This is a genomic window from Minwuia sp., assembly GCF_048263705.1.
Lineage (GTDB): Bacteria > Pseudomonadota > Alphaproteobacteria > Minwuiales > Minwuiaceae > Minwuia.
This window is the reverse complement of record NZ_JBLXDV010000011.1, coordinates 56,535-112,497: the sequence shown is the minus strand read 5'-3', so window position 1 is coordinate 112,497 and position 55,963 is coordinate 56,535. Positions and strand designations below refer to the sequence as shown.

56 protein-coding genes (2 of these 56 only partly in view) are annotated in these 55,963 nt (G+C 63.8%); 26 read left to right on the top strand and 30 right to left on the bottom strand.

Going from position 1 to position 55,963, the window contains the following annotated elements; translation table 11 throughout:
* The 8 genes from ACN0X7_RS15750 to ACN0X7_RS15715 form a co-directional block, all read right to left on the bottom strand.
* On the bottom strand, positions 1-619 hold the 5' portion of the coding sequence (locus ACN0X7_RS15750) for an LLM class F420-dependent oxidoreductase (RefSeq protein WP_417518967.1). It extends 251 nt beyond the left edge of the window; only the first 619 of its 870 coding nucleotides appear in the window; it begins with the start codon at positions 617-619; its stop codon lies off the left edge, out of view.
* A 78-nt stretch (positions 620-697) separates the two neighbouring features.
* Entirely contained in the window at positions 698-1,174 is a 477-nt protein-coding gene (locus tag ACN0X7_RS15745; RefSeq protein WP_417518965.1) for a DoxX family protein, read from the bottom strand.
* On the bottom strand, positions 1,174-1,938 hold the full coding sequence (locus ACN0X7_RS15740) for a putative DNA-binding domain-containing protein (protein ID WP_417518963.1): 765 nt from the start codon (positions 1,936-1,938) through the stop codon (positions 1,174-1,176). The genes ACN0X7_RS15745 and ACN0X7_RS15740 overlap by 1 nt, the downstream gene beginning before the upstream one ends.
* Complete coding sequence (locus ACN0X7_RS15735; protein ID WP_417518961.1) at positions 1,935-2,810, bottom strand: DUF692 domain-containing protein; 876 nt, start codon at positions 2,808-2,810, stop codon at positions 1,935-1,937. The genes ACN0X7_RS15740 and ACN0X7_RS15735 overlap by 4 nt, the downstream gene beginning before the upstream one ends.
* Before the next feature lie 78 nt (positions 2,811-2,888).
* Entirely contained in the window at positions 2,889-3,182 is a 294-nt protein-coding gene (locus ACN0X7_RS15730; RefSeq protein WP_417518959.1) for a DUF2282 domain-containing protein, read from the bottom strand.
* Between the two features lie 166 nt (positions 3,183-3,348).
* A complete protein-coding gene (locus ACN0X7_RS15725; protein ID WP_417519002.1) occupies positions 3,349-3,885 on the bottom strand; it encodes a YHS domain-containing (seleno)protein in 537 nt (178 codons plus the stop codon).
* A gap of 302 nt (positions 3,886-4,187) precedes the next feature.
* Positions 4,188-4,544 carry an anti-sigma factor family protein gene (locus ACN0X7_RS15720; protein ID WP_417518957.1) on the bottom strand — a complete coding sequence of 119 codons (357 nt, stop codon included), beginning with the start codon at positions 4,542-4,544 and terminating at the stop codon, positions 4,188-4,190.
* Positions 4,541-5,134, bottom strand: a complete 594-nt coding sequence (locus ACN0X7_RS15715) for an RNA polymerase sigma factor (RefSeq protein WP_417518955.1) — start codon at positions 5,132-5,134, stop codon at positions 4,541-4,543. Before ACN0X7_RS15715 ends, ACN0X7_RS15720 begins: the two co-directional genes overlap by 4 nt.
* Before the next feature lie 216 nt (positions 5,135-5,350).
* Between ACN0X7_RS15715 and ACN0X7_RS15710 the strand changes: the two genes are divergently transcribed.
* The 3 genes from ACN0X7_RS15710 (at position 5,351) to ACN0X7_RS15700 (ending at position 8,059) form a co-directional block, all read left to right on the top strand.
* A complete protein-coding gene (locus ACN0X7_RS15710) occupies positions 5,351-7,540 on the top strand; it encodes an FAD-dependent oxidoreductase (RefSeq protein ID WP_417518953.1) in 2,190 nt (729 codons plus the stop codon).
* Positions 7,541-7,676: 136 nt separating this feature from the next.
* The gene (locus ACN0X7_RS15705) at positions 7,677-7,853 is read left to right on the top strand and encodes a DUF1328 domain-containing protein (RefSeq protein WP_417518951.1); all 177 of its coding nucleotides are present in this window, start codon (positions 7,677-7,679) and stop codon (positions 7,851-7,853) included.
* 44 nt (positions 7,854-7,897) lie between these two features.
* Positions 7,898-8,059 carry a hypothetical protein gene (locus ACN0X7_RS15700; protein WP_417518949.1) on the top strand — a complete coding sequence of 54 codons (162 nt, stop codon included), beginning with the start codon at positions 7,898-7,900 and terminating at the stop codon, positions 8,057-8,059.
* A gap of 70 nt (positions 8,060-8,129) precedes the next feature.
* On the opposite strand, the gene ACN0X7_RS15695 is transcribed toward ACN0X7_RS15700, so the two are convergent.
* The 4 genes from ACN0X7_RS15695 to ACN0X7_RS15680 all read right to left on the bottom strand — a co-directional run bounded on the left by ACN0X7_RS15695 (position 8,130) and on the right by ACN0X7_RS15680 (position 12,101).
* Positions 8,130-8,897, bottom strand: a complete 768-nt coding sequence (locus ACN0X7_RS15695; RefSeq protein ID WP_417518947.1) for a DUF427 domain-containing protein — start codon at positions 8,895-8,897, stop codon at positions 8,130-8,132.
* Positions 8,898-8,958: 61 nt separating this feature from the next.
* The gene (locus ACN0X7_RS15690; RefSeq protein WP_417518945.1) at positions 8,959-10,350 is read right to left on the bottom strand and encodes a pyridoxal-phosphate dependent enzyme; all 1,392 of its coding nucleotides are present in this window, start codon (positions 10,348-10,350) and stop codon (positions 8,959-8,961) included.
* Positions 10,351-10,438: 88 nt separating this feature from the next.
* Positions 10,439-11,410, bottom strand: coding sequence for a threonine ammonia-lyase (locus ACN0X7_RS15685; RefSeq protein ID WP_417518943.1), 972 nt, complete (start codon positions 11,408-11,410; stop codon positions 10,439-10,441).
* Between the two features lies 1 nt (position 11,411).
* Entirely contained in the window at positions 11,412-12,101 is a 690-nt protein-coding gene (locus ACN0X7_RS15680; RefSeq protein WP_417518941.1) for a haloacid dehalogenase type II, read from the bottom strand.
* Between the two features lie 146 nt (positions 12,102-12,247).
* Here ACN0X7_RS15680 and ACN0X7_RS15675 point away from each other — a divergent pair, with 146 nt between their 5' ends.
* Both ACN0X7_RS15675 and ACN0X7_RS15670 read left to right on the top strand, forming a co-directional pair.
* On the top strand, positions 12,248-13,312 hold the full coding sequence (locus ACN0X7_RS15675; protein ID WP_417518939.1) for an amino acid ABC transporter substrate-binding protein: 1,065 nt from the start codon (positions 12,248-12,250) through the stop codon (positions 13,310-13,312).
* 63 nt (positions 13,313-13,375) lie between these two features.
* Positions 13,376-15,271, top strand: coding sequence for an ATP-binding protein (locus ACN0X7_RS15670; RefSeq protein WP_417518937.1), 1,896 nt, complete (start codon positions 13,376-13,378; stop codon positions 15,269-15,271).
* Positions 15,272-15,295: 24 nt separating this feature from the next.
* On the opposite strand, the gene ACN0X7_RS15665 is transcribed toward ACN0X7_RS15670, so the two are convergent.
* Entirely contained in the window at positions 15,296-17,365 is a 2,070-nt protein-coding gene (locus ACN0X7_RS15665; RefSeq protein WP_417518935.1) for a lytic transglycosylase domain-containing protein, read from the bottom strand.
* Positions 17,366-17,516: 151 nt separating this feature from the next.
* Here ACN0X7_RS15665 and dapA point away from each other — a divergent pair, with 151 nt between their 5' ends.
* The gene (gene dapA, locus ACN0X7_RS15660; RefSeq protein WP_417518933.1) at positions 17,517-18,392 is read left to right on the top strand and encodes a 4-hydroxy-tetrahydrodipicolinate synthase; all 876 of its coding nucleotides are present in this window, start codon (positions 17,517-17,519) and stop codon (positions 18,390-18,392) included.
* A gap of 29 nt (positions 18,393-18,421) precedes the next feature.
* Positions 18,422-18,877, top strand: coding sequence for an SsrA-binding protein SmpB (smpB, locus tag ACN0X7_RS15655; protein ID WP_417519000.1), 456 nt, complete (start codon positions 18,422-18,424; stop codon positions 18,875-18,877).
* Positions 18,878-18,883: 6 nt separating this feature from the next.
* On the opposite strand, the gene ACN0X7_RS15650 is transcribed toward smpB, so the two are convergent.
* A complete protein-coding gene (locus ACN0X7_RS15650; protein WP_417518931.1) occupies positions 18,884-20,014 on the bottom strand; it encodes a murein transglycosylase A in 1,131 nt (376 codons plus the stop codon).
* Positions 20,015-20,056: 42 nt separating this feature from the next.
* Positions 20,057-20,758, bottom strand: a complete 702-nt coding sequence (locus ACN0X7_RS15645) for a Tim44/TimA family putative adaptor protein (protein WP_417518929.1) — start codon at positions 20,756-20,758, stop codon at positions 20,057-20,059.
* Between the two features lie 99 nt (positions 20,759-20,857).
* Between ACN0X7_RS15645 and ACN0X7_RS15640 the strand changes: the two genes are divergently transcribed.
* Positions 20,858-21,358, top strand: coding sequence for an FxsA family protein (locus tag ACN0X7_RS15640; protein ID WP_417518927.1), 501 nt, complete (start codon positions 20,858-20,860; stop codon positions 21,356-21,358).
* A 97-nt stretch (positions 21,359-21,455) separates the two neighbouring features.
* Positions 21,456-21,923: a protein-export chaperone SecB gene (secB, locus tag ACN0X7_RS15635; RefSeq protein ID WP_417518925.1), complete on the top strand. Its 468-nt coding sequence runs from the start codon at positions 21,456-21,458 to the stop codon at positions 21,921-21,923.
* 12 nt (positions 21,924-21,935) lie between these two features.
* On the opposite strand, the gene ACN0X7_RS15630 is transcribed toward secB, so the two are convergent.
* The 3 genes from ACN0X7_RS15630 to ACN0X7_RS15620 are packed head-to-tail and all read right to left on the bottom strand — an operon-like array spanning position 21,936 to position 24,952.
* Positions 21,936-22,409 (bottom strand): GNAT family N-acetyltransferase, encoded by a 474-nt coding sequence (locus tag ACN0X7_RS15630; RefSeq protein ID WP_417518923.1) that lies wholly within the window; start codon positions 22,407-22,409, stop codon positions 21,936-21,938.
* Positions 22,402-23,598 (bottom strand): nicotinate phosphoribosyltransferase, encoded by a 1,197-nt coding sequence (locus ACN0X7_RS15625; protein WP_417518921.1) that lies wholly within the window; start codon positions 23,596-23,598, stop codon positions 22,402-22,404. The genes ACN0X7_RS15630 and ACN0X7_RS15625 overlap by 8 nt, the downstream gene beginning before the upstream one ends.
* Entirely contained in the window at positions 23,573-24,952 is a 1,380-nt protein-coding gene (locus ACN0X7_RS15620) for a class II 3-deoxy-7-phosphoheptulonate synthase (protein WP_417518919.1), read from the bottom strand. The genes ACN0X7_RS15625 and ACN0X7_RS15620 overlap by 26 nt, the downstream gene beginning before the upstream one ends.
* Positions 24,953-25,161: 209 nt before the next feature.
* Here ACN0X7_RS15620 and ACN0X7_RS15615 point away from each other — a divergent pair, with 209 nt between their 5' ends.
* A complete protein-coding gene (locus ACN0X7_RS15615; RefSeq protein WP_417518917.1) occupies positions 25,162-26,439 on the top strand; it encodes a response regulator in 1,278 nt (425 codons plus the stop codon).
* Positions 26,440-26,451: 12 nt separating this feature from the next.
* Here the strand turns inward: ACN0X7_RS15615 and ACN0X7_RS15610 are convergent, their stop codons facing one another.
* Positions 26,452-27,318 carry a DMT family transporter gene (locus ACN0X7_RS15610; RefSeq protein ID WP_417518915.1) on the bottom strand — a complete coding sequence of 289 codons (867 nt, stop codon included), beginning with the start codon at positions 27,316-27,318 and terminating at the stop codon, positions 26,452-26,454.
* A gap of 152 nt (positions 27,319-27,470) precedes the next feature.
* Here ACN0X7_RS15610 and ACN0X7_RS15605 point away from each other — a divergent pair, with 152 nt between their 5' ends.
* A complete protein-coding gene (locus ACN0X7_RS15605) occupies positions 27,471-28,148 on the top strand; it encodes a hypothetical protein (RefSeq protein ID WP_417518913.1) in 678 nt (225 codons plus the stop codon).
* Here the strand turns inward: ACN0X7_RS15605 and hpnH are convergent.
* Both hpnH and ACN0X7_RS15595 read right to left on the bottom strand, forming a co-directional pair.
* Entirely contained in the window at positions 28,110-29,264 is a 1,155-nt protein-coding gene (gene hpnH / locus ACN0X7_RS15600; RefSeq protein ID WP_417518911.1) for an adenosyl-hopene transferase HpnH, read from the bottom strand. The genes ACN0X7_RS15605 and hpnH overlap by 39 nt on opposite strands.
* 77 nt (positions 29,265-29,341) lie before the next feature.
* Positions 29,342-31,900, bottom strand: coding sequence for an MMPL family transporter (locus tag ACN0X7_RS15595; protein ID WP_417518909.1), 2,559 nt, complete (start codon positions 31,898-31,900; stop codon positions 29,342-29,344).
* A gap of 119 nt (positions 31,901-32,019) precedes the next feature.
* Here ACN0X7_RS15595 and ACN0X7_RS15590 point away from each other — a divergent pair, with 119 nt between their 5' ends.
* Genes ACN0X7_RS15590 through ACN0X7_RS15580 form a run of 3 tightly spaced genes read left to right on the top strand, consistent with a single transcriptional unit; the run spans position 32,020 to position 34,278 of the window.
* A complete protein-coding gene (locus ACN0X7_RS15590) occupies positions 32,020-32,634 on the top strand; it encodes an ABC transporter substrate-binding protein (RefSeq protein ID WP_417518907.1) in 615 nt (204 codons plus the stop codon).
* A gap of 16 nt (positions 32,635-32,650) precedes the next feature.
* Positions 32,651-33,598 (top strand): hypothetical protein, encoded by a 948-nt coding sequence (locus tag ACN0X7_RS15585; protein ID WP_417518905.1) that lies wholly within the window; start codon positions 32,651-32,653, stop codon positions 33,596-33,598.
* Entirely contained in the window at positions 33,595-34,278 is a 684-nt protein-coding gene (locus ACN0X7_RS15580) for an SDR family NAD(P)-dependent oxidoreductase (RefSeq protein WP_417518903.1), read from the top strand. Before ACN0X7_RS15585 ends, ACN0X7_RS15580 begins: the two co-directional genes overlap by 4 nt.
* A 15-nt stretch (positions 34,279-34,293) precedes the next feature.
* Here ACN0X7_RS15580 and ACN0X7_RS15575 read toward each other — a convergent pair whose 3' ends face one another.
* The 3 genes from ACN0X7_RS15575 to ACN0X7_RS15565 form a co-directional block, all read right to left on the bottom strand.
* Positions 34,294-35,571, bottom strand: coding sequence for a S1 family peptidase (locus tag ACN0X7_RS15575; RefSeq protein ID WP_417518901.1), 1,278 nt, complete (start codon positions 35,569-35,571; stop codon positions 34,294-34,296).
* A gap of 141 nt (positions 35,572-35,712) precedes the next feature.
* Positions 35,713-37,983 (bottom strand): molybdopterin cofactor-binding domain-containing protein, encoded by a 2,271-nt coding sequence (locus ACN0X7_RS15570; protein ID WP_417518899.1) that lies wholly within the window; start codon positions 37,981-37,983, stop codon positions 35,713-35,715.
* A 13-nt stretch (positions 37,984-37,996) separates the two neighbouring features.
* Entirely contained in the window at positions 37,997-38,449 is a 453-nt protein-coding gene (locus ACN0X7_RS15565; protein ID WP_417518897.1) for a (2Fe-2S)-binding protein, read from the bottom strand.
* A 204-nt stretch (positions 38,450-38,653) separates the two neighbouring features.
* Between ACN0X7_RS15565 and soxX the strand changes: the two genes are divergently transcribed.
* The 5 genes from soxX to parC all read left to right on the top strand — a co-directional run bounded on the left by soxX (position 38,654) and on the right by parC (position 43,105).
* Positions 38,654-39,088, top strand: a complete 435-nt coding sequence (gene soxX / locus ACN0X7_RS15560) for a sulfur oxidation c-type cytochrome SoxX (RefSeq protein WP_417518895.1) — start codon at positions 38,654-38,656, stop codon at positions 39,086-39,088.
* The gene (locus ACN0X7_RS15555; RefSeq protein WP_417518893.1) at positions 39,085-39,576 is read left to right on the top strand and encodes a thiosulfate oxidation carrier protein SoxY; all 492 of its coding nucleotides are present in this window, start codon (positions 39,085-39,087) and stop codon (positions 39,574-39,576) included. The genes soxX and ACN0X7_RS15555 overlap by 4 nt, the downstream gene beginning before the upstream one ends.
* A complete protein-coding gene (locus ACN0X7_RS15550) occupies positions 39,576-39,911 on the top strand; it encodes a thiosulfate oxidation carrier complex protein SoxZ (RefSeq protein ID WP_417518891.1) in 336 nt (111 codons plus the stop codon). The genes ACN0X7_RS15555 and ACN0X7_RS15550 overlap by 1 nt, the downstream gene beginning before the upstream one ends.
* 34 nt (positions 39,912-39,945) lie before the next feature.
* Entirely contained in the window at positions 39,946-40,707 is a 762-nt protein-coding gene (recO, locus tag ACN0X7_RS15545; protein ID WP_417518889.1) for a DNA repair protein RecO, read from the top strand.
* A 163-nt stretch (positions 40,708-40,870) separates the two neighbouring features.
* Positions 40,871-43,105: a DNA topoisomerase IV subunit A gene (parC, locus tag ACN0X7_RS15540; protein WP_417518887.1), complete on the top strand. Its 2,235-nt coding sequence runs from the start codon at positions 40,871-40,873 to the stop codon at positions 43,103-43,105.
* Positions 43,106-43,107: 2 nt separating this feature from the next.
* On the opposite strand, the gene ACN0X7_RS15535 is transcribed toward parC, so the two are convergent.
* The 4 genes from ACN0X7_RS15535 to ACN0X7_RS15520 all read right to left on the bottom strand — a co-directional run bounded on the left by ACN0X7_RS15535 (position 43,108) and on the right by ACN0X7_RS15520 (position 47,891).
* The gene (locus tag ACN0X7_RS15535; protein ID WP_417518885.1) at positions 43,108-43,881 is read right to left on the bottom strand and encodes an SDR family oxidoreductase; all 774 of its coding nucleotides are present in this window, start codon (positions 43,879-43,881) and stop codon (positions 43,108-43,110) included.
* Positions 43,882-43,907: 26 nt separating this feature from the next.
* Complete coding sequence (locus tag ACN0X7_RS15530; RefSeq protein WP_417518883.1) at positions 43,908-45,938, bottom strand: TRAP transporter permease; 2,031 nt, start codon at positions 45,936-45,938, stop codon at positions 43,908-43,910.
* A gap of 179 nt (positions 45,939-46,117) precedes the next feature.
* The gene (locus ACN0X7_RS15525) at positions 46,118-47,281 is read right to left on the bottom strand and encodes a TAXI family TRAP transporter solute-binding subunit (RefSeq protein ID WP_417518881.1); all 1,164 of its coding nucleotides are present in this window, start codon (positions 47,279-47,281) and stop codon (positions 46,118-46,120) included.
* Between the two features lie 112 nt (positions 47,282-47,393).
* Positions 47,394-47,891: a GNAT family N-acetyltransferase gene (locus ACN0X7_RS15520; protein WP_417518879.1), complete on the bottom strand. Its 498-nt coding sequence runs from the start codon at positions 47,889-47,891 to the stop codon at positions 47,394-47,396.
* A gap of 123 nt (positions 47,892-48,014) precedes the next feature.
* Here ACN0X7_RS15520 and ACN0X7_RS15515 point away from each other — a divergent pair, with 123 nt between their 5' ends.
* The 5 genes from ACN0X7_RS15515 (at position 48,015) to ACN0X7_RS15495 (ending at position 53,279) form a co-directional block, all read left to right on the top strand.
* The gene (locus ACN0X7_RS15515; RefSeq protein WP_417518877.1) at positions 48,015-49,229 is read left to right on the top strand and encodes an MFS transporter; all 1,215 of its coding nucleotides are present in this window, start codon (positions 48,015-48,017) and stop codon (positions 49,227-49,229) included.
* Positions 49,230-49,295: 66 nt separating this feature from the next.
* Positions 49,296-50,066: an ABC transporter ATP-binding protein gene (locus ACN0X7_RS15510; protein ID WP_417518875.1), complete on the top strand. Its 771-nt coding sequence runs from the start codon at positions 49,296-49,298 to the stop codon at positions 50,064-50,066.
* Entirely contained in the window at positions 50,066-50,770 is a 705-nt protein-coding gene (locus tag ACN0X7_RS15505) for an ABC transporter ATP-binding protein (RefSeq protein ID WP_417518873.1), read from the top strand. Before ACN0X7_RS15510 ends, ACN0X7_RS15505 begins: the two co-directional genes overlap by 1 nt.
* Before the next feature lie 245 nt (positions 50,771-51,015).
* Positions 51,016-52,020 (top strand): branched-chain amino acid ABC transporter permease, encoded by a 1,005-nt coding sequence (locus ACN0X7_RS15500; RefSeq protein WP_417518871.1) that lies wholly within the window; start codon positions 51,016-51,018, stop codon positions 52,018-52,020.
* Positions 52,017-53,279, top strand: coding sequence for a branched-chain amino acid ABC transporter permease (locus tag ACN0X7_RS15495; RefSeq protein WP_417518869.1), 1,263 nt, complete (start codon positions 52,017-52,019; stop codon positions 53,277-53,279). The genes ACN0X7_RS15500 and ACN0X7_RS15495 overlap by 4 nt, the downstream gene beginning before the upstream one ends.
* Positions 53,280-53,431: 152 nt before the next feature.
* Here the strand turns inward: ACN0X7_RS15495 and ACN0X7_RS15490 are convergent, their stop codons facing one another.
* On the bottom strand, positions 53,432-54,640 hold the full coding sequence (locus tag ACN0X7_RS15490) for an ABC transporter substrate-binding protein (protein WP_417518867.1): 1,209 nt from the start codon (positions 54,638-54,640) through the stop codon (positions 53,432-53,434).
* A 107-nt stretch (positions 54,641-54,747) separates the two neighbouring features.
* The gene (locus tag ACN0X7_RS15485) at positions 54,748-55,185 is read right to left on the bottom strand and encodes a MucR family transcriptional regulator (RefSeq protein WP_417518865.1); all 438 of its coding nucleotides are present in this window, start codon (positions 55,183-55,185) and stop codon (positions 54,748-54,750) included.
* A gap of 299 nt (positions 55,186-55,484) precedes the next feature.
* Between ACN0X7_RS15485 and rpiB the strand changes: the two genes are divergently transcribed.
* Positions 55,485-55,931: a ribose 5-phosphate isomerase B gene (rpiB, locus tag ACN0X7_RS15480; protein WP_417518863.1), complete on the top strand. Its 447-nt coding sequence runs from the start codon at positions 55,485-55,487 to the stop codon at positions 55,929-55,931.
* Between the two features lie 18 nt (positions 55,932-55,949).
* Positions 55,950-55,963: the 5' portion of a serine hydroxymethyltransferase gene (gene glyA / locus ACN0X7_RS15475; RefSeq protein WP_417518861.1), read on the top strand. The gene runs 1,285 nt beyond the window's last position; only the first 14 of its 1,299 coding nucleotides appear in the window; the start codon lies at positions 55,950-55,952; the stop codon falls past the right edge of the window.

The following is a 55,963-nucleotide window of genomic DNA, read 5'->3' as shown; positions in this document are numbered from 1 at the left end:
CCGGGAAGAAGCCGTCGCCCAGGCGTCCGGCCCGCCGCGCCGCCGCCTTCGAATGACCGCCGACGATGATCGGCACATGCCGGTTCACCGGTCGGGGTTCGCAATAGAGCGGATCGAAATCGATATGGGTGCCGTGGTACTCGGCGGGACTGTCCGACCAGAGCACACGCAGCGCGCGGATCGCATCGTCGGTGCGTGGCCCGCGTTCGGCGAAGTTGGCGTTCAGCACTCTGAACTCCTCCTCCATCCAGCCGACGCCGATGCCCAGGATGATCCGCCCGTTCGACAGGGCGTCCAGCGTCGCCACCTGCTTGGCGACATGCACGGCGTTGTGCTGCGGCAGGATCAGGATGCCGGTCGCCAGCTTGATGGTCGATGTGCGGGCGGCGACATAGGCCATCCAGATCAGCGGATCCGGCAGGGGGATATCCTCGGCACCGCCCGCCATCTTGCCGCCCTGCGCGTAGGGATAGTTCGGCTGGTAGTCCTTCGGGACGATGGTGTGCTCGACCGTCCAGAGACTGTCGAACCCGGCTTCCTCGGCCGCCTCGGCCAGCTCGACCGCCTTCGCCGCGTCGGTGTAGGCCGACGTGTTGCAGTATCTCATGCCGAATTTCATCGTGGTGCACTCCCCTGACATCATGACGCCGCCGGTCATGGTGACCGACGGCGTCGTTTCAGGATAGCGGTTTCGCGGTCAGCGGATGCCGAGGCGCTTCGCGATCAGGTGGTCGACCGAGATCTTGCCGGCGCCGTGAATGAACAGATAGGCCAGCAGGATCATCCAGTAGAAATGCTCCAGGTTGCTGTAGGCCGGGTTGGCCGCGCCCAGCACGAACTGGATGACCAGCGCCATGACGAACAGCGGGAGCACCGCGAACCGGGTCAGGAACCCGAACAGGATCAGGATGGGCATGCCCAGTTCGAAGAAGGTCGCGAAATAGGCCGCGATCTCGGGCGGCAGGACGGGCACCATGTATTCATACTCGAACAGCAGCTTGGTGTTCTCCCAGTCGGCGATCTTCGTCTGACCGGCCAGCCAGAACACGCGGGCGATCATGATCCGGATGGCCAGATCGATCAGCGGCGTGCCGAATTTCTCGATTGTTGCGAACAGTCCGGCGAAGGTGCCGATCAGGCCGCCCGGCCCGCTCTGGCTTTCTGTTGCGCTCATCATGGTTCTCCTTCTTCGGGGTTCGGAGTTCTGGCGAAATGCCCGCCTGCCAGGTGGCGGGCGAGCGCCCCCTGAAGATCGAAGGCGGGATCGGCGGACTGGGACGCAACTGCAGCCTCGCCAAGTGAAGCCCCGGACATCAGGGCTGTCAGAAATACATGCTCCGGGCGATCAAGTGGGATCGCAATCACGTCAACATCGGGCCGGATGACCAGAACGTGCTGTGGGCGGGGCGCGATATCGACCGTGTTTTCCGGTGCCATCCAGACGGCGTGAACCGGCCATTCGGATTCGATCAGAGATGCCGAAGGCAGCAGTGGCAGGCTTTGCGCCACCAGTTCCTCCGGCGGCAGGCCCGCAAGGTCGTCGGGCCCGAGCGATGCCGCGTCGGGCGCGCCGTAGGCCGCGTTGACGGCCCACTCCAGCGCTGCGAGGTCGCCGAGGAACGGCCAGGCCGACAGGGGTTCCGAACGGCGGATGAAGTCCGGCAGTTCCGACCCGTAGTCGAGCAGATGGTTCATGCGCGGGGGCAGGTTGCGCACGAAGGCCGCCGAAAGACGCTGGAACATCTGTTCGCCCAGCACGGTCTGGACGGCCGGAAAGGCATCCGCCAGCACGGATTTCAGCGACGCAAAGGTGTTGTTGCGATGGATTTCGAACCGGTCGGCCTGACGCCCATCATCGTGGATCAGATCCAGGACCGGTGCGGCATCGCCCGATACGCCCTCGGCAAACCGGCGCTGCATGTCGGCGAGGCGGCTCATGCCGAAAGCCGGGCGTCCGGACCAAGTGCGTCGAGGCGCGACTGGGCCTGCGCTACCTCGTCGAGCAGAACGTCGAGTTCGGGAATATCGGTATCCCATTCCACCAGTGTCGCCACAGGCCCGGTTCTGGCGATGGCCGCTTCATACAGCGTCCAGACGGACGGGCGGACGCGGCTGCCATGATCGTCCAGCAGCAGCGTACCTGTCGGCGTTTCGCGTTCGGTGTGTCCGGCCAGGTGAATTTCACCGACGGCGTCGAACGGCATGGCATCCAGGTAGGTTTCGGCCTCGAAGCCCAGGTTGGTGGCGCTGACATGGATGTTGTTCACGTCCAGCAGCAGGCCGCATCCGGCACGGGAAACGGTCTCGGCGACAAAGGCCGCGTGGTCCATCTCTGCACCGGCGAATTCGAGATACATCGACGGGTTCTCGATCAGGATTTCACGACCGATGGCGTCCTGAAAGATGCCGATATTGCGAGCCAGCGTGGCGACGGCCTCTTCGGTGCAGGGCAGGGGCAGCAGGTCGGTCAGGCTCTGACCGCCGACCGCGCGCGGTGCGCGGACCCACGCGATGTGATCGGAGATGGCAGCCGGATGGAAGCGGTCAGCCAGCGCACGAATGCGTTTCAGATGATGACGATCGGGCTCATCGACGGACCCGAGTGACAGTCCCACGCCGTGAAAGCTGACCGCAAAACGCTCACGGATCGCTTCAAGCTGGCGCAGCCGGGGGCCGCCCGGAGACATGTAGTTTTCGGTATGGACCTCGATCCAGTCGACGGCGGGCGGTCGGTCTATGACCTGCAGCACATGGGGGTGGCGCAAGCCGAACCCGGCGGTCGGCGGAAGACTGGTGAATGAGGTTTGCATGGCGCGATCATGTGGCTACCGGTTGATCGGAATCCGGGGGCGGCAGACTGGCCGCCGCCCCTGAACCCCTGACCAGACTCAGCCGGCCAGCTTTTCGTTCACGCCATCAAAGGCAGCTTCCTTGCCACCCTTCTCGGCGCACTCGTCCTTGGTCGCCAGCTTCCACTCGCCACCGTCATAATCGACGGTCGACTGACCGGCGCAGGAATGCGTGCCGGCCTTGTTGGCGCAGTCGTTCTGGCCAGCCTTGGAGATGCCGTAGCATTTCACCTTGTCGGCGGCGCTTGCGTCGACCGGAACCAGGGTTGCGGCCATGCCAACGGCACCAGCCAGGGCTGCGGCGACGGTCAGGCTCTTGATGGATGCGTTCATGTTTCTTCTCCTTGGTTACGTTACGTATGCTTTACGTTGGTGAGCGGGGTGGTCGTTGCCTTGTTCTCAGCTTCGAGAACACACCAGAGTGTCATCCCACTCAATAACAACTCGGTGAACAAGGTCTGATCCCTGAACGGGCAGCGAATTCCTTCCTCGATGATGATCAGCTTTTCGGCGCGTTGGAAGCGTCGAATTGCGGCACCGGACCATCCGGCGAAGCCTTGGATTCCAGGTTCTGCCAGTTGACTTCGGATTTCTTCAGGTTGCCGGGGATGTCCTCTTCCCAGAAACCCACGACGGACTTGGTGATGTTCAGATAAAGCTGCCCGTCCTTGATCCGCCAGAGGTTGGGGTTGGCCGGCACCTTGCCGCCCTGCGCGATGCCATAGGCGCAATGCCCATCATAGGCCGGTGCGTACTTGCCCGGATTGGCGACGAACATGTCGCGGTTCTCGGCGCTGGAGAACGCCCAAGTCGCGCCGTTGTATTCTGCAGTGTATTTCGCGTTGCCGGGTACAGCGGCGGGTGCGGGCGTCCCGACCGGTACGGCGGGCAGCGCGTGGTAGGCAACCACGTCATAGCCGCTGGCGGCGTATCCGGTGCTATCGACATATTGTTCACCGGCGAACGCGCCGGAAGCGGAAACCAGACCGGTCATCAATGCGGCTGCGGCGACCGTGCCTCTAAAAGTGCTCTTCATCATCGTCAGAAACTCCTTCTGAAACCTTCCTGTCGTGACACCCGGTGCTGGTCCTGAAAGGTCCTTGCCGCGGTCATTCGGGCATATGATGCGTGTCAGCCTCCAATTGTTACCGCCGGTCTGGCCTCACTTGCGTGATCAGCCTGTGACTAGTCCGTGAACGTGAATGGCGCGTGAACGGATCGGTTCAGTCAAGCTGTTGTAATACAGGTCTTTTCATCCCTGCCGATGAAGATGGCATGGAATCGGATTTTTGCCGTTCACGTTGAGTTGAGGAGCCGCTGAACCGGCGAACGGCGTGTTCAGCGGGCGTCGAGCGCCGAGACAACGGCAGCCACGATGTGATCCGGGACCTCCTCGGGCAGCGGACCCTGTGCCTGCGCAAACAGTTTCTGGCCCAGTTCTATGGACCGGACGTAGCCCAGATAGCTGGCCCGGCACTGCGGACAGAGCGACAGGTGCCGCTCGAAAAGGGCGGTCTGGGCTGCCGGCAGGTCGCCCTCGCGGTAATCCATCAGGAAGTCTTCGAACTGCTGGCAGGTGATCTGGCCCGGCAGGGTCCGGAATACCCATCCGGCATATCGGTGCCGCAGCGGCGCACGGTCCGCATGGTGGCCCCGCGCGAAGGCCAGCGCGATCAGCCCCAGCAGCGTCTTCATATGCGACCCTCCGCCAGCAGGGGTTCCAGATGGCGGCGCAGCGCGGAACGCGCGCGGTGGATGCGCACCTTGGCCGCGTTCTCGGTGACGGAGAGCGTTTCGGCGATGTCGGGCAGGCTGCGCTCCTCGATATCGCGCATGATCAGCACGATCCGGTGCGTGTCGGGCAATGCCTGGATCGAAGCGTGGACCTGACGCCGCGCGTCGTCCCGGACCAGCATTTCCTCGGCGCTGAGGTCGGCGACGGTTATCGGATGGGACTGGAAGCCGTCCGCATCGAAGGTCGGCAACAGCGCGTCGATGGGCACCTCGGCCTTGCTGGTCTTCTTTCTGAGGTGTGCCAGGGCACAGTTCACGACGATGCGATGCAGCCAGCTGCCGATCTGCGCGCGGCCCTCGAACTGATCAAATTTGCGGATCGCCAGGATCAGGGCTTCCTGGGCGCAATCCAGCGCATCGTCGCGATCGCCGACGTAACGCTCGGCCACGCGCGCCATGCGGGACAGGGCCTCGCGCACGACGCGTTCATGATCCTGTGGCGACCGGGCCCCCAGCGCACCGGCCAGACCGGCCATCCCTGCGGCGGACATGTCGTCCTGCTGCTGGAAAACAGGCCTGAACTGCCGAACGAACCAAAGCACGATCACCGCCATATCGTTGAGGTGCGCGCAGCATATGGGTGTTCATTGCGCCTGTCACACCTATGCTGCGCGGGGCCTCTGACGCGTTCGTGATGCGCGTTTCTGTAATCGAACGGCGGCGTGGACCATCGTACCGCCAGACACCGCACCAGGGGGACGACTGCCATGAGCACTGACCAGCGGACATCAGCCAGCAGGCAGGCACCGCGATGGCTGCCCCCCTTGTTTCGAAAGACGCGCGAAACGTCCGATTTCCTCAGCAAGACGCTGTGGCCGATGCTGGATCTGTTCATCCGGCTCTGGCTGGGTCAGACCTTTCTGGTCGCCGGGATCATCAAGCTTGGCAACTGGGACAGTGCGCTGTTCCTGGCGACCTATGAATATCCCGTCTCATGGCTGGACCCGGCGCTCGCTGCGGCGCTGGGGGCCGCCATCCAGGTGATCGGCGGCCTGATGATCGCGCTGGGTCTGGGCACGCGGTTCGCCGCCGTTCCGATGCTGATCCTGTCTCTGGTCATCCAGTTCGCCTACGTCGAGATCAATGTGCACCTGTTCTGGGCGATCCTGTTCGGCTGGTATACGGTCGCCGGTGCCGGACCGGTCTCGCTCGACCGCGTGCTGGGTCGCGGCTTCGTGCGCCTGCCGTTGCCGCTGGTCGCGTCGTTCGGGCGGGTCAGCGATTTCGGCCGCTTGTGGCTATCGCCGTTCTATCTCGTCTTCATCAGGCTGTGGATCGCGCAGATATTCTTCAGCGCCGGGCTGGCCAAGCTGACAAGCTTCGAGAACACGGTGCTGCTGTTCGAATATGAATACATGGTACCGCTGCTGCCGCCGGACTGGGCGGCGCTGCTGGCGACCTTCTTTGAACTGGTCTGCCCGGTCCTGCTGGCGGTCGGGCTGTTCACGCGGCTGGCGACGCTGCCGCTGATCGCCATGACGCTGGTGATCCAGTTCACCTATCTGGACCATGCCGATCATTTCTACTGGATCCTGCTGCTGGGCATGCTGGCGCTGGGCGGACCGGGGCCGATCTCGCTGGACCGGCTTGGCGTGACTATGTTGCGCCGCGCCTTTCCCGGCGAACTTCAGCCCGCGCGCTGGGATGACGAAAGCCTGCCGCATGTCGTGATCGTCGGCGCCGGGTTCGGCGGCGTGGCGGTTGCGAAGGGATTGCGGCATCCGCCGTGCCGTGTGACCCTGATCGACCGCCGCAACTATCACCTGTTTCAGCCGCTGCTGTATCAGGTCGCGACCGCGGGGCTGTCTCCGGCCGACATCGCCACGCCGATCCGCGAATTGTTCCGCACCCAGCAGAACGTCCGGACGGTGATGGGCCGCGTGACGGGTATCGATACGGAGAACAGCCAGGTTCTGATCGGCGCGGACGCCATCGGCTACGATCACCTGGTGATCGCCACGGGCGCGCGGCATGCCTATTTCGGCAAGGACGCGTGGGAGGAACACGCGCCCGGACTGAAGAAGATTCCGGACGCCACCGAGATCCGGGGCCGTATCCTGCGCGCCTTCGAACACGCCGAGGCTGCGGATGACGCCGCCGAACGGCAGGCCTGGATGACCTTCGTCATTGTCGGCGGCGGGCCGACCGGTGTCGAGACGGCGGGTGCCATCGCCGAGCTGGCGCATTCCGGCATGGAAGGCGAGTTCCGTCATGCCGACCCGACCGACGCCCGCATCATTCTGGTCCAGAGCGGGGCACGGCTGCTGCCGCCCTTCCCCGAGAAGCTCTCCGAGTCGACGAAGCGGTCACTGGAGAGGCTGGGCGTCGAAGTGCGGCTGGGCGGTCGCGTGACCGGTATCGAGGCGACCGGAGTCCACATCGGTGACGAATTCATTTCCGCCAGGACGGCCATCTGGGCCGCCGGTGTCATGGCCTCCCCGGCTTCGAAATGGTTGCAGGCCGACCACGACAGGGCAGGCCGTGTTATCGTCGGCGGCGATCTGTCGGTTCCGGGGCATCCGGAGATCTTCGTGATCGGCGATACGGCCTCGTCCGCAGGCTGGGACGGCGAGCCCGTACCCGGCCTCGCACCCGCCGCCAAACAGGGCGGCGAGCACGTCGCGACCGTCCTGCATCGGCGGATCGTCGGACGCGCCGCGCCCGCCCCTTTCCGGTACAGGCACGCAGGCAATCTGGCGACCATCGGCCGGGCGTCGGCGGTTGCCGATCTCGGCTGGATCACCTTCTCCGGTGCGCCCGCCTGGTGGTTCTGGGGTGTCATCCACGTGATGTTCCTGGGATCCATGCGGAACCGCATGTCGGTGGCGTTCGAATGGATGTGGGCCTATCTGACGTTCCGCCGGTCGACGCGCCTTATCGCGGAAAAGGCCGAATAGGCGCTTTCACCGCCGCTCGCCCCTGACGCATCCGGGCTGCGACGTTTTTGACCACTGCAAATACGGCGCGGCTACCCACCTGATAAAGCGACGGCTCATATCCGTCAAAAATAACAACAATCAATGGGGAATACTCATGCTGGGCTGGGCCTTACTTTTCTTTGTCGTTGCCATCATTGCAGCCGTGTTCGGCTTCGGTGGTATCGCATCGGCGTCTGCCGGCATCGCGCAGATCATCTTCTTTGTTTTCGTCGTACTGCTGGTGATCTCGCTGATCTTCGGCGCTTTCCGCGGTCGCGGACCAAGGGTCTGACCGCCTCACGATCCCGAAAGTGAACGCAATATCAGGAGAGAGCCATGGCTGACAGCAACAGTGGATCAAACATCACGGCCATCCTCGCCGTCGCAATCATCGCGGTGGTTGCCGTGGTCGCAGTCGCCTTCCTCGTTCAGTCGAACGACAAGCCGACGGTCGGCGAAGTGATCGAGAATACAGTGGATGAGGCGACCAAGAAGTAGCGTCCGGTCGTCGCTGCAGAAAGCCGTCGGGTCGTGCGATCCGGCGGCTTTCGTGCGTCTGGAGCCCCCCTCAGGACCATTTTGTGGCGGGGCGGGCCTGCGGTTTTCCGTCGATCGCAATATCGACCTTCTCATTGAAGAAGCAGAGGTGGTCCCTGATCGGCTCGGCCTCGCGGACCGGATCGTCGTAGCTCCAGACCAGATTCTCCAGCCTCTCTCCGCCAGCGGTGACATGCCAGTAGCGGGCGATCCCCTTGTAGGGACAGGCCGTCGTGAGATCCGACGGTGACAGGTCGGCCCTTACATCGTCCTTCGGCATGTAATAGCGCACCGGCAGGTTGGTCTCGAACACGAACAGGGCGCGCGTGGTGCTGGCCAGAAGTTCCCCGTTCACCGAAACTTCCACCTTTCTGGAAGACGGCAGCATATCGACGCGAACGTGCGGATCCCGCGCGTGCACGAAGATTTCCTCGTCCTCCTCGAACCAGCGGTCCATCCGGTCCCAGTAGAATGCCGCGTAGCTGGCCAGTTCCGGTACGGCGTCGATCGGCTCCGGGTAGGCCCAGACCGCATTCGACGCCCGGCGTTCGCCGACCACGACATCCCAGTAGATCGCGTCGCCCTTGTAGGGACAGTGGCTCGAATGTTCTGTCCGCTCAAGGAAGCCCGCCTGCACATCGTCCAGCGGAATGTAATACACCGGTGTCCGACCCGTTTCATACAGGTACAGCGCACCCGTCGTATCCGCGATCATCTCGCCGTTGAACTCCACGCGCACGCGCTTGTTGCAGGGTTCCGTCTTCACGGAATGGGCCGGGGCGGGATTGGTGTCGGGCATGAGTCCCTCCTGATGTCAGCAGAACACCCTGTAGATATGGCAGTTGCGGGTGACGTCCATCCTATTCGGGCACGGCGTTGGCCATCGACTGCCGCATGTGGTTGATCAGGTCGACCTTTGTGATCAGGCCGTAGAAGGTCTGGTCATCGGCCACGATGGCGACCTTGTCGGCACGCAGGATGGGCATCAACTCGGCTTCGCTGGCCGAGGGGGCGATCTTCTCCAGTCGGCTGACCATGAAGTCGGAAACCGGCTGCTTGAAAGCCTCTTCCTCGGGCTTGCCCTGGACGGCCAGCAGCAGGTCGCTCTCGTCGATGATGCCGGTGATCTGCGTGCCGTCCATCACGGGCATCTGCGATATGTCGAACATCCGCATCCGGGAGTAGGCGGTCAGCAGCGTGTCGCCGGAAGAGACGCTGACGACATCGCCTTCGTCCGCACGTCGGATGATCATGTCGCGCAGGTCGCCGTGACGGCGGCGCTTCACCAGACCCTGATCGACCAGCCACGCCCGGTTGAAGGCCTTGGAGAGATACTTGTTGCCCGTATCGCACACCAGCGTCACGACGCGCTTCGGCTCCGTCTGCTCGCGGCAGTATTTCAGCGCCGCCGCCAGCAGGGTTCCCGTTGACGATCCGCCCAGAATGCCTTCCTTCGAGAGCAGTTCACTGACGGCCGCAAAAGCCTCGGCATCGGTGACATAGATGCCGCGCGAGATGACCGAAAGATCGCAGTTCGGCGGAATGAAATCCTCGCCGATGCCTTCGACCAGCCAGGACCCGACGTCGGTGGAAATGTTGCCGGTATTCGCGGCCTCGGCGACGATCGATCCTTCCGGATCGGCGACAATCATCTGTGTCTTGGACGATTTCTCACGCATGAAGCGACCGATGCCGGTGATCGTGCCACCGGACCCGACACCGCAGAAGATCGCATCCACGTCGCCGTCCATCTGTTCCAGGATCTCCGGTCCCGTGCCCTCGAAATGAGCCTGAGGGTTGGCCGGGTTGGAGAACTGGTCCACCCAGAAGGCGCCGGGAATCTCGCGCTGCAGGCGTTCGGCGATGTCCTGATAGTACTCGGGATGCCCCTTGCCGACGTCGGATCGCGTCAGCCGCACCTCCACGCCCAGCGCCTTCAGGTGCTGAATCTTGTCCAGGCTCATCTTGTCGGGAATGACCAGGATCAGCCGGTACCCCTTCATCGCCGCAACCAGTGCAAGCCCGAGACCGGTGTTGCCGGCTGTCGCTTCGATCAGCGTGCCGCCGGGTTTGATGCGGCCTTCCTTCTCGGCGGCCTCGATCATGGAAAGACCGATCCGGTCCTTGATGGACCCGCCCGGATTCTGACTTTCCAGCTTGGCGAACAGGCGGCACGGTCCGGTGTCGAGATGGGCAAGTTCGACCATCGGCGTGTTGCCGATCATGTCCAGAACAGACGGATGGATGTTCATGCCGGATCGCTCCCCGAAAAGGTCTCTTGTGGGCACAGGATAGAGCAAGCCGGCGTCCCGGTCATCCGATGCCGTGCGGGTCGCTGTTTCAGGTCGCGAGGGCTTGCCGGAAGACGGCCGGGTCCACGTTCCCGCCCGAAACGACCGCGACAGCTGTGCGTCCCTCCAGCGGCAGTTTTCCAGACAGGAATGCCGCCAGCGCGACGGCGCCGCCCGGTTCGGCGACCAGTTTCAGTTCAAGGAAGGCGGTCTTCATCGCGGCCAGTGCCTCATCGTCAGTGACCGACACACCCGACGACAGGGTCCGCTGACCGATCGCAAAGGGTATCTCGCCGGGAGTGGGGGTCAGGATGGCGTCGCAGATGCTGCGCGCGTCAGGATCGACGCTCTGACGCGCGCCAGCCGCCAGTGACCGGCCCCAGTCGTCGAACCCGGCCGGCTCGGCAGGATGTATCGCGATGTCGGGAAATGCTTCTTTCATGACCAGCGAAACGCCGGTCACGAGACCGCCGCCCCCCGCCGGACAGGCCAGCAGGTCGGGGCTGGCATCGGTCTCGCCACACTGTTCGATGATCTCGATCCCGGCAGTACCCTGTCCGGCGATGACACTGGGCTGGTCATAGGGTTTCACAAGCGTCAGGCCGCGCTCGTCGATCAACCGTTCGCCGAGCGCCTCGCGGCTTTCGCCGAACCGGTCATACAGTACCAGTTCCGCGCCATATTCGGCCGTATTGCGCTTCTTCAGGTCCGGCGCATCCGACGGCATGATGATGGTTGCCGGCACACCGAACATCCGGGCGGCGAGGGCGACGCCCTGGGCGTGATTGCCGGACGAATACGTCAGGATGCCGCGCGCGCGGACATCCGGATCCATCGACGACAGCGTGTTGTAGGCCCCGCGAAACTTGAACGAACCGGTCTTTTGCAGGCATTCGGCCTTCACCAGAAGCCGCCCGCCCGCCTGCGCGTTCAGACGCGGCGATTCCAGAAGGGGCGTGCGCACGGCGTGGCCCGAAAGCCGCCGCGCCGCGTCACGGATGTCATCGGGCGTGACGGCCATCTCAGGCGGCCCCGACGATGGCCGGAAGTCCCTTCAGATCCTCGATCTGCACGTCGGGCGTTTCGGGAATGCGCTCCACCGGTTGATCGAAACGATTGACCCAGACCACGTTGTAGCCGAACGCCTTCGACCCGTTGGCATCCCAGCCGTTCGAGGACTGGAAGCTCATCTCGCCTGGCGACAGTCCCAGATCATCGACCGGTATCTGGTAGACCGAACCGTGCGGCTTGAAGACGCCGACGGCTTCCACCGAATAGACGGCGTCCAGCAGGTTCGTCAGTCCGGCGTTGGAGACCGCGGCATCCAGCATGTCTGGCGATCCGTTCGACAGGATGGCTGTTTTCATTCCGGCGTCCTTCAGGCGGGTCAGCACCTCTTTCACTTCCGGATAGGCATCCAGCCTGAAGTAAAGATCCAGCAATGACTGACGCAGCTTCGGGTCGTCGATGGAGAGCGCGGCCATGCCATAGTCGAGTGCATCCTGTGTCACCTGCCAGAATGTCGTGTGCCGGTCCATCAGGGCGCGCAGCCAGGTATACTGCAGCTGTTTTGTCCGCCAGATCTCGGCGAGCGGCTGCCATTTATCACCCAGGTCGGCCGCGCAGTGCGCAGCGGCTGAATTGACGTCGAACAGCGTGCCGTAGGCATCAAAAACGCAGGCACCAATGCCTTCGAATGTGTTCTCCGACATTGTGGTTTCCCCGGCTGAGAGCATGCTCTGACAGAAGATGCCGCCGGCTGTGTGTTCGTCAAGGCGGAAACAGCCGCCATTTACCGATCCGAAAGGTGTCGCAGCCAGAATGAAGGGCCTGCTGCCAATACGCGAAAGAGGCTGATATGAAGAACCTCATATCCCCGACCGGAATTCTGGTGAGGCCGGCAGCGCTCTGGCTTGTGGCCCTAATCCTGCTGCTTGCCGTGGTGCCCGGGAGCGGATCCGCGCAGGCGGGCTATGTTCTTGACCGGGTGAAAGCGGACGGTGTCCTTCGGTGCGGCGTGACCCGCAGCGGGCCAGGGCTGTCGGAAATCGGCGAGGATGGCAGATGGCGCGGACTGTTTGTCGATTACTGCCGTGTCGTCTCGGCCGCGGTTCTGGGCGATCCGGACGCCATTGAGTACGTTGAGGTCAACGACATCGTGCGCTTCGACGCGCTGCGCGAGGACGGGTTCGACGTGCTGATGGCGAACACGACATGGACCATCAGCCGCGACACCGGTCTGGGATTGAGTTTCGCCGGGACCATCTATTACGACGGGCAGAGCTTTCTGGCGCACCGGTCCCTGGGCGCATCGTCACTGGACGAGGTCGAGAAGGCAACGGTCTGCGTCAGTGGCGGGACCACGACACTGAAGAACGTGCGCGAGATGGTGGCGGCGCGGTTTCCCGGCCTGACCGTTGCGGAATTCAGGTCGATTGACGGGACATATGACGCCTTCTTCGCGCGCGAGTGCGAGATCATGACCTATGACCGGGTGACGCTGGTTGCCCAGTTGCGCAGCAAGGCGAGCAACCCGGAAAACTTCATCCTGTTCCCCGAAGTCGTTTCCAAGGAACCCCTGGGCGCCGTGGTAGGCGGAGGGGACATGGAGTGGTTCGACATCGTTCGCTGGTCGATCCTGGCGACCATTTCCGCGGAAGAACTTGGTGTTTCTTCCGGCACCGTGGACCAGATGCTGCGTTCCGACCACCATGAGGTCCGGCGTCTGCTCGGTCTGGAAGGCGACATCGGCAACGCCATGGGACTCGGGAACGACTGGGCCTTCAACATCATCCGCCAGGTCGGCAACTACGGCGAGATCTTCGAGCGCAATGTGGGCGCGGGATCGCCGCTCGGCATTGATCGCGGATTGAATGCGTTGTGGACGGAGGGTGGGCTGCACTATGCACCGCCCTTTCGCTGACATGACAGACAGACGCGCACCGGTCTGATGCTCAGAACGGTCTCGTCAAAACTGATTCTTGCATTGGCTGCAATCACGTTCGTCGTGATTGCGGCCATCATGCTTGCGCTCGTCACCTTCGACCGGATGCAGGCCGACTATGATGCGATTGCCAATGAATCCCTGCCGCGGCTGGCCGCCACCTCGCGGCTGGGCAGCCTGGCAAGTGCCATTGCCGCCATGGCACCGACGCTGGTGCAGACTGAATCGGTCTTCGCGATGCGCGCGACGAATGACCGGCTGGCGGACCGGTTCGCAGCTCTTGACCGCTCACTGGTGGAATTCTCCGCCAGCTATGCCGACGGGGAAGGCGCGCCGGCTGTCCTGGTCGAGGCCATTCGTCTGCGGCGCGACGAGATGGCCGGGAACTTTGAACGCCTGACCCGCGCGATCGAGAGACGCCTGGTGATCGAGAGGATGATCGGCAATGCGGTACGCGACGCGGCCCGTATCGATGCCCGGCTGCAGAAACTGGAAGACGAGATGGGCGACGGGCGCGGCCTGCTGCCTTACGGCTGGCTGATCGAGGCGGACTGGGCCCTGACGTCGGTTCTGGCCTTGCCGGTGGCCGAGACCGACGCCCGCATACGGAAGCTGGCCACCGAGTTCGACGAGCATCTGCAGCTTTCCCAGCAGCGGCTTCAGGCGCGCATGACCGGTCAGGATCTGCCCGAAGCCGTGCAACGGATGAATCGTGACATCGAGGCGTTTGCCGTCGAGACATCCGGGGTCTTCGAACTGCAGCGCGAGATGCTCGAACTGCGGCGTCTGGAACGCGGGTTGCTGGCCGACAGCGCGCGCCTGTCCAGCCGCCTGTCGACGGCGGTCGCGGATCTGTTTTTCGAAGCCAAGACGGCGGCCGCCGAACGCAACGACCGTATCGCGCTTCTGGAACGGGAAAGCACGGCGATACTGGTCAGTGCCATGATCCTGTGCACCATCCTGATCATCGGCCTTCTCATCTATCTGCGCGGTCATGTGCTGCAGCGGCTGTCGGTATTGAAGCGCGCCATGTTCGATTATGTCGAGGGCAAGCGCGCCGTCACCCGGATCAGGGGCAATGACGAACTCGCCGACATGAGCAAGGCCTTTCATTTCATGGTCGGTGCGATCGACGAACGTGAGCAGCGACTGACCGAGGCGCGCAATCAGGCGGTTCAACTCGCCGAAGATGCCGAAGCCGCCAACCAGGCCAAATCGATGTTCCTGGCCAACATGAGCCACGAACTGCGGACGCCGCTGAACGCTATCATCGGTTTCGCCGACATGATCCAGATCCTGAAACCGGATGCCGAGCGCAATCGCGAATATGCGTCCTACATCGGCGAAAGCGGCAAGCACCTTCTGGCCGTGATCAACGATGTTCTCGACTATTCGAAGATCGAGGCGCAGAAGTGGGAGCTTGACCGGGAACACGTCGACCTTCGCGACATCGTTGCCGCGGTGAAGCCGATGATCGACTTCCAGATGTCGCAGAAGCAGATCAGGCTCTCCAGCGCCTTCACAGGCAGTTCGGCGTTGCTCGCAGATCCGCAGGCACTGAGGCAGATCCTGCTCAATCTGCTGTCCAACGCGGTCAAGTTCTCGCACCCCGGCGGCACGATCGATATCACCGGTCGGATGCCGGCCGACGGCGGATATGTGATGGAGGTGGCGGATCGGGGCGTCGGCATAGCACCCGACGAACTGACCAGAATCCTGCGTCCCTTCCATCAGGAGCGGAACCAGTATCAGGCAGACGGCGGCGGCACGGGACTCGGGCTGAGCATCGCCGATAATCTGATGCAGCTGCACGGCGGATCGCTGGCGGTTGAAAGCGAGAAGGGGCACGGTACAACGGTGCGCCTGACATTTCCGGCGGAAATCATGCTGGAGCCGGAGCAGATCCCGGCTTCGCAGATACGGAGCGCCGCCGACTGAAGTCGGGCCGCGCATCGCAAGGTGTCAGCAGGGCTTGCCGCTCTTGCTGCCGCAGAGGTAGGTCCCCCTGAGGCCGATATCGCGCGCCAGATGCGTTTCCCCCCTGGACACGCCGGCCAGTCGCAGCCGATAGACCTGCAGCGCTTCCATGACCCGCTGCGTGTAGTTCCGGGTTTCCGAGAAGGGGATCATCTCGATCCAGTCGACCGGGTCCATCTGACCGACACGGGGATCGCCATATTCGACCAGCCAGCGGTCAACGCGGTGCGGACCGGCGTTGTAGGCGGCTGCCGCCATCGGCAGATAGCCGGCAAAACGGTCAATCTGATCGGCCAGATAGGCCCCGCCCAGTCTGGTGTTGTAGGCGGGATCGCGGGTCAGCCGGTTCAGCGAATAGGCAACTTCCTCGGCCCGTGCGACCTGCCTGGCCGTAGCGGGCATCAGCTGCATGAGGCCACGGGCACCGGCGCGGCTGACGGCGTACTGGTTGAACGCGCTTTCCTGGCGCGTGATCGCGTGGGCGAGCGCGGAAGCGATGTGTCCCTGCCCGTCGGGTGCCTCGGCGACGGGATAGGCGATCCTTGGCGCGGGCGAACCGCTCACGTCGGCAAGCTTGCCCGCCATGACGCTGTGTCCGGGTCTGTCGATTTCTTCCGCCAGCGCCAGGGCAAGCGGATGGATGTCGGGCCGCTCGGAGGTCTTGATCATGTGCGCGAAAAACAGTCGCGACAGGCGCTCCTGGCCGACTTCGCGCAGCAGCCGCACGATCGCGGGCAATTGCTCGATCCTGAACGCGGCAACCTCGGCCGGGGAGGCAACGGCCGCAGCCTCAAGGTTGATGACCCTTTCTCCGATCTCATGCGCGCCGAGCTGGCTGTAATAGGTGGTCTGATAGCCTGCCGCCTGCCGGAACCAGTTCGCGGCGGTCGCGGTATCTCCCAGCGCCGCGTAAGCCCGTCCGATCCAGTAGGCGCCCCGCGACCGGCTGACGGGATAGGAGACATTGTCGTACAGCGTCTGGAAATGCGTCAGCGCTTCCCGGGGCTTGCCCAGGAACCGCAAGGCCAGCCAGCCGGCTTCGAACTCACCCTGTGCAAACGCGGCCCCGGAACTCAGCCCGTGATCGCGTGCAATCAGATAGGCTTTGTCAAACTGCCGCTCCTTGATGAGGTTGCGGATCTGGACGCGGCGCTCGATCCAGATCTTGCCCAGATCGCCGTCCAGCACACCCGACGCGAGCAGCATGGCCTGCGCCTCGTCCGACCGGTCTGTCCGCCTCAGCCACTGGATGCGTTCATAGGTCAGCCCGGAGTCGGATGTCAGCTGGGCGGGCACCGCGCGGTAAGCCTGATCGGCGTCGCCTGTCTGATACCGCAGTTTCAGCCGTGCGTCGGACAGCGCCCGCATGTCGGCAGGCACCAAGGGATACATCCGCTGTGCGGCGCTGCGCTCACCGTCCCAGAGCAGCCTGTCGAGCCGGTGCCAGTGATCCGCAGATGTGAAGGAACCTGCGAACGCATCCAGCAGGGCCTCTTCCAGTTCCACGTCGGGATTGTTCTCGCGCCAGACCTCGCGTGCCAGCTCGACGGCGGCTTTCGTGTCGCCATCCGCCTTCTGCAGCAGGGCAAGCCGGACCTTTCCGTTGTCGGTAACCGGCGAATGTGTGTCGAAATAGCTCTTCAGTGTCGCCGCATCGGCGTTTTCGAGCACGCTTTCCTCGCGACGGCGTTCGATGGTCGAAAGGCCTGGGAAATCGGCATGGTCTGCGAGGAAGCGGTCATAGTCAGACCGGGCCGCCATCGTCTCGCGCGACCGCAGGCGCAGCCATTCCAGCACGGGACGCAACGTCGGATCCGCGACCGCCGCCGTTGTGAGCTGCGCGGCCGAGAAAAGGCCCCGATTGGCCAGGGCGAATGCCTGCCGGTACAGCAGCCGGTCGTTCTCGGACAGCTGTCCGGTCTGCGGCGTGGTTTCCCGTGCCGGATTCGGTTCCGGCGGCGGCGGGGTTGCGGCCGCAGCGACCGTCAGCAAGCCGATCTGAACAACGGCGGCGACCGCCAGCGACGTCAGGGAGAGTCTCGTCAAATGAGCCATTGCGATTGTCATTCTACCAACTTAGGCGGGCGCTCCCAATTCACAATGCATTGCGTCGGATGAACACACTGCTTGCCCGGGACCTTGCCGGGTCGCTATAAGCGGGCGTCCGCCTGACGGACCGATGTTCCCATCCAACGGAGGAAGGCTAATGGATATCAAGGGATCGATGCCCGCGCTCATCACGCCGTTCCAGAACGGCTCCGTGGATGAGGACGCGTTCTGCAAATTCGTGGAATGGCAGATCGCACAGGGCAGCCACGGACTGGTGCCCTGCGGCACCACCGGCGAGTCGCCCACCCTGTCGCACGACGAGCACAAGCGCGTCGTCGAGCTGTGCGTGAAGACCGCGAACGGCCGCGTGCCGGTGATCGCGGGCACCGGATCGAACAACACTGCCGAGGCGCTGGAATTGACCGAGCATGCGAAGAGTGCCGGTGCGGATGCCTGCCTCGTCGTGACGCCGTACTACAACAAGCCGAGCCAGGAAGGGCTGTATCAGCACTTCGCGGCGATTGCCGAGGTCGGCCTGCCGGTCTTCATCTACAACATTCCCCCGCGTTCGGTCGTGGACATGACCGATGCGACCATGGCCCGGCTGGCGAAGCTGGACGGTATCCTGGGTGTCAAGGATGCGACCGCGAAGCTGGACCGCGTCTCCACCCAACGGCAGGCCTGCGGCAAGGATTTCATCCAGCTGTCGGGCGAGGACGGGACGGCGCTTGCGCACATGGCGCATGGCGGGCGGGGCTGCATCTCGGTAACGGCCAATGTCGCGCCGAAGTTGTGTTCCGAGTTCCAGGAAGCCTGCCTGTCGGGCGATTTCGGGACGGCCCTGGAGATTCAGGACCGGCTGATGCCCCTGCATGTCGCCCTGTTCGTCGAGCCGAGCCCGGGACCGGTGAAATACGCGGCCTCGAAGGTGATCGGCATCAATGATGCGGTGCGTCTGCCGATGGCGGCGATCACCGATCAGACCCGCGCGCAGGTCGATGACGCCCTGCGTCACGCGGGCCTGCTGAACTAGCGCCGGGCACGTCCGGAAGAAAGTATCGTATCGTGGGCAAGACCATCGCCGAAAACCGGAAGGCCCGGTACAACTACTTCATCGAGGACACGCTGGAGGCGGGGCTGGTCCTGACCGGAACCGAGGTGAAATCACTTCGGTTCGGGCGGGCCAACATCGCCGAAAGCTACGCCTCGCCCGAGCAGGACGAACTCTGGCTGATCAACGCGAACATCCCCGAATACAAGGGCGGCAACCGGCACAATCACGAGCCGACCCGCCGGCGCAAGATCCTGTTGAAACGGCGCGAGATCAATCGTCTCGCGGGCGCGCGGAACCGGGAAGGCATGACCCTCGTGCCGCTGAAGCTCTACTTCAACGACCGGGGGCTGGTGAAGCTGATGATCGGCCTGGCCAAGGGCAAGAAGGTCCATGACAAGCGCCAGACCGAGAAGGACAGGGACTGGCAGCGCCAGAAGCAGCGACTCATGCGCGAAAAGGGCTGACCCGCGCTATCGCAGAGCTGTTTCCGGCGGCACGCCGCTGGGCAGCAGCAGCCACATCTCCAGCGGATCGTTCATGGTGCCCGCGCGTTCGCCGGCTGCGTCGCCGGGACCTGTGAAATAGTCGGCACGCACTGCACCGCGGATCGCGCCGCCGGTATCCTGCCCCATCATCAGACGTTGCATATCGGGTCCGGCGTCGATCCAGAAGGGCAGACCGAAATACCAGGTCCGCCGGTCGATCGCGATGGATCGATCGGGCGTCAGCACAACGCCTTCGGCGCCGATGGCACCCTCCTTGTCCCGTTCCGTGAAGAACACGTAGGAGCGGTTCAGATCCATGATGGCGTTGGCCTGATCCGGGTTCTCACTCAGCCATTGCCGGATCGCCTGCATCGACATCTTCGCGCGCGGGACATGCCCCTGTGCGATCAGATCGCGGCCGATGGCGCGGTAGGCATGGCCGTTCTGTCCGGCATAACCGATATAGGCAACCGAGCCGTCCGGCATGACGATCCGCCCCGATCCCTGGATCTCCAGAAAGAAGGCGTCGACGGGGTCGGCCAGCCAGATCAGTTCCAGGTCCCGGCCCCGCAGGGCACCTTCGCGGATCGCCTTGCGGTCATGGTAGGGCACCAGTCGACGGGCCTTCACCTGTCCGGCGATCGACCTGTTGCCCAGATCCTTGTCGAAATCGGCCAGGCGCGCGGTGATCAGATCGTCGGGAACCCGATAGAGCGGTACCGGGAAGGCATCCGACGGTGTGCGGTCGCCCTGATAGACCGGTTCGAAATAACCGGTCAATCGGCCCTTTTCGGTGCCGATCTTCCAGGCGGTCCAGTGATCGGCGAGATGGTTCTTCAGGGCATCGTCACCATCAGGCAAGGCGGCGCAGGCCGCCGCCATGTCGGGCCCCAGGGGATTGGTCCGGCGCGGCCAGCTGGCGCAACTTGTGTCCAGCGCCCTGCGGAAGCCGTCCAGCCCGTCGTCCGACCAGCCGGGCAGTGCAGTCACCGGCACATTCTGGAACACCACACTGGGCGGCATTTTCGGTCGCGCGTCGCGGAACAGATACCAAGCGGAAGCCGCGATCACGGCGATGATCGCCAGCAGCAGCAGTGCAGGTACGCTACGCCTCATTGGTACTCCGTTTCAGCTTGCGAACGACGTCGGCCGGAAAACTCAATGGGCAGAGCGTGTGGTGATCAGTTCCCAGTTCGGATTGCGTGACCGCGTATCCTTCGCGAAGGTCCAGATGTCGGTCACTTCGCTGATATCCTCGGCGTCGCCGCCAATGATCTCGCCGTTCTCGTCGCGCGTGACCGAAATCATTTCCGCGACGAACTTGACGGTCACTTCGGCGGTCCGGCCCGACATCTCGGCTTCGACGATATCCACTGCATTGAAGCCGATCAGGTCGGTTTCCAGTGTCTCGTTGCGTGCCTTGCGCTGATCGATGGCGTCGCTGAAGTTCTGATAGACCTTCGCGGCGAGCAGCGGTTTCAGCGCGCGCTTGTCGCCCTTGGCGAACGAGGTGACGATCATCTCATAAGCAGCCCGGCTGCCTTCGATGAAGCCCTTCGGATCGAAGCTCTGATCGGCCTGGCCGATCTCGTACAGCGACCGTTCAAGCGGTGTGGCGTTCTCGGCGTCGAAGGCGGGCTCGGGCGACGGAGGCTGATCCGCGCCGGGCAGGCGAATGACGTTGTCGTCGTTCGACGAGGGCTGCCCTGAACGGTCGTCGGACGTCGGACGCACCCGCGATCGTGGCTCTTCCTGCTCATGCCCCGTGCGCTTGCCCAGCGTGTTTTTCAGGCGAAGCACGAAGAACGCCGCAATCATGCCGAAGATGATGATCTCGAAAATCGGGAAGTCGCTACCCATATCATCCGTTCCGGGACTAAACCCGTTTCATTCTCACGGGCGCGGGAAGTCGCACCCTACAACCTTCAACATAGGCCGCGGAGGTCAACCGAACAAGCCATGCCACTCCTGTTGCTGCTGATATTTGTCGGCGTTCCCATACTCGAAATCGCCGTCTTTATTCAGGCAGGCGATCTGATCGGCCTCTGGCCCACCCTCGCGATCATTCTGCTGACCGGCATCGCGGGGACCGTGCTGCTCAGGATCCAGGGTTTCGGCGTGGTGCGCCGGATTCAGCAACAGGCCGATGAAGGCAAGGTGCCGGTCTTCGAACTGTTTGAAGGGCTTTGTCTTTTTGCCGCAGGCCTGCTGCTGCTGACGCCGGGTTTTGTGACGGACACCGTCGGCTTCCTCCTGTTTCTGCCCCCTGTACGAAAGGCGATGGCGGCCTTCATCGCCACGCGCATCCGCGTGCGCGGCGCGGGCCGTTTCCAGTTTGGCACGGGGCGTCCGGGCGGACCCGGTCACGGCCCCCATCGCGGTCCGGGCGACGGGCAGGGACCGATCATCGACGGTGACTATCAGCCTGTCGAGCCGGACAGTCAGAAGCTGCGCGACTGAATTCACCCACCGCCGTATCCGATTTTGCCTGTGACATGCGACGACCGGCATGTTAGCCGACAGACCATATCAATCATTCCAGCAGGACAGTTTCTCAATGGCCGACGAACAGCAGCAGCCTCAGGTGCTCGTGAACATCCAGTACGTCAAGGATCTCAGCTTCGAGGTGCCAAACGCACCGCAGATCTTTGTCCAGCAGGAATCAAAGCCGCAGATTTCGGTGAACGTCGACATCGACGCCCGCCGCCTGGAGGGCAATGTCTTCGAGGTCGTGCTGAAACTGGAAGTGAATGCCAAGTCCGGGGAGGACCAGGTGTTCCTGGTCGAACTCGCCTACGGCTCGGTCTGCACGCTGGAAAACGTGCCTGACGATCAGGTTCAGCCGACGCTGCTGATCGAGGTGCCGCGCATGGCCTTCCCGTTCGCGCGCCGTGTGATTTCCGACGTGACGCGCGACGGCGGCTTTCCGCCGCTGCTGCTGGATCCGATCAACTTCATGGCGCTGTATCAGCAGAACCAGCAGAGCCAGCAGAACGCCGAGGCACCGGAAGGCCCGCTGAACTGAGCGCGGATGCGCTCAGAACGTGAGCCGGAAATACAGCAGGTCCGGATGTCCGCCATCCTGCGCGGGCGTGTATTCCCGGAACCCGCGTTTGCGGTAGATCTCCTGCGCGGCGGTCATTGACGACAGCGTATCCAGCACGACGCCGCGATATCCAAGGGCGCGGGCGCGGTCGATGACCGCCTCGGTCAGGGCGCGCCCGAGACCCAGTCCCCGTGCGGCATCCGTCAGATAAAGCCGCTTCATTTCGGCCTGATGGTCCGGGGCAGGTCTCAATCCGACCGTGCCGACGACCTGATCACCGGCTTCAGCGATCAGCAGGGCACCGGTCGGCGGCTGATACTCGCCGGGAAAACGCGCCATCTCGTCGTCGAACCCCTGGAAGCAGAGATCGACATCCAGGCTCTCCGAATAGGCCAGGAACAGCCGGCGGGCAGCATTGACATCCTCAGGCGAGACAGCGTCCCGGACCCGGATATTCTCAGCCATTGCGCAACAGGAACTCGCGTCCCACCTTCACTCTCGGCGTGCCGTCATATTCGATGACGTCGGCGGTCGCATAGGTCTCGCTCCAGCTCTGCGGCAGGTACGAACCCGTCCCGACGACATCGATGGGGGCGTTGATCGAGCCCATGACGCGGCACTTCTCCGGCCCGAAGCCGGAGGACGCCACGATGCGGACCTGCTGAAAGCCTTCCTCGTCCAGGCGCTCGCGCAGATGGAAGATCGCCGCGGCGGAGACGCCCGTCCCGATGAGATAGCGCAGTTCGGATTCAGTCCGATACTGGCGCGTGGCCTTGGGCACGTGCCGCTCCAGCACCTCGTAGGACTTCGCCGGATCCAGCCCCTCGACATAGCGGCCGCCATGCGTGTCCAGCCTGATCGACAGGTCGCCCTTGCTGGCCATATCCGGGAAACGGCGGCACACGGTCAGCGCGTCGGTCAGTTCACGCCCGAAGTAGTCCACCAGCACCGTCAGCTTGTCATCGGGGAACACCTCGCGAAACATCTCGGCGGCGCGCAGGGTCGAACCGGCATATCCGATCAGGGCGTGGGGCATGGTGCCCATGCCGCTCTTCTGGCCGAAGAAGTGCGCGGTGGCGTCGGTCGCATTGCCGATGAAGCCGATGGCATCCTTGTCACGGCGCGCGGCCGCCGATCCGACCGAGGCCGCGTAGGCCATCAGTTCGGCCATGTCCGGCCCGGTGCAATGCCGCGCGTCCATCGCCAGGAAGGCCGACTTCGGCATGTCGCAGCACATCAGGAACGCGTTGTGCGCCGATACGCAGGCGGCACCGAGCTTCTGCAGGTACAGTGTTTCCAGATCGACCAGATGCTGCAGGCCGCCGGTCAGATAGAGCAGCGGGTCGCCCGCGCCGACCCAGTCGCCTTCGGCATGGCAGAGCTCGATCTCGAAGGTGACATCGCGTTCGCGGGCCACCTGTTCGATCCAGTCCACGGCGATCTTCGGCGAGAAGATGACGGGACGGCGCATGAAGACGGCGTATTTGACCGTGACGTCGCCGAACCGTTCGACGATCGCCTTGGTCCGGCGGAAATAGTGATCCGTCCGGCTGGCGATGGTGTCTTCGATGGCAGGATCGGACGGGGCAGGGGCGACGTGCGCGCCGTCCCTGCCGACGATCTTCAGTTCAGGACGCTTCTCTGAGGCTGTCATTGTTCCGGCCTTCCTTCAGCATTTCGGCAATCAGGAACGCCAGTTCCAGCGCCTGGGATCCATTGAGGCGCGGATCACAGTGCGTGTGATAGCGATCCGACAGGTCGTTGTCGCTCAGTCCCTGTGCACCGCCGATGCATTCGGTAACATCCTGGCCGGTCATCTCGAAATGGACGCCGCCCAGGAACGTGCCTTCGGACTGATGCACCTGAAAGACCTCCTGCACCTCGCGCAGGATGCGATCCACGGGCCGGGTCTTGTAGCCGCTCTCGGACTTGATGGTGTTGCCGTGCATCGGATCGCAGGACCAGACCACGTGGCGGCCCGCGTTGCGGACGGCACGCACCAGGCGCGGCAGGCTTTCGGCCACCTTGCCGGCACCGAACCGGCTGATCAGCGTGATCCGGCCCGGTTCGTTCTCCGGATCCAGACGTTCCAGCAGTTGCAGCAGGTTGTCGGGCTCCAGCGTCGGGCCGCACTTGATGCCGATCGGGTTGATCACGCCGCGCAGAAATTCGACATGCGCTTCGTCCAGATCGCGGGTGCGGTCGCCGATCCAGAGCATGTGCGCGGAGGTGTCGACCCAGTCGCCGCTGGTGGAATCCATCCGCGTCATCGCCTGCTCGTACCAGAGCAGCAGCGCCTCGTGGCTGGTGTAGAAATCGACCTTGTTGATCGACGGGGTGTTGCGTTCGTCGATGCCGCAGGCCGCCATGAATCCCAGGGCGTCGGCAATGCGGTCAGCGGTTTCCTGATAGCGCTCACCCGCCGGGCTGTCGGCGACGAAGCCGAGATTCCACTGGTGCACGCGGTGCAGATCGGCGAAGCCGCCCTGCGCGAAGGCACGCAGCAGGTTCACCGTGCTGGCAGCCTGGCTGTAGGCCTGAAGCATGCGCTGCGGATCCGGTTCACGCGCCTCGGCATTGAACTCGATGCCGTTGATGATGTCGCCGCGATAGCTCGGCAGTTCGACGCCGTCGACGGTTTCGGTCGGGCCGGAACGCGGCTTGGCGAACTGCCCGGCCAGGCGGCCGACCTTCACGACGGGCATCTGTGCGCCGAAGGTCAGCACCACGGCCATCTGCAGCAGCACCTTGAAGGTGTCGCGGATGTTGTCGGGGTGGAACTCCGCGAAGCTTTCGGCACAATCGCCTCCCTGCAACAGGAACGCGCGGCCGGCGGCGACTTCCGCCAGGCTTCTCTTCAGGTTCCGCGCCTCGCCTGCAAACACCAGGGGCGGGAAGCTGCTCAGCCGTTCCTCGACAGCGTTCAGGGCATCCGTGTCCCGATACTCGGGCACCTGCCGGATCGGCATGGCACGCCAGCTCTTCGGGTCCCAGTTGTTCGCAGCCATGTCACTCTCCTGTATCCGGCCTGAACCTGAACGATCGTCTGCGCTGCCGGTCGTGTCCCGGGCGCACCGCGTCAGTCAACGAACTTATAGTGCGGCCCATTCGGAAAGGAAACAGCGCGCCCGGCGGTGCGCCTTTACCCTTTGTTGATCCGCATCCGGCATGATGACGCTTCGTGCCGCATTTTTCGTTTCCGGGATGGAACAGCGATTTGAGCCAGGACACCGCCACCGTACTGATCGTCGACGATCTGGAAGTCAGCCGGATCATGCTGTCGCGCGGGCTGAAGAGCCACGGGTTCGACACGCTGGTCGCCGGCAGTGGCGCGGAAGCCATCCGGATTGTCGACAGCCAGCCGGTCGATATCGTCCTGATGGATGTCATGATGCCCGGCATGAGCGGAACGGACGCCCTGCGCCTGCTGCGGTCCAGCGCGGAACACGCCAATCTGCCGATCATCATGGTGACGTCCTACGATGCGCCGGAAGGCGTCAGCCAGGCGCTGGACTGGGGTGCCAGCGATTACATCACCAAGCCCGTGAACATCCACGTGACGGTCGCACGGATCCGTTCGCAGATCGAGCGCAAGCGCGCCATCGACCAGTTGCGCGCGACCAACGCCAGCTTTCGCGAGCAGGTCAAGCAACGCACCCGGGATCTGGAAAGGATCAACGACGAACTGCGTGGTGAGATCAGACGCCGCCGCGATCTGGAAACAGAATTGCGAGAGGCCACCCGCAAGGCGGAGAGCGCCAACCGGGCGAAATCCGACTTCCTCGCGACCATGAGCCATGAACTGCGGACGCCGCTCAATTCGATCATCGGATTTTCGGATCTGATCCGGCTGCAGCTTTCCAAGCTGCCGGACGGAGAGCGGCTGGAGGAATACGCCAGCTATATCAACGACGGTGGCAATCACCTGCTGGGCATCGTGAACGACATTCTGGATCTGTCGAAGATCGATGCCGGGCGCACGGTGCTGAACGAATCCCATGTCGCGATCGAGGATATGGCCGAGCGCAGTGTCCGCATGGTGGACGGGCTGCTCGACGGTCACACGATCGACGTCGTGGTCTCCGCCAGCCTGGCCGACGTGGAAATGTTCTGCGACGAGATCCTGATGCGCCGGGCCATGGTCAACCTGATCAGCAACGCGGTGAAGTTCTCCGACGGCGGCACCACCATCCGCGTATCGGCCGACATGTCGAACGACGGCGATCTGGTGCTGAGCGTCGCCGATCAGGGAGTGGGCATCGCGGCAGAGGACATTCCGAAGGTGATGGAACCTTTCGGTCAGGCCAGTTCCGAGCTGTCGCGGTCCCACGTGGGCACCGGGCTCGGCGTGCCGCTAACCAAATCGCTGATCGAACTGCACGATGGCCGTTTCGAACTGACCAGCGAACCCGGTGTCGGGACGACGGTGAAACTGTATCTGCCGGGTTCACGGCTGACGGCACGCACCAGCGCTGCATCGCACTCGGTCGCCTGAACGGCTCTCTCTCTACCGCCTCTTCTGCTCGCGCGAGGCAATGTAGAGCCCGCTGGCCACAACGATGGCGGCCCCGATCCAGACCCACTTGTCGGGGAAGGTGTCGAACAGCACAAAGCTGAAGAAGGTCGCACCGACCAGCTGTCCATAGGAAAACGGCGCGACGACCGAGGCCTCGGTGTACTGGAACGCCTTCACCACCATGTAGTGCCCGAACCCGCCCAGCGCGCCCAGTCCTATGAACATCAGCCAGTGCAGACCGTTGCGGGGCATCTCCACGCCGTAGATCAGGAAGAAGGACGACACGATGGCGCCGAACACGGCGGTCAGCGTGATGGTCGTTTCCGGATTGTCATTCGATGCCAGCTTGCGGGTCAGCAACTGGTAGAAGGCGTAGGACACCGTGTTGGCGACGATCAGCAGGATCGCCCAGTGAAAGGCCGTGCCGCCGGGGCGGATGATGATCATCGCGCCCGCGAAGCCGACAATGACGGCCATCCAGCGCCGAAAGCCGACCTTTTCGCCCAGGAAGGGGACCGAGAGGGCGGTCACCAGTATGGGACTGGTGAAGCTGATTGATGCCGCGACCGTCAGATCGACGAACTGGATGGCATAGAAATACAGCGCCGTGCAGGCGAACAGCAGGAACGACCGGATGCCCTGGCTGACGGGTTTTTCCGTGCGGAACAGGCCCCAGCCATGCATCGGCATGAAGGCGACGATCATGAACACCAGATGGCCGAAATAGCGCGCCCACACGATCTGCCCGTAGGGATAGCCCTCGGCGGCCAGATATTTCACGCTGGCATTCATGGTCGGGAACATCACCGTCACCGCCAGCAGCATGAAGCCGATGCCGACAACGGGAGAGCGGGCCATCTGGCCGGGAGCATTCGATGGATGATGATCGACGGTCAAATGCCGGCGCGTCCCTTACGCTGGTTGGTTACAGTCCCCTGTCTAGCCTGTAATGATCGGTGTGGCTTATGCCAATTGCGCAAGGGGCGGATGAGCATGGATGACGGGGCAGGATGACGGTGCGGCTGGGGCTGTTGTGCGGCGTCGAGCGTGAGGCCCGCATTGCGCGCGCGATCGCGGCGGAGGCGGATCTGACGGTCGAGGTCGCGTTGTCGGCGGCGCAACCCGATCGCGCGGCTGAATGCGCCAGGGCGCTGGTGGCCGGAGGGGCCACGCATCTGCTCAGTTTCGGTCTGGCCGGGGCGCTGGTCGATGATCTCAGACCGGGTGACCTGCTGTTGCCGGCGGTGGTCACAACGGTCGATGGCGAGCGATTCCCCGTCGATGCGGACTGGTGGCGGCATGCCGGTGGGCTGTTGCCGGCGGCCCGTCATGATCTGCTGCTGGGTGTCGATCAGGCCGCCCGGACGCCCGGCCAGAAGATTTTCCTGCGGGAGAGCGCGCAGGCCGCCTCGGTCGACATGGAAAGTCATCACCTCGCGCGGGCCGCGCACGATGCCGGCCTGCCGTTCCTGACGATCCGGGCGATCTCGGACGACCGGCGATCCACGATCCCGCAGGCCGCCATGGCGGGCGTGGGGCCGGAAGGCCAGGAACGCATCCTGAATGTCATTCTGTCGCTGCTGCACCGGCCGAACGAGCTGAAGGCGCTCATCCGGCTCGGCATCGGCAGCGGTCAGGCGTTTCGCAGCCTACGCGGCGTCGGAGGCGCTGCCTTCGCTCCGCCGTGACGCCGCCTTCGGTTCGGTGGGTGCCTCGGCGACCAGCTTGTCGAACACATATTCCGCCGGACGCTGGTTCGACAGATCGATTTCGTCGGCCATCGGTCCGTCGGTCCTGACGCCTTTCAGCGCGACCATCAGGCCCTTCAGCGGGTGCTTGACCATGTCCTGCACGGCGGTCGCCTCATAGCCGCAATGAACCATGCAGTCGGCGCATTTCTCGTAGTTGCCGGTGCCGTACTGATCCCACTCGGTCTCTTCCATCAGTTCCTTGAAGGTCGAGACATAGCCTTCGTTCAGCAGATAGCAGGGCCGCTGCCAGCCGAACACGTTGCGCGTCGGGTTGCCCCAGGGCGTGCAGCGGTATTCCTGGTTGCCGGCCAGGAAATCGAGGAACAGCGGCGACTGGCTGAAGGCGTACTTCGCGCCCTTGGCCTTCTGTTTGGCGAAGATATCGCGGAAGAACTGCTTGGTCTTCTGGCGGGTGAAGAAGTGGGTCTGGTCCGGTGCGCGTTCATAGGCATAGCCCGGCGAGACCGTGATGCCCTCGACACCCAGTTCGGTCGCGAAGTCGAACAGCGCGATGGCGTCGTCCGACGATGCGTTATCGAACAGCGTCGAGTTGATGTTGACCCGGAAGCCCTTGGCCTTGACCAGCTTGATGGCCGCGACCGTCTTCTCGAAGACGCCTTCCTGGTCCACGGCACGGTCGTGATGTTCGCCCAGACCGTCCAGATGGATCGAGAACGTCAGATACGGCGACGGCGTGTAATCGTCGATCTTCTTTTCCAGCAGCAGCGCGTTGGTGCACAGATAGACGAACTTCTTGCGCTTCACCAGTTCGGCAACGATCTCGCCCATCTCCTTGTGGATCAGCGGTTCGCCACCGGCGATCGAGACCATGGGCGCACCGCATTCCTCGGCGGCACCGACTGCGTCCTCGACCGACAGGCGCTGGTTCAGGATGTGGTTCGGGTAGTCGATCTTGCCGCAGCCGGGGCATGCCAGATTGCAGCGGAACAGCGGTTCCAGCATCAGCACCAGCGGATAGCGCTCGTTGCGCTTGATACGCTGTTTCAGAATGTAGGCCCCGACACGGACCTGCTGTCGCAATGGAACACCCACGTCGTTCTCCCAGTCTGGAAATCGATTTCAGCGCGCATGGATACACCAGCCGCTTCGCACCTGCAACAAAGCGGCGATCACTTCCGTGCGCGCGCGCTTTCGATGCAGGCGATCAGGGCGGGCAGGAACAGCAGCGTGAAGAACAGGATCGACAGGATCGCGATGGTCAGCAACTGACCCATCGACGCCATGCCCAGATGGGGCGACAGGGCCAGCCCGCCGAAACTGGCCAGTGTCGTCAGCGAACTGAAAAGCACCGCCCTGGGCGTCGACGACCGCATCAGACCGTCTCCGGATCCGCTCGCACGGCGGCGCATGACCAGGTGGATGGCGCTTGCCACGCCCAATCCCAGCAGGAGAGGCAGCACGATGACATTCGCGAAATTGAGTGAAATCCCGAACAGCACTGCACTACCGAGGGTGGTCACGGCGGCCAGAAACACCGGCAACGCCGTCAGCAGGACGGCACTCAGACTTCTCAGCATCAGCGTGATGAGCATCAGGATGAGGACGGCGGCGATGATCGTGGCCTGCCGGAAGCTGTCGACGACGGCTTCGCCTGCCGCGGTGACGGTAATCGGCACGCCGGTCGCGTTGAGTGTCACGGTCCGGACCGCATCGGCGAAACGTTGCATGTCCGCGTTGGACCGTATCGGAAAGGCCGGGCTGACCTGCAGGCGGTGCCGCCCGTCGTCGGACACCCAGAACGACCGGAGGCTTTCGGGAATGTCGGCGGCGGTGGTCGCGGTGGCCTCGAACGCCAGTCTCAGATCTTCAAGCCAGGGTGGCAGCAGTCCCGTTGCGCGTTGCTCGAAGGTCCTGAGTGCATCGGCGTTCATCGCGGTGAGTGCGCGATAGAGGCGTGCGCCTGCATCGTGCAGCGGTGAGTCCGGCGCGGACTGGAGCGTCGTGCCGAAGGATGCGACCGCCGTTTCACGTGCCTGCGGTCCGGGTGCCTCCGCAGGTGCCGCGCTCAACACCGGAAAGAGGAAGAGCGTCGCGTTCTCCAGCGCTGCGATTTTCTCGGGCTGATCCTTCGGCACGAACCGCGGCAGGTAGAGGACCCGGTCAACTTCCGGCAGGTCGGACAGGCGCCTGGCCAGACCGTCGGCCTCGGCGGCTGACCCGGCCAGGGCGTCAATCGCATAGACATCGCCGCCCACTGCCAGATCCCGGAAGGCGGCAACCGATTCCGCCTTCGGGTCCTTCAGGTTCAGCGGATCGAAATCGAACCGGACATCCAGTGTCAGAACGAGACCCGCCAGCCCGATCAGTCCGCTCATCACCAGTACGGGCACCGCCATGCGTCGGCTGCGCGGGGGCACCGGACCGGCTGGTGCGGGCACCGTGGTTCCGGAACGCGCTGCCAGCGAGAGCAGGGCGGGCAGCAGGGTGAGGTTGAGCGCCAGCGCGATGATCATGCTGCCCGCTGCAATCAAGCCCAGTTCGGCCAGCCCGCGATATACCGTTGGCAGGAATGCGAGGAACCCGATCGCCGCGGCGAGGGCGCTCAGTGCGAGCGATGGCCCGACGCTTCCTGCGGCGGTGACGCTGGCGTCCCGACCCTGTCCTGCTTCCCGCGCGCGCAGGCTGAAATGGATCGAGAAATCCACGGCCAGCCCGATGAACAGAACCGCGAAGGCGACCGAAAGCAGGTTCAGTTGGCCCACGGCGACAGTCGCGAAGCCGAGACTGATGATCAGCCCGCTCACCAGGACGGCGAGGGTCGCGAGGACGGGACGGATGCCGCGCAGCCCGATGATCAGCAGCAGCAGGATGCCCACGCCCGAGATCACGCCCGCTGTCGAACCGCCTAGCTTCACGCTTTCAAGTTCTTCGGTGTTCAACGCCGCGTTGCCTGTGATGCGGTAGCTGATGCCTTTCGGGGCGGTGTCGATGATCGCGCGCAGTTCGGCGATGGCCGCCTTGGCGGGCGACAGGCTGGCATAGTTCTGGACCGGCTTGGCGATCACGATCTGGCGGCCCGTCAGCCCGCGCTGGCCCTCGACGGTCAGTTTCCTGCGCCACGACAGCATGGCCGGGGCATCCGGATCGTTCGACGCCATTCTGGCCAGCGTATCGACCAGTTCCGTCAGTTGCGCCGCCTCGGCACCTTCCGGGTCGGCCTGCGTCACCGCCAGTCCAAGCATGTCCAGCAGGCCGGTCAGATCGGGCCGCTCGGCCAGCGTCGCCAACAGGCCCTGCGCCGATGCCAGCCGGTCCAGCAGGTCCTGCAACCGCTCGGTTTCCATGAACATCAGGCCGTTGCGCCGCAGATAGGGATCCAGGGCCGGCGCGCTCACATGTTCGAAGATTTCCGGCCGTGCCGTCATCGCTGCGGCGACGAACCGGGCGCTCTGTTCCGCCTGCTCCGGCGTCGGGGCGTCGATCACGACCGCGATCTGGTCGCCGTACCAGGGGAAAGCATCTCGAAAGGCCGTGTTCGCCTGCCGGAACGGTGCTTCCGCCGAGATCATGTCCAGATTGTCGGTGTTGATACCCAGATGGCGTGCCGACCAGAAGCCGGACAGCACAGTCACCACCAGGACGAGCACGATCGTGACGGCGGGATAACGGGTCGCGGCCCGCGTTGTACCCTCAGCCATGTGCGCGGCGAAGTTGGTTTTCATGCTCATCCGGGGGCACGATCCTGTTTGCGGGTTGGCGTATGCGGGCTTAGCGGCCATATGATGGGACCGCGCGCAAGCGCTCTACTATCTGACCATCAGATCAGCGTCGAGGACAGGAAGTTCAATTGATCGATATCCGAGGAATTCTGAAGGCCGTCGCCATCGCGCTGACCGCATGCATGATCGCGCTGTCGCCCGCGAAGGCCGCCGGTGAACGCGCGGTCGTCGAGAACCTCAACGCGGTCCTGCTGGAAACGATGCAGGAGGGCCGTGAGAGGGGTTTCGCCTGGCGGTACGAAAAACTGTCGCAGTCGCTGCCCGGCATTTTCGATTTCCCGCTGATGGCCCAGATCGGGCTGCAACGTCACTGGTCGGGCATCGCCGAAGTCGACCGGCGGAGGATCATCGACGCGTTCACACGCATGTCGGTCAGCACGTTCGCCAGCCGGTTCGACGACTTCAAGGGCGAACGCTTCGAGGTCGAGGGTGAGAAGCCGGGGCCCCGCGATCTGGTGCTCGTGTCCTCGGTCATTCACCGCACCACGAAGGAACCCGTCACTCTGACCTACGTGGTCAGGCCCGATGATGACACGCCAAAGGTGATCGACGTGCTGGCACAGGGCCGGTTCAGCGAACTCGCCCGGCAACGCGCCGAAATGTCGTCGGTCTACGGGGCTTCAGGTGTCGACGGTCTGGTGAAGGCGCTGAACGACAAGGCCGCGCAACTGGCCGCCGAATGACCGGCGGGCGCCCCTGATGCTGGCCGTTCTGGCCTTTCTGGGGCGCAACGCGGCGATGGTGCTGGCGTTCGGCGTGTTTCTCGGATTCGCGCTGCCGTGGCTGGCGGAACTGGTGCGCCCGTTCCTGGCGCTGTTCATTGCCGGGCCCCTGATCATCGCGCTGATGCGGATCGAATGGGCCGAGATGTGGGCCTACACGCGCCGCTGGCCGCTGGTGCTGGTGCTGTGCCTGTGGATGCTGATCGTCTGCCCGATTGCAGTCTTCATGATCCTGGACGGTACGGAAGTCGCGCCGGGTGTGATCGCCGGGATCGTGCTGATGGCCGCTGCGCCGCCCATCGTTTCCGCCGCCGCCATCGCCCTGTTTCTGGGTCTGGACGGTGCCATCATCGTGGTCGCAACCGTCGCCGCCATGTGGCTGACACCGTTCATCCTGCCGCCGATGGCGCTGAACCTGCTGGACCTGCAACTGGATATCTCTCTCGGGGTGTTCACGGGACGGCTTGCCCTGCTGACGGCCATCGCCTTCGTCGGCGCGTGGATCGGGCGCTGGCTGCTGGGCCGGGAAAGGCTCTCGCGTGCCAAGACGCATCTGGACGGCGCTGCGGTCCTGATGATGCTGTGCTTCGTCGTCGGCGTGTTCGATGGCGTGACCGAGATGGCGCTGGCGCAGCCGCGTCACGTGCTGATCGCCTGCCTGCTGGGATATGTTTTCAACATCGGGTTGCAGGTTGTTTCCACGGCCATGTTCTGGAAACTCGGCCGGCGGCTGGCGCTTTCGGTCGGTCTGATGAGCGGCAACTGCAACATGGGGCTGGTTCTGGTCACCCTGACCGACAAGGCCGACGCGGATACCGCGATGTTCTTCGCCATGGGACAGTTGCCCATGTACACCTTGCCTGCGCTGCTGACACCGCTTTACCGTCGGCTGATGGCGTATGAAAAACGAGAGGAAGCGACATGAGCAGAACCGTCCTGATCACCGGAGCCGGGCGCGGGATCGGCCGCGAACTGGCGAAGCGTTACCTCTCATCGGGGGCGACGGTGCTGGTCACGGCACGCGACACCGACGACCTGAAGGACCTGGTCGCCGACGGTGCAGAGGCCTTCAGGCTGGAGGTTACCGATGCCGGGAACATCGCCGCACTGAAATCGAAACTGGACGACCGTCCCATCGACATTCTGATCAACAACGCGGGCGTGATCGGGAAACAGCGCACGCAGTGCCTCGGCGATCTGGACAAGGATGACTGGATCGACACGCTGCGCGTCAATGTGGTCGCGCCCTTCGCGATTTCGGAGGCCCTGGTCGACAACGTGATGGCCAGTGACGAGAAGAAGCTGATCGTGATCTCCAGCATCATGGGGTCGATTTCCAGCACTTCGGCCACCGACATGATCATCTATCGCTCGTCCAAGGCGGCGGTGAACATGGTTGTGAAATGCATGCACAATGATCTGTCGCCCAGGGGTGGCATCGTCGTGCCGCTGCATCCGGGCTGGGTTTCGACGGACATGGGCGGGTCTGAGGCACCGGTGAAACCCGCCGACAGTGCCAGAGGGCTCGTGCAGGTGATCGACGGGCTGACGTCCGAGAAATCCGGACGGCTGTTCGATTATCAGGGCAGCGAGATCGGCTGGTAGTCAGTCACCGGTCCGTCAGTCCCAGTAGGCTCCGGCGGCGATCGCGAAGTGCAGCCGCGTGTCCTCGGCCACCGTGAAGTTGGTGATCCCGACCAGATTGCCCGCGCTGTCGAACAGGCCGCCGCCCGACGATCCCGGCGCGGCATGGGCCGACGTCTGGATCAGGCTGATGCCGTTGTTCGAGCGCAACTGGCTGACAATGCCGTCGTGAAAGGTCTGCTGCAGCCCGTGCGGCGCGGCGACGGAATAGACCCGTTCGCCCATCTTCAGGTCTTCGAAGGCACGGATGCCCGCCACCGGATGCAGGGCCATGTCCTGTGAATCGAGCAGGCAGCGGTCGGTCGCCGGGTGCGAGCGGACCAGCCGGGCACGGCCATTCTCCTCGCCCTGCAGCAGGACGATCACACCGGCTCCCTGAAGGATATGGCAGTTCGTGGCCAGCAGGCTGTCGGATATGGCGACGGCGGAACCCTGTCGCACATGACGGCCCGCGCGGAAGTCGGCCACCGATGCGGCGGACAACACGACATAGACAGACGGCGAGATCCGGCTGAACAGTTCGTCCGGCGCGCGTTCGGGGCCGGACAGTGATGTCGGCTCGGCGGGGCGCGCGCCACGCCATCCGGGCCAGAAGGGGTCGGCGGGATCAAGCTGGTGGAAATCGAGCACACCGGGCGTCAGCGCGGCAACGCGACGGTCGCCGGTGGATGCGGCCCTGCCGATCTGCTCGGCCTTCGGACTGTCGCCCTGACGGGTGTTGGTCGCGCTGATCGCGGACTGCTTCGCGTCGGCGGGCGGATGCTCAAGGAAACGGTCGCGCAGCTTTTCCAGGCACGCGGCCTCGCGATGCCCGCTCACCTTCGCCGCGCTGTCGCACATCTGACGGACGCGGTTGCGCATGGGGGCGGTCAGCGCGGCCAGGTCCGGGTAGACCACATCGACCCGCTGTTCGACCATCTGCTGTTCGATGCAGCGCGCCCAGGGTGCGGGTCCCCTGTTCAGGTCGGTCAAACAGGCTTCCCGCAACTGCCGGGCCTGCCGCAGCGACAGGCTTTCAAGATCCGGCTTGAACACCAGCTTGCGCCACGCCCGTACGTGATAGTCGAGGCATTCCAGATGACGGCGTTCGATCCGCCCCTCATCGACCTTGCAGACCTGCTTCATGGCCTCCTGCGCGTCGATGGTCAGGTTCCTGAGATCAACCGTCTGGGCCGACGCGGAAAGGCTGCCGGCAAGCAGCAGCGCAGCCGTCAGCAGGCTGAAAGTCGTCCATCTCGGCGGGGCCAATCGCATGGCAGCGACCCTATCAACCGGCAATTTCAGGCGCAAGAACATGGCTAAGAAAGGGTTAACGTCGGGAAGCAGGGCGGTCGATCACGAAAAACGGCGCCGGGTTGCCCCGACGCCGCAGTTCGTTCGTTACCGGGTGATGGATCAGCCCATGGCGGCCTTCACCTTTTCCGGCGTGATCGGCAGGTCGCGGACCCGCGCGCCCGACGCCGCGAAGATGGCGTTGGCGATGGCCGGAGCCGTCACCGTCACGCCCGGCTCACCGGCACCGGCCGGATAGTGGCCCGTGGACAGCACCGTCACGTCGATTTCCGGAATGTCTTCCATGCGAAGCGGCGTGTAGGTGTCGTAGTTGTCCTGCTGGATCGCACCGTTCTCCATGGTCGCGACTTCCTTGGTGGCCAGCGATGTACCCCACAGGGCACCGCCCTGAACCTGGGCCTCGACACCCGACGGGTTCACCGCCGTGCCGACATCGATCACCAGAGTCAGTTTCTGGATCCTGAAGTCGCCGGTCGCCTTGTCGACCTTCACCTGCGCGGCGCAGGCCGTCCATGTCGGGCTGTTGCGTTCCTGGGCGGACACGGCAGCCAGACCGATGCCGACGCCGTCGCCCATGTCCTTGCCATAGCCGCCCTTCTCGGCGGCCACTTTCAGGACATTGGCCAGACGCTTGGCACCGCCGACCGAATTTGGGGCCGTACCCGCGTTCTTGCCGGTGGCGTCCAGCATGTCCAGCTTGAACGCCAGCGGATCCTTGCCGGCCTTGTGCGCCATCTCGTCCAGGAAGCACTCCACCGCCCAGAACGTCCAGCCCGGTGCGACCGAGCGCAACTGGCCTGACGGCGTGGCCGATTGGGCCTGCGGCGACATGATCGTGGTCACCGTCTGGTTGGGGATGGTGTACCAGTGGTCGGAGCCGTTGATCGAGAACGGATCGACCTTGCCCTTCTTGTCGACCGAGTCGGCCAAGAATGCCGGTGCCTGCCGGGACGTGGCCCAGGCCGAAACGACCGACTGTTCCATGGCGTCCATCTTGCCGTCCGTGGCACCGCCGCGCACGACCTGATGGGTGATGGTCCGGCTGAAGTCCATCGTGGTGTCGGCTTCACGGCTGTAGATCAGCTTCACCGGCTTGCCGGCAGCTTTCGCCGTCATCGCCGCGACCAGGATGTAGTCCGATTCCAGCCGGCGCCCGAAGCCGCCGCCCAGGTGGTACTGATGCACGACGACCTGGCTGGGATCGATCTGCAGCACGGCCGGGACAAGACCCAGCGCCAGCGTCTGGAACTGATTGCCCGCATGGATGTGGTAGACGTCGTCCTTCACTTCCACGGTGGCGTTCATCGGCTCCAGCGGCGCATGGATGTTCAACTGTGTCGTGTAGGTCGCCTCATGGGTGACCTTCGAGCCCTTCATGGCCTTGGCCGAGTCGCCGTCCTTGACGAAAAGCTGTGCGCCCTCAGCCGATTTCTGCAGCTTCTCGGCTTCGGCCATGATGGTGGCCGACGAGACCTGGGTGTTGGGCCCCAGATCGTAGGTCACCTTCAGCGCGTCCCGCACCTTGATCGCCTGCGGATAGGAATCCGCCAGCGCCACGACCCAGCCGGTGGTGGTGTTGGTCGGGTCCTCGATCACGACATGGCCCTGATAGCCGGCCACCTTCTTCGCGGCACTTTCGTCGACCGCGGTGACTTTCGCACCGTGACGGACCGGCGGCACCTTGGGCGTGCCATAGACCATGCCCTCGACGAAGACGTCGATGCCGAACTTCGCCGACCCGTTGGTCTTGCCGGGAATGTCCAGCGCGCCGACGGATTTGCCGACCAGCTTGCGCTTCGCCGGATCCTTCAGCGCGATCGCACCCAGTTCCTCTTCCGAGAAGTTGCGCGCGGTGACGCCGGACTTCACCAGGTCGCCATAGCTGATCTTGCGGCCTGACTTGGCGTGCATGACCATGCCGTTTTCGGCAGTCAGTTCGGCCAGCGGGACACCCCACTGCTTGACCGCGCCTTCCATCAGCGCGATCCGCCCGGCAGCACCGGCGCGCGACAGCTGATCGAAGGTCCAGTTCACCGACCAGGAGCCGCCCGTGACGAACAGGCCGTATTCCGGTGCCGTCGATACATACTTGATCGAAACATTCTCCCAGGGCACCTCAAGTTCCTCGGCCAGGGCCTGCGCCAGCGGTGTGCCGACATGCTGGCCCATCTCGGCCTTGGTGATGTTGACCACCACCATCCCGTCGCCATCCATTTCGAACCAGATGTTGGGCGAGAAGCTGCCTTCGGCCATGGCTTCCCTGATGCCCAGCGGGCCGCCCATCAGGGCGTAGCCCATGGTCAGTGTGCCGGTCGCAAGCGATCCGACCAGAAAGCTGCGCCGTGATACGGCGATTTTTTCGTGCTTTGTCATGATCAGTCCCCCCTTAACCGGCCATCTCGGTCGCGGCGCGTGCCACGGCCTTCTTGATGCGGACGTAGGCCATGCAGCGGCACAGATTGCCGGTCATCGCGTTGACGATGTCCTCGTCGGACGGGTTCTTGTTCTCGTTCAGGAACGCCGCGGCCTGCATGATCTGACCGGACTGGCAGTAACCGCACTGCGGGGCCTGCTCGGCGATCCACGCCTTCTGGACCGGGTGGTCGCCGCCCAGTCCTTCGATGGTGGTGATCTCGGCACCCTCGGCCGCCTCGACCGGGGTGATGCAGGTGCGCGTGGCCTGACCGTCGATGTGAACCGTGCAGGCGCCGCAAAGGCCCTTGCCGCAGCCGAACTTGGTGCCTGTCATCTGCAGATGTTCGCGAATGACCCACAGAAGTGGGGTATCCGCGGGGACGTCGACCGCCTTGGTCTCGCCATTGATTGTGAGCGTAGCCATGTTTCCTCCCATCGGTGCGCCCTCGGTTTGCCGGGGCGCTTTTTTGTCATTCTCAAGGATGTGACTTAAGACCGGTCGGCACTTGACGTGCTGTTGTTTCGACCTGATCAGTGATCCCCAGTTCACAATTTTGAGGGACGTTGCGTCATTCTGTCAAACGATCATCCTGTTTTTGCGGCATTCATCGTTGCAGGTGCCGCCTATTTGATCAGCGCGCTCGCGCCGTCCATGGCAGCCTGCGACACGCCCGTTGCCGCCTTTGTCGTTTCGGATCAGAGCCGGATCGAGCGTCCGCTGTGCGATCTGGCCGGTGATGCCGAAAGGGGCCGGGCCATCGTCGCAGGCCGCAAGGGAAACTGTCTGGCCTGCCATCGTGCACCGATCCCCGAAAAGAAGTTTCACGGTACGATCGGTCCGCCGCTGTTCGACACCGGACTGAACCACAGCGCTGCGGAACTGCGCCTCAGACTGGTCGATTCAACCCGGCTCAACCCGGACACCGTGATGCCGGCGTTTCACCGGGTCAGGGGCCTGAACGGCGTTCGCGCCGACAGGGCCGGTCAACCGATCTTGAGCGCGCAGGAGATCGAAGACGTGATAGCGTGGCTGCTCACCCTGAAACAGGAAGTGCCGGATTGATCGACCGTCGCGGATTCTCGAAACTTGGCCTGGGCGGGTTGCTGATGCTGCTGTCGCCCTCGGCGATGGCGGAAAGCATCCGCAACAGGCTGTCCCTTTCCCGACGCACCTTTCCGGTCAAGCCGGATCCCGAGGATGCCGAGATCATGATCGGGCGGGCGGTGCGCGGGCGTGAGATCACGCCGGATCTGGTGATCATCGATCTCCCGGGCATTGCCGAGAACGGCGATGCCGTGCCGCTCACCTTCGACGTGGCCTCCGCCATGGCCGGACAGGACTATCCCGAGATCGTGCATGTGTTCGTCAAGCACAACCCGTTCCCGGAGGTCGCGCGCTATCATTTCGGCGTCTGGAACGGCAGCGCACGGACCGAGATGCGGATCAGGATGCGCGAAAGCTCGGACGTCGTCATCGTCGCCGAGATGGCCGACGGTCGGGTCGGTGTCGCGCGGCAGGCCGTGGACGTGCTGGCCGGGGCCTGCGGCTGATGGCGGCCGGAGATCGCCGCATCAGGGTGCCGGAACAGGTCAGGCGCGGCGAGATATTCGAGGTGCGCACGCTGGCCCGCCACGCGATGGAACCGGGCGTGCGCTTCAGCACCGACAACATCGTCGTCTACCCCCGTCATATCCTGCAGGAAGTGCTCGCCTTCTATAACGGCAATCAGGTCTTTCGCGCCGAATGGTTCAGTTCGGTCTCGGCAAACCCGTATCTCAGCTTCCATCTGAAAGCAGTCGAAAGCGGCGAGATCGAGGTCGTCTGGGTGTCGGACTACAATGTACGCACCCGTGCCAGAACAGCCATCCGGGTTATCGACGCCTGATGCGCGTGCCGTACCGGCGTAGTAGGATTCCCGGATGGAATGGACCGACACCGGCATCGTGCTCTCCCTGCGTCGACACGGCGAGACGTCGGCGGTGGTTTCGCTGCTGACGGCCGAACGCGGACGCCATGCGGGTCTGGCGCGGGGTGCCTTCGCGAAACGCCTGCGGGGCGTTCTGATGCCCGGCAACGCGGTCAGGGCGACCTGGCGGGCGCGGACCGAGGATCATCTGGGCTCACTGCTGATCGAACCCATGGTCGCGCGGGCAGGCTTCATCATGGACGATCCCGCACGTCTGGCCGCCCTGAACAGCGCCTGCGCCCTGCTGGACGGCGGCCTGATGGAGCGGGAGGCGCATCCGGCGCTCTATCGCGCAACCGAGGCGCTGTTCGACGCCTTGTCTGCCGCGACGGATGACTGGGCCGAGGCCTACTTTGCCTGGGAACTGGGATTTCTGGCCGAACTCGGGTTCGGGCTGGATCTCAGCAGATGCGCGGGCGACGGGCGAACCGACGACCTCGGTTATGTGTCGCCGAAGTCGGCGCGCGCCGTATCGCTGGAGGCGGGCGCGCCCTATCGCGACCGGATGCTGCCGCTGCCACGGTTCCTGATCGGTGAACGGGGCCGTCCGCCGGCGAATCATCCGGGCACCGATCTGGCCGATGCCGCCGAACTGACCGGCCATTTCCTGGAGCGGCACGTGTTTACCCACCGCGAGGGTGGAATTCCGGCATCTCGCGGGCGATTTGTTGAGATTCTGTTGCGTGAGCACACAACATCTGGTGTTGTGCGCTGACTTGGACATATCTCTGGAAGGTCACCCCTGCCTTGCGCGGGGGCCCGGCGTGGCTTTGCCGCAAGTCTCATGACTTGCCGGACGCCCGCGCCAGGGCGGGCATGACCCGAAGTGCATGGGTCCTCGTTCAGACCAAGCCTGCCAGGTGAGAGCAAGACACCCGATGACCGACCAGACACCGCCCGAATGCGAGAATATCGAACCCGTCCCCCTCGGCGAGGCCCTGAGCGAGCGCTATCTCGCCTATGCCATGTCGACCATCATGTCGCGCTCGCTGCCCGACGTGCGCGACGGGCTGAAGCCGGTGCACCGGCGGCTGATGTACGCCATGCGTCTGCTGCGGCTGGACCCGGATGCGGGCTTCAAGAAGTGCGCGCGCATCGTCGGTGACGTGATGGGCAAGTTCCACCCGCACGGCGACACGGCGATCTATGATGCGCTGGTGCGGCTGGCGCAGGATTTTGCGGTGCGCTATCCGCTGGTCGAGGGGCAGGGCAATTTCGGCAACGTCGACGGCGATAACGCGGCGGCCATGCGCTACACCGAGGCGCGCCTGACCGAGGTCGCCGAGCGCCTGCTGGAAGGCATCGACGAGGACACGGTCGACTTCCAGACGACCTATGACGGCGAGGAACGGGAGCCGCTGGTGCTGCCGGCGGCCTTCCCGAACCTGCTGGCGAATGGTGCTGCGGGCATCGCCGTCGGCATGGCGACCAACATCCCGCCGCACAATGCGTCCGAGCTCTGTCTGGCGCTGGAAATGCTGATCAAACGGCCTTCCAGCAGTGTGGCCGATCTGATGGCGCATGTGCCGGGGCCGGATTTCCCGACCGGTGGCGTGCTGGCCGAGGACCGTGAGAACATCATTGCGGCCTACGAGACCGGGCGCGGCAGCTTGCGCCTGCGCGCGCGCTGGGAGAGGGAAGAGGCCGGTCGCGGCACCTATCAGATCGTCGTCCATGAACTGCCCTATCAGGTGCAGAAGGGCAAACTGGTCGAGAAGATCGCCACGCTGATCAACGACAAGAAACTGCCGGCACTGGCCGACGTCCGCGATGAATCTGCCGAGGACGTGCGGCTGGTGCTGGAACCGCGCGCCCGCACCATCGACGCCGACGCCCTGATGGAACAGCTTTTCCGCCAGACCGATCTGGAAGTGAAGTTCGGCATGAACATGAACGCCCTGGACGCGACCCGCACGCCGCGCGTGATGAACCTGAAGGAGATGCTGCAGGCATTTCTGGATCATCGCCTGGTGGTGCTGGAGCGGCGCACCCGACACCGGCTGGCGAAGATCGCCGACCGTCTGGAGGTGCTCGGCGGATATCTGATCGCCTTCCTGAACCTGGATGAGGTCATCCACATCATCCGGACGCAGGATCGCCCGAAGCAGGCGCTGATGGACCGCTTCGAACTGACCGAGCGTCAGGCGCAGGCCATCCTGGACATGCGGTTGCGGCAGCTGCGCAAGCTGGAAGAGATCGAAATCCGCAAGGAGCATGACGCGCTGACCGCAGAGCAGTCCGATCTGAACGATCTGATGGCCGACGAGAAACGCCGCTGGAAGACGATCCGGACCCAGATTGTCGAGCTGCGGAAATGGCTGGATTCGAAACCCGATCTGGGCCTGCGCCGCACCAGTTTTGCCGACGCCCCGTCGGAAGAACTGGCCCAGGCCGCCGACGAAATCCTTATCGAGCGGGAACCGCTGACGGTCATCTGCTCCGAAAAGGGCTGGATCCGCGCGGCGCGCGGACACATCGCCGCCGATTCAGACCTGAAGTTCAAGGAAGGCGATCAGGGGCGCTTCGTCATTCATGCGCAGACCACGGACAAGCTGCTGCTGCTGTCGACCGACGGGCGGGTCTATACGTTGCCATGCGACCGGCTGCCGGGCGGGCGCGGACATGGCGAGCCGGTGCGCCTGATGATCGACCTGCCGAACGAGCACGATATCGTGGACCTGTTCGTGCATCAGCCGGGCCGCAAGCGGCTGATCGCGTCGGATGCCGGGCGCGGCTTCGTCTTTGCCGAGAACGATGTGCTGGCCTCGACGAAGAACGGCAAACAGGTGCTGAATCTGGGCAGCGGCGAGGAAGCCTTCGGTGCCGTCGAGGTGACCGGCGACTCGGTCGCGGTCATCGGCGAGAACCGCAAGCTGCTGGTCTTCGGACTGGACGAACTGCCCGAGATGTCGCGCGGCAAGGGCGTGATGCTGCAGCGCTACAAGGACGGCGGCATGAAGGACGTGAAGTGCTTCGCGCGCGATGAAGGGCTGACATGGACGTCACCCAACGGTCGCCAGATGCGCGAAGACGATCTGATGGGCTATACCGGCAAGCGCGCCAGCGCCGGACGCATCGCCCCGCGCGGCTTCAACCGGTCGGGACGGTTCTGATCTCAGCCCTGCGCGCCGATGGCCGCCAGTACGTCGTCTGATCTCAGCGAACAGTCGCCGCCGTCGTAAGGGCGACCGGCGTCCGTTGCGAGCCACGCGATCCCTTTTGCCACCCACAATGGCGGTATATGTACATCCGGATCCAGCTGGCTCACCGGATTGACGCCGGATTCCCTGATCGCGACCTGCATGTCGGTCGCGACCGTGCCGGGCGACAGGCCAACGACCCGCAAGCCGTGTTCCGACAGTTCCTTGTGGGCGCAGGCCGTCAGCGAGAGCACCGCCGCCTTGCTGGCGCAATAGTGCGACCAGCCTTCAAGCGCGCTGGTCGCTGCCCCGGAGGAGATGTTCACGATCACACCGGCACCCTGTGCGCGCATGGACGTGGCGCAGGCGTGGATGACGTTGTAGACGCCCTTCACGTTCACATCGATGACATGGCCCCAGGCTGCCGGATCGGAATCCGCCAGCCGTGCGATGGGTTCGATCAGCCCGGCGTTGTTGACCGCCAGGTCGACAGGTCCGAACGACGAGGCGGTCTCGTCAACCGCGGCCTTGACCTCGCACCAGGACGCGACATCGCATGGAACGGCCAGCGCGGTGCCCTCTCCGTGTGCGGCGTTGATCTTCAGCGCGATCCGGCTGATCGCATCGCTGGAACGGGCCAGCAGGGCGACCTTTGCCCCGCATGCCGCCAGATGAACCGCGGTGGCCTCGCCGATGCCGCGGCTGGCCCCGGTGACCAGGGCCACCCGTCCTGACAGATCAATGCTCATATGCAGTGCTCCCTTGGCCATCCGGATCAGGCGGAGGCCGGTTCGCCCCTTCGCGCCAGAATGACGACCAGTGCGCCGGGCACGATCAGTGCCAGCGACACAAGCGCGAGCGTCAGATGGCTGTAGCCGATCATGCCGCCGCCCGGCGTCGCCAGGATGATGCCGCCCACGGCGAGCAGCAGTCGCGCGACAGAGCCCAGCGTGTTCTTGGGTATTCGCCCGAGACCGATCAGATAGCCCTGCAGACCACTCGCCAGCATGACCACGCCGGCGAAGGCGGTACAGCAGACGATCAGGATCTCCATCGTCTCGCCCTGCAGCAGCAGCGCCGGATTGAAGACGAAGAAGAAGGGGATGAAATAGATGATCGTGCCGAGTCGCATGGCCTCGAATCCGGTCTCCATCGGCTTGGCGTTCGCGACCGACGCGGCGGCGAAGGCGGCCAGCGCGACCGGCGGCGTGATGAAGCTGAGCATGCCCCAGTAGAGCATGAACATGTGCACCGGCATCGGATCCAGCCCGGCGCGGATCAGCGCCGGTGCCAGGATGATGGCCAGGAAGATGTAGGCAGCCGTGACGGTCATGCCGATACCCAGGATGAAACTCGTCAGCGCGCCCATGGCCAGCAGGATGAAGACGCTGTTGCCGGCCAGATAGACCAGATCGTTGGTCACGGACCCGGCCATCCCGGTGCCCACGACCGCGCCGACGATCAGGCCGATGGCGGCCAGGATGCCGGCCAGTTCAGCCAGCAGGAACACGGTGGCCTGAATGTATTTGTAGAACTTGGCCCAGTCCATGCGGTGCTTCGGATTGAACTGGTTCAGGATCAGCAGCAGCGCCGTCGCATAGAAAGGCGCGCGGGCCTCCTGTTTCATGAACACCAGCATCAGCACCAGCACGATGAAGGCGAAGATGTAGTACCAGCCGTCCTTCATCACATCCAGCAGCCGGGGCATTTCTTCCTTGGGCAGGCCCTGGATATTGTTCCGGGCCGCGTAGGAATCGATCTGCACGAACAGGCCGAAGTAGTACAGCACCGAGGGGATGATCGCCGCGATGGCGACTTCGATATAGGCGACGTCCAGGAAATCGGCCATGACGAAGGCCGTGGCGCCCATGATCGGCGGCATCAGCACGCCGCCGGTGGAGGCACAGGCCTCGATACCGCCTGCATACTTCGGCGAGAAACCGATGCGGCGCATGGCCGGAATGGTCAGCGTGCCCGTGGTCAGCACGTTGGTGATCGGTCCGCCCGACATGGACCCGAACAGCCCGGACGAGAAGATCGCCACCTTGGCCGGTCCGCCGCGCACATGACCCAGCAGGGCGAAGGCGAAATTGATGAAGAACAGGCCCGCGCCCGTGTAGAGCAGGGCCATGCCGAAGGCCAGGAAGCCGAAGACCAGCAGTCCGAAGGCCCGCATGGGGATGCCGAGCAGGCTCTCGATCGAATAGATATGAAAGGCGGCCGTATCGAAGAAGCCCATCGGCGCGCCCTGAATGACCTGGGGCACCTGATCGGCGACGATCGGATAGGCCGAGATGATCAGCACGATGAAGAAGATCGGCCAGCCGCCGGTGCGCCGTCCCGCCTCGATCACCAGCGCCCACATGATGACGGCCAGATACTGCGCCCATTCCGGCGCCAGATATTCCCAGGCTTCCTCCTGGATCTGCAGCGAGTTGCCCAGCAGATAGAAGGTGACCACCAGCGTGATGATCGCGAAGGCGATATCGTACAGCGGTACCTTGTCCCGGCGCTGTCCGGCGTAGGCGGGAAACACGATGAAGACGGTGGCCAGCATCATGCCCACCAGGGCGTAGAGATACTGGTTCACCAGCAGGGGGTAGCCGATCTTGCTCTCGCCGCCGACCAGCCCCCACAGATCGTTGAGCCGGGCGTCCAGCTTGAAGATCTGGTAGATGGACAGCAGGATCGCGAGACTGCCGACAACCGTGACGATGGCCTGCCACGTCGGTCCAAGAGACCGGGTTCGCGCCAGATCGACGTCGGGGACATCCTCTTCGGTGATTTCCAGTTTCTTGTCGGACATTGGACGGACTCCGGGTGTGGGGGTCACGGGCGTGGTTTTCAGGTATTACAGGGTCGGCGTGCCGTGTTCCGGAACGAATCCGGGCACGTAATGCGATAGCGGAACGCGGTAAGGCGACGCGATTGATGGGCCGGGCGGTCCCGGATCCGCAGATCCGGAACCGCCCGGCTCACAATGGCTTACCAGGTGTAGAAGATGACGTTCAGTCCGGCAGCTTCCAGCGCGTCTGCACGTGCTTTCATCCAGCCTTTCTTGAATGACTCGTCATCGTCGGGCGCATCGGCGACATAGCTTTCCCACGCCGCTTTCAGCACGCCCTGACGGTTCAGCGCCGCAGCCTGCAGTTCGTCCTGACCTTCCGGCCATACGCCGACCTCCTTGTAGTAGGAGATCGCACCCTCGTGGTACGGCACCAGCTTGTGGAACTGCTGGTTTTCCATGGCCCAGCCAGCGGCACCCGGTGCCGAATCCTTGAAGGTGTCGAAGTTGGTGTGGATCGCCTTCACGATGCCGTAGGACACCTTGCTGTCCAGATCGTCCTTCGAGACCAGGATCGGATAGGGCGTGTTCGCCATCCACTGGCCGCCCTCGGCCATGCCCGTGCCGACCGTGGCGAAGGTCGGCAGATACCAGGGCACCACCGCATTCAGACGTTCCCAGCACGCCGGTTCATTCGGCACGGACAGGAACTTGAGGCCGCGCGGGCCCGCCTCGATCTTCTTGTTCAGGGCCGAGAAGGTGGCGTTGTTGAAGGCATCGACTTCATTGTTGATGAAGCCGTCGACCGTCGGGCCGTGCCCGCCGAACTCGACCTTCTCGACGTCGTCCCAGCCGAGACCGCCGCAGGCCAGCATGGATTCGACGGCCTTGTTCAGTGCCGGCGCACCGCGCACCCAGGCCACGCGCTTGCCGCGCAGGTCTTCCAGTTTCTGGATGTCGCCACCGGCTGGCGTCACCATGCCGACCGCGGCACCCTTGCCGATCGACAGCATGTGCAGACGCAGCGGCTGCGGACCCCAGTCCTTGCTGCCGAAGGTGAAGACACCTTCCTGCGCATAGACCGAATCCGAACCCGTCGCCGTGAACTGCGCGCGGCCGGCCTTCACCGGACCGAGGCGGGACACGTCGTTCTTGCCCGGCAGCACGCGGACATTGACGCCGTGATTGTTCTTCAGAATGGAGCCGAGGCCGACCATCTGGCTGTAGCCGGACGAGCCCACGTCATAGGCGGAAACGACGAGCGTTCCCGGCAGTTCGATATCGGCCGCGAATGCGCTGGACATGCCCAGTGCCGCTGTGGCCATCGCACCCACCGTCAGGGTGCGTCGCGTGATCTTGATCATTCTGGTTTCCTCCCCGGAATTATGTCGGCGGGTTGCTTTTTTGCTTTTCCCGTGCCGACATCGTGGCGACAGGATACCCTCAGGTCAACCAAACTTGATCCGCAAACGCCGGTCAGGTCAGCGGCGGCAGTTCCCTTTTCAGCACTTTCTCGAACCGCCAGACCTCCAGCGGGTAGGGCGCGTCCAGCGTGGCGAGTTCCTCCACGAAGGTGCGGGCCAGGTGCCATCCGCTCTTGCGATAGAAGGCGGCGGCCCGTTCGTTGCCGATCACGCACGACAGCCAGGCAACCTCGGTCCCGCCCGCGCGCAGCCGGGCCTCGGCGTTGGTCATCAGTGCCGTCGCCGCAGGCGTGCCCCGGGCCTCGGCCGACACCATGATCTGGTAGAGTTCGTCGCCCTTCAGGCTGCAGAAACCGACCGGTTTGCCGTCCACGGCGGCGATGCGTGTCGATACGAGCATGTCGGCCAGCCGGATGCGGAAGCTCTCCTCGGTGCGGATCGCTGTGAGTTCCGCCGGCACATGGGCCGCGTGCCCGTCGTGCCAGGCCGTGTACCAGATGCGCGCCAGCGCGGGGATTTCATCTTCGGATGGGCGGCGGATCTTGATCATGGTTTCCGGCTTCCTTTCTGTCGCGACCGGGAAGCTATCAGGTCGTCCGTTTCCTGACGACCTGCGCTTGACCACGGACTCGACACCTGACCAAGATCGCGCCGCACCGGGCGGGGGATTTCGATGGACGGGAAATGGCGGGCGGTGAGCCTGCTCTGCATTGCGGAGATCTCGGCGCTGAGTCTCTGGTTCACCGGCGCGGCGACCTTGCCTGCGATCCGTAGCGAATATGCGATCGGCGATCTGCAGGCGTCGCTCTACACCTCCATGCTCAGCATCGGGTTCGTCGCCGGGACGCTGACCAGTGCCATTCTGGGGCTGGCCGACCGCTGGCGGCCGCAATGGTTCTTCTTCTGCTCGGCGCTGCTGGCCGGGCTGGCCAACCTGCTGATCGCCTTCCTGGATCCGGGGTCGCCGCTGGTGCCCGCACTGCGGTTCGTGATCGGCGCGTCGATGGCCGGCTGCTATCCGGTCGGCATGAAGATGGTCGCCACCTGGGCGAAGGGCGACATGGGGCTGCTGGTCGGCATTCTGGTCGGCGCGCTGACCCTGGGGTCGGGCGCACCGCATCTCAGTCAGGCCTTCCTGCAGGGACTGGACTGGCGCATGACGCTGTATGTGACGTCGGCCTTCAGCGTCTTCGCGGCGGTGCTGGTGCTGTTCGTGAAGCTGGGCCCCAACGCCATGGCGGCGGCGAAGTTCAAGCCCGCAGCCGTGCTGGAGGCCTGGCGCAACAAGGCGCTGCGCCTCGCCAATTTCGGCTATTTCGGCCACATGTGGGAACTCTATGCGGTCTGGGGCTGGATCGTGGTATTCCTGACGGCCTCCTACACGGTCTGGTACGGTGAGGGCGATCCGCGCATCGGCGTCAACGCATCGCTGACGGCCTTCGGCGTGATGGCCGCGGGGGCGGTCGGCGCGCTGGGGGCCGGGCTGCTGGCCGACCGGATCGGCCGCACGACGGTGACCATGGCGGCCATGGCCCTGAGTGCGCTGTGCTGCCTGACGGTCGGGTTCCTGTTCGGCGGGCCGCCCTTGCCGATGGTGCTGCTCTGCCTGTTCTGGGGCGTCGTGGTGATCGCCGACAGCGCGCAGTTCTCCTCGGCGGTGATGGAACTGGCCGACCGGGACCGCGTCGGCACCATGGTCACCGCCCAGACCTGCATCGGCTTCACGCTGACCCTGATCACGCTGCATCTGCTGCCCGAGGCGGCGGACCTGATCGGATGGGAATGGGCCTTCAGCGTGGTCGCCATCGGACCCGCACTCGGCTTCATCGCGATGGGCCGTCTGCGCGCCCATCCGGATGCAGTGAAGATCGCGGGCGGCAAGCGGTGATTGCAGTCCCATTCAAGCCAGCCTAATAACGCACCCTGGATTTTCTGATTCCTGAGGGGGAAGTGCGTGTCGGCGCGGATCGACGTTCAGAACCTGTCCATCAGCTTTGGCGGCCTGAAGGCTGTCCAGGATTGCACCCTGTCGGTCGAGGCCGGGTCGATCACCGGACTGATCGGCCCGAACGGGGCGGGCAAGACCACCCTGTTCAACATGGTGGCGGGCACCCTGAAACCGACGGGCGGTACCATCCTGATGGATGGCGAGGACATCACCGGCCTGCCGTCGGATGTTTTGTTCCACAAGGGCCTGCTGCGTACCTTCCAGATTGCGCACGAGTTCGCCCACATGACCGCGCTGGAGAACCTGATGATGGTGCCGGGAGACCAGCCGGGCGAGAACCTGTTCGCCACCTGGTTCCGTCCGTCGCTGGTGCGCGACCGTGAGGCCGAGGTGAAGGCCCGCGCGCTGGAGGTCATTGATTTCCTGAGCCTGGATCACGTGAAGAACGAACTGGCGGGCAACCTGTCGGGCGGACAGAAGAAGCTGCTGGAACTGGGCCGCACCATGATGGTCGATGCGAAGGTGGTGCTGCTGGACGAGGTCGCGGCAGGCGTGAACCGCACCCTTCTGCAGGATCTGATCGGCAACATTGAGCGGCTGAACCGCGAACTGGGCTATACCTTCTTCATGATCGAGCACGACATGGACATGATCGGGCGCATGTGCGACCCGGTGATCGTCATGGCCGAGGGTACGGTGATGACCACGGGCACCATCGCCGAGATCAAGAACGATCCGGCGGTGGTCGAGGCCTATTTCGGCGCGGAGGTCGCCTGATGGCCCTGCTGGAAGCCCGCGAGTTGCATGCCGGATATGGCGGGATGAACATCCTGAACAGCGTCACGATCGAGGTCGAGGCCGACCAGATCGGCGTCATCGTCGGCCCGAACGGTGCGGGTAAATCCACCAGTTTGAAGGCCATCTTCGGCCTGCTGCACATCTCGGAAGGTTCGGTCGCGCTGGACGGCACGGAGATCACGAATGCGGCGCCGGAAACGCTGGTCAAGCGCGGCATGGCCTTCGTGCCGCAGGAATACAACGTCTTCCCGACCCTGTCGGTCGAGGAGAACCTTCAGATGGGCGCGTTTGTCCGCCGGGACGATTTCTCCGGCGTGATGGAACAGGTCTATGGCTTCTTCCCCGACCTGAAGGACAAGCGCCGCCAGCCTGCCGGTGAACTGTCCGGCGGCCAGCGCCAGATGGTGGCCATCGGCCGGGCGCTGATGATCGAACCGAAGCTGATCCTGCTGGACGAACCGACGGCGGGCCTGTCGCCGCTCTACATGCAGCAGATTTTCGACCGCATCATCGCCATCAACGAAGCTGGTGTCGGCGTGCTCATGGTCGAACAGAACGCCCGGCAGGCCCTGAAGATCGCGCACAAGGGCTTCGTGCTCGCCGCCGGACGCAACCGTTACACCGACACGGGGGCCAACCTGCTGGCCGATCCCGAGGTCGCCAAAAGCTTTCTGGGCGGGTGAGATGATGGTGCAGATGCAGGCTGAAACACTGATGCGTTCTTCCCCCTTTGAGGGGGAAGTGGCCGCCGCAGGCGGTCGATGGGGGGTGCAGCCGAAGGCTATCGGCTGCGGAGATGCCGAGTTTCGGACAGCGTCCGGTTCACCCTCACTCCAACCCTCCCCCCTCAAGGGGGAGGAAGAAATAGACCATAGTGCGACATGTTTTTCTTCCTGCCGCGGGAAACTGGACAGCGGTCGAATTGGCCATGAATGAACTCGTTTTCTTTGTGAACAAGGTGGTGATCTCCGGCGCGGTGATCGGTTCGATCTATGCGATGGGGGCAATCGGCGTGACGCTGGTCTTCGCCATCCTGCGCTTCGCCCACTTCGCGCATGGCGATCTGATGACGCTGGGCGCCTTCATTGCCTTCGCGCTGACGGCCAGTTTCCCCGGCATCGGTGCGCATGTAGGGTTGCCAAGCGCGTTTGTTCTGCTGCCGATTGCCATGGTTCTGACGGCGCTGGTGGCCATGGGGATCGACCGGACGTTCTACCGGCCCTTGCGGCGCACCAGCCTGAAACCGGTCGTCTTCGTGATGGCTTCCATCGGCGTCACCCTGATGATCCAGGGGCTGGTGCGCCTGTTCGCGGGACCGTCGTCGCGGCAGCTCTATATCGACGACCGCAAGGACATCTTCCGGCTTGAGCTGCCCTTCGATCTGGCAACGATGAAGATCGTGGTCACCGAGCCGCAAATCCTGCTGTTCGTCTTCACGGCGGTCGCCGTCATCGCGCTGCATCTGTTTCTGACGCGCTCGCGTCTGGGCAAGGCCATGCGTGCGATGTCGGACAATCCGGACCTTGCGCGGGTCAGCGGCATCAATACCGACATGGTGGTGCGCACGACCTGGATCATTGCCGGCATGCTGGCGGCGGCGGCGGGCACCTTGCTGTCGCTGGACGTGACGCTGAAACCGGACCTGAGTTTCAACATCCTGCTGCCGATCTTCGCCGCCGCCATCGTCGGTGGTGTCGGGCGACCCTATGGGGCCGTGCTCGGCGGGTTCGTCGTCGGCTTCGCGGAGACGCTGGCTGTCTTCAACTGGGCCATTCTGCTCAGGCCGTTCAGCGAGAGCATCCCCGACTGGATCGAGCTGCCGACCAAGATCGCCTTCGTGCCGACCGAGTACAAGATCACGGTCCCGTTCGTTCTGCTGGTGGTGATCCTGATCTGGCGACCCACCGGTATCCTGAAGGGGAAAGTGCTGTGATCGCGCGGCGGGAAATCGTCCTGTACGCCGGACTGGTGCTGCTGGTGCTGGCGGTCTTCCTCTCGCAAGGGCCGGCCTACGGCGTGCGGATGCTGGCCGAAGCCGGCTGCTATGCCATTCTGGCGCTCGGCCTGACAATACAGTGGGGCTATGCGGGCCTGTTCAACGCGGGTGTCATGGGTTTTGTCGCCATCGGCGGTGCGGTGACCATGATGCTGACCTACCCGGTCAATGCCGACTTCTGGAACTCCGACAATCCGTCGGAACTGGGCAATGTGCTGCTCTGGCTGATCGGCGGCGTCGCACTGGTCGTCGCGACCAGCCGCCTCGACCGGATCGGAGTCCCGAAGTCACTACGAACCGCCATCACGGCTGTTGTTGCCGGTGCGGTCTATCTGACAGTCGTCATGCAACTGGAACCTGTCGCCAGCGAAATCGAGAAGACCGCTGGGTTTGTCGGCGGGCTGGGGCTGCCCGTCTGGATCGGCTGGGCGATGGGCGGCGTTGTCGCCGGCCTGATCGCCTGGTTCATCGGCCATATCTGTCTCGGCCTGCGCAGCGACTATCTGGCCATCGCGACGCTGGGTATCGCCGAGATCATCAAGGCGCTGCTGAAGAATTCGGACTGGCTGACGCGCGGGACGCTGACCGTGTCGCCGCTGCCGTGGCCGGTCCCGACGCCCGACGAGATCGGTTTCGTCGCCGCCCGCAGCGCCTATCTGGCGGTGACGGCCGTGCTGATCGTGGCGATCTACTTCCTGCTGCAGCGAGCCTATCACGCGCCGTGGGGCCGGATGATGCGTGCGATCCGCGACAATGAGGTCTCGTCCGCCTCGATGGGCAAGAACGTCAACCGGCGGCGGCTGGAAGTGTTCATCCTCGGATCCGTCCTGATGGGCATCGGGGGCGCGGCACTGGTCAGCTTCTCGCGCATCTTCGATCCGTCCGGCTTCATCCCGCTGAATCACACATTCCTGGTCTGGGTGATGGTCATCCTGGGTGGCGCGGGCAACAACCGCGGAACCATTTTCGGGGCCCTGCTGGTCTACGTGATCTGGACCATGTCCGAACCGGCGGCGCTGGCCCTGTTCGATGTGGTCAGGGCTGTTGGCGAGACGGCTTTCGCGTGGGAGGCGCCGGCAGACCTGAACAGCCGCGCCCTGCAGATGCGGGTGTTCGTGATCGGCCTGACGATCACGCTGGTGCTCCGCTACGCGCCCAAGGGCGTGCTGCCCGAAGAGGTCCGCAAGCACGACTGACGGACCGGATCACCGGGGATCAGCAGCGGACCGGGCTGAAGCGAGGGTGCACCTCCTCATGATTCCGTCATGTCCGGCACCGGGTCGCGCAGACACGAAAAAGCCCGGACGGCTGGACCGCCCGGGCTTCGCCGATCGGATTTTCGGGTTGCCTACTTCAGCACGCCCATTTCCGTGAACTTGCCGCCCTTGACCATCATTTCGACGATCACGCCTGGCACGTCGCCGGCCTTGTCGAATTCATGGCTGCCGGTGGCACCTTCGTAGTTGATGTCCTTGCCAGCGGCGAGGGCGGCCTTGGCCTTGGCCCATTCACCCGGCAGGATCACCTCGCCCGGTGCCGATGCGACCTCGCGCAGCGCCGCAGAGACACCGGCCCGGTCGGCCGAACCGTTCTTCTCGATGGCGAGTGCCAGCAGGAAGGCCGCGTCATAGGCCTGTGCGGCAAAGACGGCGGTCGGATCGATACCGGCGGCCCGCGCAATCACGCTGAACTTGCCGGCACCCGGAATATCGGGTGTGCCAGGCTTGGTGGCGACCATCGTCGACAGCCGGTCTGCGCCGATGGCATCCAGCAGCGCGTCGCCCACCATGCCGTCGCCCCCGACGAACTGCGAAAACAGCCCGCTCTCGATGGCCTGACGCAGGATGGTCTGACCCGAGCCATCCGCATATGCCAGCACGACCAGGGTTTCGGCGCCCGACGATTCCAGCGAACCGACTTCCGCGCGATAGTCGGCCTTGCCGTCCTCATGCGCTTCCGACGCGGCCACGGTGCCGCCGCCGCTCTCGAACGCCGACGACAGCGCCTCGGCAAATCCCTTGCCGTAGTCGTTGTTCACATAGGAGATCGCAATGTTGTTGATGCCCTTCGACTGGATCAGCCGGGCCAGCACTTCGCCCTGATAGGCGTCTGACGGTGCCGTGCGGAACACCAGGTCCTTGTCGGCCAGACCGGTCAGGGCCGGTGACGTCGATGCCGGTGACACCATCACGACGTTGCCGGGGATGCCGGCGTTGTTGGCCGCCGAGATCGTCGCGCCTGAGCACAGGGCCCCGACGATGGCGGTGACTTTCTCGGCGTTCACCAGACGGTCGGCGGCGTTGGCCGCGGCGGTGGCGTCGGCGCAGGTGGTGTCGCCGGTCGGCATGATCACCGTCTGGCCGTCCAGGATGCCGCCCTGGTCGTTGACGTGGGTCGCAGCCAGCTTGGCACCTTCGGCGATCGGCGGCGTCAGGCTTTCGATGGGGCCTGTATAGCCGCCCAGAAAACCGATCTTGACGTCGGCCATCGCCGGTGCCGATGCCAGCAGTGCCGCCGTGCAAACCGCTGCCAGCAATGATTTCCCGTATGTGTGCATTTCTTCAACCCTCCTGTCGGAAAATGCTTCAGTGAGCAGTCTTAGACCTAGTGGCCGTCGGCAGGAAGGGCGGTTGACCAACTGCGCGGCATTTTATTGTTGCCAGATCAACCGGATTTGCCGCCGTCCGCCTTGCCCAGACCGATCTTCTTGGCGAACTCCGATCTCTGTTTAGCATAGTTCGGCGCGACCATCGGATAGCTGGCAGGCAGGTTCCAGCGCGCACGATATTCGTCGGGGGTCATGTTGTGCCGGGCCTTCAGATAGCGCTTCAGCATTTTCAGCTTCTTTCCATCTTCCAGGCAGATAAGGTAATCCGGCGTCACGGACTGTTTTATCGATACTGCGGGTTCAGGCTTAGGTTGTGGTTTGCCGTGGTTTCCATTCGCCAACGCGCCCAGAGTTGAATTTATACGTTTGATCACAGTATCGACTTCTTCTGGGTTTGCCGAATTGTTCGAAAAATAGGCAGCGGAAATTCTACTCGTGAGTATTAGATGTGACTGATTGGTTGCCGCCCGCAATCTCTTGTCTTCTTTGTCCAAGTGTCCCTCCCGGCTCCTGACTGGTTGTTTCAACTTGTCTTGCGTGTGCAACTTTGACGATATCTTTATGAATTGCACCAGAAATTTCGCCGATATTGATCAGGCAATCTTAATGCGCTTAACTTACTGCAACTTTTAGGTGCAGTTTTTTGACGCACTGTTTGTGGTTGAATAATACCCTGTTTATCGCGAAGTGCGGACCGGATCCGGGCATGTCGCGGGCGCGACATTCACGGGCTTCGCAAATGCGAACAACATATGGTATGCCCCGCCCATCGTTCTCGCAAAGGAGCTTCCGGATGGCGACAGTCGTTGTTGCTTCAGATCATGCCGGTTTCGAAATGAAGCAGGTTTTGAAGGCGCTGATTGCTGATATGGGCCATCAGATTGCGGATGTGGGAACCAATGATACCGCATCGGTCGATTATCCCGACTTCGGCGCTGCAGCAGCGAAGGAAATTCGCGACGGGCGGGCCGACCTTGGCGTTCTGGTCTGTGGCAGCGGGATCGGCATCTCGATCGCCGCCAACCGCGAACCCGCCGTACGGGCGGCCCTGTGTCATGACGTGACGACAACACGGCTATGCAGGCTGCACAATGATGCAAATGTCCTCGCGCTGGGATCGCGGGTGACAGGGATAGAGACCGCGAAGGAGTGTGTGAGAACATTCCTGACGACCGACTTTGAGGGCGGCCGCCACCAGCGCCGCGTCGACAAGCTGGGCCAGGCGCCCGACAACGCATAGATTCGAAGGAACAAACGCATGGCAGAAGCCGC

Bases quoted from the DNA above. Each gene is read 5' to 3' on its own strand.
- ACN0X7_RS15700 (WP_417518949.1), top strand. From the start codon at position 7,898: ATGGCTGACAGCAACAGTGGATCAAACATCACGGCCATCCTCGCCGTC.
- ACN0X7_RS15685 (WP_417518943.1), bottom strand. From the start codon at position 11,410: ATGGCCGTCACGCCCGATGACATCCGTGACGCGGCGCGGCGGCTTTCG.
- ACN0X7_RS15525 (WP_417518881.1), bottom strand. From the start codon at position 47,281: ATGATCAAGATCACGCGACGCACCCTGACGGTGGGTGCGATGGCCACA.
- ACN0X7_RS15665 (WP_417518935.1), bottom strand. From the start codon at position 17,365: ATGGCTCATTTGACGAGACTCTCCCTGACGTCGCTGGCGGTCGCCGCC.
- ACN0X7_RS15570 (WP_417518899.1), bottom strand. From the start codon at position 37,983: ATGACAAAGCACGAAAAAATCGCCGTATCACGGCGCAGCTTTCTGGTC.
- ACN0X7_RS15515 (WP_417518877.1), top strand. From the start codon at position 48,015: ATGGACGGGAAATGGCGGGCGGTGAGCCTGCTCTGCATTGCGGAGATC.
- ACN0X7_RS15710 (WP_417518953.1), top strand. From the start codon at position 5,351: ATGAGCACTGACCAGCGGACATCAGCCAGCAGGCAGGCACCGCGATGG.
- ACN0X7_RS15695 (WP_417518947.1), bottom strand. From the start codon at position 8,897: ATGCCCGACACCAATCCCGCCCCGGCCCATTCCGTGAAGACGGAACCC.
- ACN0X7_RS15625 (WP_417518921.1), bottom strand. From the start codon at position 23,598: ATGACAGCCTCAGAGAAGCGTCCTGAACTGAAGATCGTCGGCAGGGAC.
- ACN0X7_RS15720 (WP_417518957.1), bottom strand. From the start codon at position 4,544: ATGAAGACGCTGCTGGGGCTGATCGCGCTGGCCTTCGCGCGGGGCCAC.
- ACN0X7_RS15550 (WP_417518891.1), top strand. From the start codon at position 39,576: ATGGCGGCCGGAGATCGCCGCATCAGGGTGCCGGAACAGGTCAGGCGC.
- ACN0X7_RS15735 (WP_417518961.1), bottom strand. From the start codon at position 2,810: ATGCAAACCTCATTCACCAGTCTTCCGCCGACCGCCGGGTTCGGCTTG.
- ACN0X7_RS15680 (WP_417518941.1), bottom strand. From the start codon at position 12,101: ATGTCGGAGAACACATTCGAAGGCATTGGTGCCTGCGTTTTTGATGCC.
- ACN0X7_RS15595 (WP_417518909.1), bottom strand. From the start codon at position 31,900: ATGAGCATGAAAACCAACTTCGCCGCGCACATGGCTGAGGGTACAACG.
- ACN0X7_RS15690 (WP_417518945.1), bottom strand. From the start codon at position 10,350: ATGAACATCCATCCGTCTGTTCTGGACATGATCGGCAACACGCCGATG.
- ACN0X7_RS15580 (WP_417518903.1), top strand. From the start codon at position 33,595: ATGAGCAGAACCGTCCTGATCACCGGAGCCGGGCGCGGGATCGGCCGC.
- parC (WP_417518887.1), top strand. From the start codon at position 40,871: ATGACCGACCAGACACCGCCCGAATGCGAGAATATCGAACCCGTCCCC.
- ACN0X7_RS15505 (WP_417518873.1), top strand. From the start codon at position 50,066: ATGGCCCTGCTGGAAGCCCGCGAGTTGCATGCCGGATATGGCGGGATG.
- secB (WP_417518925.1), top strand. From the start codon at position 21,456: ATGGCCGACGAACAGCAGCAGCCTCAGGTGCTCGTGAACATCCAGTAC.
- dapA (WP_417518933.1), top strand. From the start codon at position 17,517: ATGGATATCAAGGGATCGATGCCCGCGCTCATCACGCCGTTCCAGAAC.
- ACN0X7_RS15740 (WP_417518963.1), bottom strand. From the start codon at position 1,938: ATGAGCCGCCTCGCCGACATGCAGCGCCGGTTTGCCGAGGGCGTATCG.
- ACN0X7_RS15650 (WP_417518931.1), bottom strand. From the start codon at position 20,014: ATGAGGCGTAGCGTACCTGCACTGCTGCTGCTGGCGATCATCGCCGTG.
- ACN0X7_RS15530 (WP_417518883.1), bottom strand. From the start codon at position 45,938: ATGTCCGACAAGAAACTGGAAATCACCGAAGAGGATGTCCCCGACGTC.
- ACN0X7_RS15715 (WP_417518955.1), bottom strand. From the start codon at position 5,134: ATGTCCGCCGCAGGGATGGCCGGTCTGGCCGGTGCGCTGGGGGCCCGG.
- ACN0X7_RS15565 (WP_417518897.1), bottom strand. From the start codon at position 38,449: ATGGCTACGCTCACAATCAATGGCGAGACCAAGGCGGTCGACGTCCCC.
- ACN0X7_RS15640 (WP_417518927.1), top strand. From the start codon at position 20,858: ATGCCACTCCTGTTGCTGCTGATATTTGTCGGCGTTCCCATACTCGAA.
- recO (WP_417518889.1), top strand. From the start codon at position 39,946: ATGGAATGGACCGACACCGGCATCGTGCTCTCCCTGCGTCGACACGGC.
- ACN0X7_RS15575 (WP_417518901.1), bottom strand. From the start codon at position 35,571: ATGCGATTGGCCCCGCCGAGATGGACGACTTTCAGCCTGCTGACGGCT.
- ACN0X7_RS15610 (WP_417518915.1), bottom strand. From the start codon at position 27,318: ATGGCCCGCTCTCCCGTTGTCGGCATCGGCTTCATGCTGCTGGCGGTG.
- ACN0X7_RS15725 (WP_417519002.1), bottom strand. From the start codon at position 3,885: ATGAAGAGCACTTTTAGAGGCACGGTCGCCGCAGCCGCATTGATGACC.
- ACN0X7_RS15585 (WP_417518905.1), top strand. From the start codon at position 32,651: ATGCTGGCCGTTCTGGCCTTTCTGGGGCGCAACGCGGCGATGGTGCTG.
- ACN0X7_RS15620 (WP_417518919.1), bottom strand. From the start codon at position 24,952: ATGGCTGCGAACAACTGGGACCCGAAGAGCTGGCGTGCCATGCCGATC.
- ACN0X7_RS15490 (WP_417518867.1), bottom strand. From the start codon at position 54,640: ATGCACACATACGGGAAATCATTGCTGGCAGCGGTTTGCACGGCGGCA.
- rpiB (WP_417518863.1), top strand. From the start codon at position 55,485: ATGGCGACAGTCGTTGTTGCTTCAGATCATGCCGGTTTCGAAATGAAG.
- ACN0X7_RS15730 (WP_417518959.1), bottom strand. From the start codon at position 3,182: ATGAACGCATCCATCAAGAGCCTGACCGTCGCCGCAGCCCTGGCTGGT.
- ACN0X7_RS15535 (WP_417518885.1), bottom strand. From the start codon at position 43,881: ATGAGCATTGATCTGTCAGGACGGGTGGCCCTGGTCACCGGGGCCAGC.
- ACN0X7_RS15645 (WP_417518929.1), bottom strand. From the start codon at position 20,758: ATGGGTAGCGACTTCCCGATTTTCGAGATCATCATCTTCGGCATGATT.
- ACN0X7_RS15630 (WP_417518923.1), bottom strand. From the start codon at position 22,409: ATGGCTGAGAATATCCGGGTCCGGGACGCTGTCTCGCCTGAGGATGTC.
- ACN0X7_RS15705 (WP_417518951.1), top strand. From the start codon at position 7,677: ATGCTGGGCTGGGCCTTACTTTTCTTTGTCGTTGCCATCATTGCAGCC.
- ACN0X7_RS15605 (WP_417518913.1), top strand. From the start codon at position 27,471: ATGACGGTGCGGCTGGGGCTGTTGTGCGGCGTCGAGCGTGAGGCCCGC.
- ACN0X7_RS15675 (WP_417518939.1), top strand. From the start codon at position 12,248: ATGAAGAACCTCATATCCCCGACCGGAATTCTGGTGAGGCCGGCAGCG.
- ACN0X7_RS15745 (WP_417518965.1), bottom strand. From the start codon at position 1,174: ATGAGCGCAACAGAAAGCCAGAGCGGGCCGGGCGGCCTGATCGGCACC.
- ACN0X7_RS15520 (WP_417518879.1), bottom strand. From the start codon at position 47,891: ATGATCAAGATCCGCCGCCCATCCGAAGATGAAATCCCCGCGCTGGCG.
- ACN0X7_RS15500 (WP_417518871.1), top strand. From the start codon at position 51,016: ATGAATGAACTCGTTTTCTTTGTGAACAAGGTGGTGATCTCCGGCGCG.